The 55384-nt window shown below is 62.6% G+C and carries 52 protein-coding genes, 1 pseudogene and 1 riboswitch (2 of these 54 running past the window's edge); of the genes and pseudogenes, 25 read left to right on the forward strand and 28 right to left on the reverse strand.

Going from position 1 to position 55384, the window contains the following annotated elements; genetic code table 11:
* Together BHMPCIPO_RS26015 and BHMPCIPO_RS26020 are read right to left on the reverse strand one after the other, a co-directional pair.
* Positions 1-208 carry the beginning of a hypothetical protein gene (locus BHMPCIPO_RS26015; protein ID WP_376741702.1) on the reverse strand. 812 nt of this gene lie to the left of the window's left edge, so the window shows 208 of its 1020 coding nt (coding positions 1-208); it begins with the start codon at positions 206-208; its stop codon lies beyond the left edge, outside the window.
* Between the two features lie 714 nt (positions 209-922).
* Complete coding sequence (locus BHMPCIPO_RS26020) at positions 923-1831, reverse strand: SDR family oxidoreductase (RefSeq protein ID WP_173519616.1); 909 nt, start codon at positions 1829-1831, stop codon at positions 923-925.
* 89 nt (positions 1832-1920) lie between these two features.
* Between BHMPCIPO_RS26020 and BHMPCIPO_RS26025 the strand changes: the two genes are divergently transcribed.
* From BHMPCIPO_RS26025 to msrC, 4 genes are all read left to right on the forward strand, one after another.
* The gene (locus BHMPCIPO_RS26025; protein ID WP_173519617.1) at positions 1921-2493 is read left to right on the forward strand and encodes a TetR/AcrR family transcriptional regulator; all 573 of its coding nucleotides are present in this window, start codon (positions 1921-1923) and stop codon (positions 2491-2493) included.
* Between the two features lie 94 nt (positions 2494-2587).
* On the forward strand, positions 2588-3640 hold the full coding sequence (locus tag BHMPCIPO_RS26030) for a serine hydrolase domain-containing protein (RefSeq protein WP_173519618.1): 1053 nt from the start codon (positions 2588-2590) through the stop codon (positions 3638-3640).
* A complete protein-coding gene (locus BHMPCIPO_RS32635; protein ID WP_210266652.1) occupies positions 3633-3776 on the forward strand; it encodes a hypothetical protein in 144 nt (47 codons plus the stop codon). Before BHMPCIPO_RS26030 ends, BHMPCIPO_RS32635 begins: the two co-directional genes overlap by 8 nt.
* A 48-nt stretch (positions 3777-3824) precedes the next feature.
* Positions 3825-4319: a free L-methionine (R)-S-oxide reductase MsrC gene (msrC, locus tag BHMPCIPO_RS26035; RefSeq protein WP_173519619.1), complete on the forward strand. Its 495-nt coding sequence runs from the start codon at positions 3825-3827 to the stop codon at positions 4317-4319.
* Between the two features lie 48 nt (positions 4320-4367).
* Here msrC and BHMPCIPO_RS26040 read toward each other — a convergent pair whose 3' ends face one another.
* The 3 genes from BHMPCIPO_RS26040 to BHMPCIPO_RS26050 form a co-directional block, all read right to left on the reverse strand.
* The gene (locus BHMPCIPO_RS26040) at positions 4368-5384 is read right to left on the reverse strand and encodes a zinc-binding alcohol dehydrogenase family protein (RefSeq protein ID WP_173519620.1); all 1017 of its coding nucleotides are present in this window, start codon (positions 5382-5384) and stop codon (positions 4368-4370) included.
* A gap of 127 nt (positions 5385-5511) precedes the next feature.
* Positions 5512-6183, reverse strand: a complete 672-nt coding sequence (locus BHMPCIPO_RS26045; RefSeq protein ID WP_210266654.1) for an SDR family oxidoreductase — start codon at positions 6181-6183, stop codon at positions 5512-5514.
* Positions 6170-6562: a VOC family protein gene (locus BHMPCIPO_RS26050; RefSeq protein ID WP_173519622.1), complete on the reverse strand. Its 393-nt coding sequence runs from the start codon at positions 6560-6562 to the stop codon at positions 6170-6172. Before BHMPCIPO_RS26050 ends, BHMPCIPO_RS26045 begins: the two co-directional genes overlap by 14 nt.
* Positions 6563-6654: 92 nt before the next feature.
* Between BHMPCIPO_RS26050 and BHMPCIPO_RS26055 the strand changes: the two genes are divergently transcribed.
* The 5 genes from BHMPCIPO_RS26055 (at position 6655) to BHMPCIPO_RS26075 (ending at position 13125) form a co-directional block, all read left to right on the forward strand.
* Positions 6655-7572 carry a LysR family transcriptional regulator gene (locus BHMPCIPO_RS26055; protein ID WP_173519623.1) on the forward strand — a complete coding sequence of 306 codons (918 nt, stop codon included), beginning with the start codon at positions 6655-6657 and terminating at the stop codon, positions 7570-7572.
* 235 nt (positions 7573-7807) lie between these two features.
* Positions 7808-8317 carry a sigma-70 family RNA polymerase sigma factor gene (locus BHMPCIPO_RS26060; RefSeq protein WP_173519624.1) on the forward strand — a complete coding sequence of 170 codons (510 nt, stop codon included), beginning with the start codon at positions 7808-7810 and terminating at the stop codon, positions 8315-8317.
* 99 nt (positions 8318-8416) lie between these two features.
* Positions 8417-9367 (forward strand): FecR family protein, encoded by a 951-nt coding sequence (locus tag BHMPCIPO_RS26065; RefSeq protein ID WP_173519625.1) that lies wholly within the window; start codon positions 8417-8419, stop codon positions 9365-9367.
* Between the two features lie 117 nt (positions 9368-9484).
* Complete coding sequence (locus BHMPCIPO_RS26070; protein ID WP_173519626.1) at positions 9485-11881, forward strand: TonB-dependent siderophore receptor; 2397 nt, start codon at positions 9485-9487, stop codon at positions 11879-11881.
* A complete protein-coding gene (locus tag BHMPCIPO_RS26075) occupies positions 11881-13125 on the forward strand; it encodes an MFS transporter (protein ID WP_173519627.1) in 1245 nt (414 codons plus the stop codon). Before BHMPCIPO_RS26070 ends, BHMPCIPO_RS26075 begins: the two co-directional genes overlap by 1 nt.
* Positions 13126-13157: 32 nt before the next feature.
* On the opposite strand, the pseudogene BHMPCIPO_RS26080 reads toward BHMPCIPO_RS26075, so the two are convergent.
* From BHMPCIPO_RS26080 to BHMPCIPO_RS33155, 3 genes and pseudogenes are all read right to left on the reverse strand, one after another.
* Positions 13158-13703, reverse strand: a pseudogene (locus tag BHMPCIPO_RS26080) (nucleotidyl transferase AbiEii/AbiGii toxin family protein); the annotation flags it as partial.
* A complete protein-coding gene (locus BHMPCIPO_RS26085) occupies positions 13696-14310 on the reverse strand; it encodes a type IV toxin-antitoxin system AbiEi family antitoxin domain-containing protein (RefSeq protein ID WP_173519628.1) in 615 nt (204 codons plus the stop codon). The pseudogene BHMPCIPO_RS26080 and the gene BHMPCIPO_RS26085, both read right to left, overlap by 8 nt.
* Positions 14311-14621: 311 nt before the next feature.
* A complete protein-coding gene (locus BHMPCIPO_RS33155; protein ID WP_246304568.1) occupies positions 14622-14852 on the reverse strand; it encodes a hypothetical protein in 231 nt (76 codons plus the stop codon).
* Positions 14853-14894: 42 nt separating this feature from the next.
* Here BHMPCIPO_RS33155 and BHMPCIPO_RS26090 point away from each other — a divergent pair, with 42 nt between their 5' ends.
* Positions 14895-15179, forward strand: a complete 285-nt coding sequence (locus tag BHMPCIPO_RS26090) for an acylphosphatase (RefSeq protein ID WP_173519629.1) — start codon at positions 14895-14897, stop codon at positions 15177-15179.
* 212 nt (positions 15180-15391) lie between these two features.
* Here the strand turns inward: BHMPCIPO_RS26090 and BHMPCIPO_RS26095 are convergent, their stop codons facing one another.
* A complete protein-coding gene (locus BHMPCIPO_RS26095) occupies positions 15392-16072 on the reverse strand; it encodes a TetR/AcrR family transcriptional regulator (protein WP_173519630.1) in 681 nt (226 codons plus the stop codon).
* A 207-nt stretch (positions 16073-16279) separates the two neighbouring features.
* Here BHMPCIPO_RS26095 and BHMPCIPO_RS26100 point away from each other — a divergent pair, with 207 nt between their 5' ends.
* Positions 16280-17476 carry a multidrug effflux MFS transporter gene (locus BHMPCIPO_RS26100; protein WP_173519631.1) on the forward strand — a complete coding sequence of 399 codons (1197 nt, stop codon included), beginning with the start codon at positions 16280-16282 and terminating at the stop codon, positions 17474-17476.
* A gap of 88 nt (positions 17477-17564) precedes the next feature.
* Here the strand turns inward: BHMPCIPO_RS26100 and nrdF are convergent, their stop codons facing one another.
* The 5 genes from nrdF to BHMPCIPO_RS26125 all read right to left on the reverse strand — a co-directional run bounded on the left by nrdF (position 17565) and on the right by BHMPCIPO_RS26125 (position 22637).
* Positions 17565-18539, reverse strand: coding sequence for a class 1b ribonucleoside-diphosphate reductase subunit beta (gene nrdF, locus BHMPCIPO_RS26105; protein WP_173519632.1), 975 nt, complete (start codon positions 18537-18539; stop codon positions 17565-17567).
* A 169-nt stretch (positions 18540-18708) separates the two neighbouring features.
* A complete protein-coding gene (gene nrdE, locus BHMPCIPO_RS26110; RefSeq protein ID WP_173519633.1) occupies positions 18709-20862 on the reverse strand; it encodes a class 1b ribonucleoside-diphosphate reductase subunit alpha in 2154 nt (717 codons plus the stop codon).
* Positions 20832-21248: a class Ib ribonucleoside-diphosphate reductase assembly flavoprotein NrdI gene (gene nrdI, locus BHMPCIPO_RS26115; RefSeq protein WP_173519634.1), complete on the reverse strand. Its 417-nt coding sequence runs from the start codon at positions 21246-21248 to the stop codon at positions 20832-20834. The genes nrdE and nrdI overlap by 31 nt, the downstream gene beginning before the upstream one ends.
* Positions 21249-21260: 12 nt before the next feature.
* Entirely contained in the window at positions 21261-21482 is a 222-nt protein-coding gene (gene nrdH, locus BHMPCIPO_RS26120; protein WP_173519635.1) for a glutaredoxin-like protein NrdH, read from the reverse strand.
* A 276-nt stretch (positions 21483-21758) separates the two neighbouring features.
* Positions 21759-21983: riboswitch (cobalamin riboswitch) on the reverse strand.
* 276 nt (positions 21984-22259) lie between these two features.
* Positions 22260-22637: a hypothetical protein gene (locus BHMPCIPO_RS26125; RefSeq protein WP_173519636.1), complete on the reverse strand. Its 378-nt coding sequence runs from the start codon at positions 22635-22637 to the stop codon at positions 22260-22262.
* A gap of 63 nt (positions 22638-22700) precedes the next feature.
* On the opposite strand from BHMPCIPO_RS26125, the gene BHMPCIPO_RS26130 reads away from it, so the two are divergent.
* Positions 22701-23645 carry a LysR substrate-binding domain-containing protein gene (locus BHMPCIPO_RS26130; RefSeq protein WP_173519637.1) on the forward strand — a complete coding sequence of 315 codons (945 nt, stop codon included), beginning with the start codon at positions 22701-22703 and terminating at the stop codon, positions 23643-23645.
* On the opposite strand, the gene BHMPCIPO_RS26135 is transcribed toward BHMPCIPO_RS26130, so the two are convergent.
* From BHMPCIPO_RS26135 to BHMPCIPO_RS26155, 5 genes are all read right to left on the reverse strand, one after another.
* A complete protein-coding gene (locus BHMPCIPO_RS26135) occupies positions 23603-24340 on the reverse strand; it encodes an aspartate/glutamate racemase family protein (protein WP_173519638.1) in 738 nt (245 codons plus the stop codon). The two genes, BHMPCIPO_RS26130 and BHMPCIPO_RS26135, sit on opposite strands and share 43 nt — an antisense overlap.
* Before the next feature lie 5 nt (positions 24341-24345).
* Positions 24346-25167, reverse strand: a complete 822-nt coding sequence (locus tag BHMPCIPO_RS26140; protein ID WP_173519639.1) for an ABC transporter permease — start codon at positions 25165-25167, stop codon at positions 24346-24348.
* Between the two features lies 1 nt (position 25168).
* Positions 25169-26083 (reverse strand): ABC transporter permease, encoded by a 915-nt coding sequence (locus BHMPCIPO_RS26145; RefSeq protein ID WP_173519640.1) that lies wholly within the window; start codon positions 26081-26083, stop codon positions 25169-25171.
* A gap of 201 nt (positions 26084-26284) precedes the next feature.
* Entirely contained in the window at positions 26285-27583 is a 1299-nt protein-coding gene (locus BHMPCIPO_RS26150; protein WP_173519641.1) for an ABC transporter substrate-binding protein, read from the reverse strand.
* 31 nt (positions 27584-27614) lie between these two features.
* Positions 27615-28703, reverse strand: a complete 1089-nt coding sequence (locus BHMPCIPO_RS26155; protein WP_173519642.1) for an ABC transporter ATP-binding protein — start codon at positions 28701-28703, stop codon at positions 27615-27617.
* Positions 28704-29125: 422 nt separating this feature from the next.
* Here BHMPCIPO_RS26155 and BHMPCIPO_RS26160 point away from each other — a divergent pair, with 422 nt between their 5' ends.
* Genes BHMPCIPO_RS26160 through BHMPCIPO_RS26180 form a run of 5 tightly spaced genes read left to right on the forward strand, consistent with a single transcriptional unit; the run spans position 29126 to position 34160 of the window.
* Positions 29126-29968 carry a metallophosphoesterase family protein gene (locus BHMPCIPO_RS26160; protein ID WP_173519643.1) on the forward strand — a complete coding sequence of 281 codons (843 nt, stop codon included), beginning with the start codon at positions 29126-29128 and terminating at the stop codon, positions 29966-29968.
* On the forward strand, positions 29965-31131 hold the full coding sequence (locus BHMPCIPO_RS26165; RefSeq protein ID WP_173519644.1) for an ABC transporter ATP-binding protein: 1167 nt from the start codon (positions 29965-29967) through the stop codon (positions 31129-31131). Before BHMPCIPO_RS26160 ends, BHMPCIPO_RS26165 begins: the two co-directional genes overlap by 4 nt.
* Positions 31124-32038, forward strand: coding sequence for a carbohydrate ABC transporter permease (locus BHMPCIPO_RS26170; protein WP_173519645.1), 915 nt, complete (start codon positions 31124-31126; stop codon positions 32036-32038). The genes BHMPCIPO_RS26165 and BHMPCIPO_RS26170 overlap by 8 nt, the downstream gene beginning before the upstream one ends.
* Complete coding sequence (locus BHMPCIPO_RS26175) at positions 32035-32871, forward strand: carbohydrate ABC transporter permease (protein ID WP_173519646.1); 837 nt, start codon at positions 32035-32037, stop codon at positions 32869-32871. The genes BHMPCIPO_RS26170 and BHMPCIPO_RS26175 overlap by 4 nt, the downstream gene beginning before the upstream one ends.
* A gap of 23 nt (positions 32872-32894) precedes the next feature.
* The gene (locus tag BHMPCIPO_RS26180; RefSeq protein WP_173519647.1) at positions 32895-34160 is read left to right on the forward strand and encodes an ABC transporter substrate-binding protein; all 1266 of its coding nucleotides are present in this window, start codon (positions 32895-32897) and stop codon (positions 34158-34160) included.
* 65 nt (positions 34161-34225) lie between these two features.
* Here the strand turns inward: BHMPCIPO_RS26180 and BHMPCIPO_RS26185 are convergent, their stop codons facing one another.
* Positions 34226-35209 carry a LacI family DNA-binding transcriptional regulator gene (locus BHMPCIPO_RS26185; protein ID WP_173519648.1) on the reverse strand — a complete coding sequence of 328 codons (984 nt, stop codon included), beginning with the start codon at positions 35207-35209 and terminating at the stop codon, positions 34226-34228.
* Positions 35210-35444: 235 nt separating this feature from the next.
* Between BHMPCIPO_RS26185 and BHMPCIPO_RS26190 the strand changes: the two genes are divergently transcribed.
* The 8 genes from BHMPCIPO_RS26190 (at position 35445) to BHMPCIPO_RS26225 (ending at position 45368) form a co-directional block, all read left to right on the forward strand.
* Positions 35445-36473, forward strand: a complete 1029-nt coding sequence (locus tag BHMPCIPO_RS26190; RefSeq protein WP_173519649.1) for a substrate-binding domain-containing protein — start codon at positions 35445-35447, stop codon at positions 36471-36473.
* 60 nt (positions 36474-36533) lie between these two features.
* Complete coding sequence (locus BHMPCIPO_RS26195; RefSeq protein WP_173519650.1) at positions 36534-38078, forward strand: sugar ABC transporter ATP-binding protein; 1545 nt, start codon at positions 36534-36536, stop codon at positions 38076-38078.
* Positions 38079-38106: 28 nt separating this feature from the next.
* On the forward strand, positions 38107-39096 hold the full coding sequence (locus BHMPCIPO_RS26200; protein WP_173519651.1) for an ABC transporter permease: 990 nt from the start codon (positions 38107-38109) through the stop codon (positions 39094-39096).
* A gap of 1 nt (position 39097) precedes the next feature.
* Positions 39098-40108, forward strand: coding sequence for a sugar-binding transcriptional regulator (locus BHMPCIPO_RS26205; RefSeq protein WP_173519652.1), 1011 nt, complete (start codon positions 39098-39100; stop codon positions 40106-40108).
* Positions 40105-41100, forward strand: coding sequence for an aldo/keto reductase (locus BHMPCIPO_RS26210; RefSeq protein ID WP_173519653.1), 996 nt, complete (start codon positions 40105-40107; stop codon positions 41098-41100). The genes BHMPCIPO_RS26205 and BHMPCIPO_RS26210 overlap by 4 nt, the downstream gene beginning before the upstream one ends.
* A 12-nt stretch (positions 41101-41112) precedes the next feature.
* Positions 41113-42861, forward strand: a complete 1749-nt coding sequence (locus BHMPCIPO_RS26215) for a glycerol-3-phosphate dehydrogenase/oxidase (protein ID WP_173519654.1) — start codon at positions 41113-41115, stop codon at positions 42859-42861.
* A complete protein-coding gene (locus BHMPCIPO_RS26220) occupies positions 42834-43676 on the forward strand; it encodes a class I fructose-bisphosphate aldolase (protein WP_173519655.1) in 843 nt (280 codons plus the stop codon). Before BHMPCIPO_RS26215 ends, BHMPCIPO_RS26220 begins: the two co-directional genes overlap by 28 nt.
* A 162-nt stretch (positions 43677-43838) precedes the next feature.
* Positions 43839-45368, forward strand: coding sequence for an FGGY-family carbohydrate kinase (locus BHMPCIPO_RS26225; RefSeq protein WP_173519656.1), 1530 nt, complete (start codon positions 43839-43841; stop codon positions 45366-45368).
* A 109-nt stretch (positions 45369-45477) separates the two neighbouring features.
* On the opposite strand, the gene BHMPCIPO_RS26230 is transcribed toward BHMPCIPO_RS26225, so the two are convergent.
* From BHMPCIPO_RS26230 to BHMPCIPO_RS26265, 8 genes are all read right to left on the reverse strand, one after another.
* On the reverse strand, positions 45478-46104 hold the full coding sequence (locus BHMPCIPO_RS26230; RefSeq protein ID WP_173519657.1) for an outer membrane protein: 627 nt from the start codon (positions 46102-46104) through the stop codon (positions 45478-45480).
* 207 nt (positions 46105-46311) lie between these two features.
* Positions 46312-47649, reverse strand: a complete 1338-nt coding sequence (locus BHMPCIPO_RS26235; protein ID WP_173519658.1) for a sensor histidine kinase — start codon at positions 47647-47649, stop codon at positions 46312-46314.
* Entirely contained in the window at positions 47646-48320 is a 675-nt protein-coding gene (locus BHMPCIPO_RS26240) for a response regulator transcription factor (protein WP_173519659.1), read from the reverse strand. Before BHMPCIPO_RS26240 ends, BHMPCIPO_RS26235 begins: the two co-directional genes overlap by 4 nt.
* Before the next feature lie 363 nt (positions 48321-48683).
* Positions 48684-50423 carry a M14 family metallopeptidase gene (locus BHMPCIPO_RS26245; protein WP_173519660.1) on the reverse strand — a complete coding sequence of 580 codons (1740 nt, stop codon included), beginning with the start codon at positions 50421-50423 and terminating at the stop codon, positions 48684-48686.
* Entirely contained in the window at positions 50420-51274 is an 855-nt protein-coding gene (locus BHMPCIPO_RS26250; RefSeq protein ID WP_173519661.1) for an ABC transporter permease, read from the reverse strand. The genes BHMPCIPO_RS26245 and BHMPCIPO_RS26250 overlap by 4 nt, the downstream gene beginning before the upstream one ends.
* 4 nt (positions 51275-51278) lie before the next feature.
* Entirely contained in the window at positions 51279-52202 is a 924-nt protein-coding gene (locus BHMPCIPO_RS26255; protein WP_173519662.1) for an ABC transporter permease, read from the reverse strand.
* 61 nt (positions 52203-52263) lie between these two features.
* Complete coding sequence (locus tag BHMPCIPO_RS26260; RefSeq protein WP_376741723.1) at positions 52264-53751, reverse strand: ABC transporter substrate-binding protein; 1488 nt, start codon at positions 53749-53751, stop codon at positions 52264-52266.
* 90 nt (positions 53752-53841) lie between these two features.
* Positions 53842-55384: the 3' portion of an ABC transporter ATP-binding protein gene (locus tag BHMPCIPO_RS26265; RefSeq protein ID WP_312033066.1), read on the reverse strand. 290 nt of this gene lie beyond the right edge of the window; 1543 of the gene's 1833 nt are visible here — the last part of the coding sequence; its start codon lies off the right edge, out of view; its stop codon occupies positions 53842-53844.

The raw sequence follows: 55384 nt of genomic DNA on the forward strand, positions 1-55384 counted from the left end.
CGCTTTCCTGCTTGAAGATGCGAACCAGAACCGGGCTTTCCGGCTTGCTGCCGTTCTTGGCCATGGCGGCAATGAGCTTGGCGGGGATCGGCGGCGGTTCGCGCACGTCGTCGACATCGAGCGCCGTACAGCCTGACAGAACAACCGCCATCGCTCCGATCGCCAGCGCATGCCGCATGCGGTGCATCTGCGCGAAAAACTTGGCCATCTGGGGTGTTTCGGAAGAAAGGCTCTTTGTTGTCTCGCGCCGCATGCGGGCTCCTGGAAATACTCTCGCCGCAAGCGTCTTTCCGGCGGTACGGGTGCCGGTCATTCGCAAAACAACGCGTGTCGGCTCGGCTTCAACTTCAGCGATTAAGCGGTGGCAGCTCTGGCCGCAAGCCTTTGCCGCAGGGGTCCGCGATCAACAAAACTTGAACGCGCGCCGCCTTAGCTGCCCGCTGATTGGGTCGATGTTGAGACAAGATGGTGAATTTTTTCTCAACGCCGGCGGCCGGATTGCGATGGCGCGTCAGTCCCGCGGTTCGCTGCCGGGGGCGTAGACGGTCTTCTGTTTGAAGGCGAAGACGTTGCCGCAGCGACAACGGACCATGTGCTTGGCGGGATCGGGAGAGGTGCGTTCGGTCGAAAAGCCTTTCGGCATGACGTCGATGAGAAAGCCACGATTGCCGCTCTTGGCACTGTCGTTCTCAGACGCTTCAGCGAAGCCGGAGGCTCCGCATTTTGCGCATTCCAGCTTTCTCGAATAACGATCCCGCGATGCCATCTTCAGTAACACTCGATAGCGCCGCCTTCGCATGAGGAGCGGCGGCGCGCTGGGTTTGCCTGGAACTCCGACTATAGGAGGCGGCGCGCCGTTTCAAGTTTGCTGGACGGCCATCGTGATCGATCGCGTTTCTTTCGCGAGCGGCACCTCGTTCGCTCAGCGATATCCGGTGGCATCGGCTGGCCTGTTGGCCTCCATCACTTCGCGCATGTAGCGCCAGCAATCGGGCCGCGAGCCATCGAGATCGGTGAAGCCGTAAACCTGAGCCAGCCCGCCGCTCGAAAGCGACTGGCCGTTCCAGCGGGCCTTCTCCGGATCTGCCGCGAGTGCAGCGACGGCGCGGCCGACGAAGCGTGGCGTCTCCGAGATCACGAAATGCGGCTGGCTCTTCGTGGCATCACGCCAGTTGTTCTCGCTGACCCCGTAGTGCTCGAGCATCATCTCCGAGCGCATCCAGCCCGGGGTAATTGAAACCGAAGTCGCGCCATGCGGGGCAAGATCCTTGGCGTGGGCCCAGGCCATGCGATTGGCCGAAACCTTGGCAAGATCGTAGAAGGGCGACAATCGATAGTTCTCGGCATTGTACTCGGCGGTGCCGTCGGTCACCTCGACCAGCAGGCCGCCCGGCCTTTCGATCATCAGCGGCAGCGCGTAGTGGGCGGTGATGAGGTGGGTGTCGACGCCGAGGCGCAGCAGCTTCAGGCCATTTTCCAGATTGTGCTCCCAGACCGGCTTGTTCCATTCGAACAGCAATTCACCGCCCCAGACATCGTTGACCAGGATGTCCAGCCGTCCCTGTTCGTCGCGGATGCGATCAACGAGTGCCTTTACCTGTGCCGGCTGCAAATGATCGACCTGAACGGAAATCCCCTGGCCGCCCAGACTGGTCACGATCTCAGCCGTCTCTTCAATCGTCTCGGGCCGCCCGTAGTCGGATTGTTGCTGCCGCGTGGTTCGCCCTGTCACGTACACGGTGGCACCGGCGGCGCCGAGTTCGGCGGCGATGCCCCGCCCGCCGCCTCGTGTCGCGCCGGCGACGAGCGCGATTTTTCCTGCGAGAGACATGTTTTCCTCCTTTGGGCCGGTTGCCGTCTGGCGTTCTCTTTCGGCTATGTTATATATAAATGATTGTTCGGTTATAAATGAGAGTCAAGATGCCCCGCCCGAAAACGATGCCCGACGAGGAGGTGCTGGCCGCTGCATTCGCGTTGATGCGGGCCGAAGGTCCGGATGGACTGACCTTTGCGGCGCTCGCTGCCAGGACAGGGCTTTCCGGTGCCACGCTGGTGCAGCGTTTCGAAAACAAGGCGCGACTGATCCAGAGTGCGCTGACGCAGGCCTGGGACGGTCTCGACCGGCAGACGGCGGAACTGGTGGCGACGGTCCCTCGCACACCGGAGGGCGCCATTACGTTGCTCGTCGGCCTTTCCGGCGACTATGGCGCCATCGAATCCTATGCCGACGATCTCCGGATTCTTCGCGAAGACCTACGCGATCCGAAGCTCCGCGCGCGGGGCGCCAAATGGCGCGACGTGCTTTCGGGTGTGCTTGACGAGTGTCTTTCGGGATTGCCCGCAGCGGCTCCAGGATTAGGGCTGCTGATGGCGTCGCAATGGCAGGGGTCGCTGCTCTGGTGGAGTTTCGACCCGCAAGCACCGGTCACGGAATTCGTCGAACAAAGTTTGCGGCGCTTCGTGGAGGCCTTTGCAAGGCAGCCGGCGGACTGAAGTCGGCGGCCCGGCGGTCACCCGGATTTCAAATCACCGTGAAATGGCGTCGCGGCGGATGACGCGGGCGCGGGGCGGTCTTAGATGCTGATCCATGATCAGATTTGCCGCCGCCGTCTTCGCCCGGGCACTCTTGGCCCCGACGCTCGTCTTCTGGGCGCTCTTCACCCTGCCGGCTGCTGCCGAGGTGCAGGCGCCGGTTTCGGCTCTCCTCAAAGAATTGGCATCGCGCACAGAACTCGAACCACTGAAGACCGTGATCGTCGCCCGCGACGGCGAGATCCTGGCGGAACGCGGCTATCGCGGCAACCGGGTGACGGATGCCACGAACATAAAGTCGGCGTCGAAATCGATCATCTCGGCGCTTGTCGGCATCGCCATCGACAAGGGGCTGCTGGAAGGTCCGGACCAGAAGATCGCGCCGATCCTGAAGGCGGAACTTCCCGCTTCGCCGGACCCACGCATCAATGACATCACTATCGGCAACCTCCTATCAATGCAGGCCGGGCTTGGCCGTCTTTCGGGGCCGAGCTACGGCCGTTGGGTCGCCAGCCGCAACTGGGTGCGCACGGCGCTCGCGCAGCCGTTCGATGACGATCCGGGCGGGGAGATGCTCTATTCGACCGCCTCGACCCATCTTCTTTCCGCGATCTTGACGAAAGTGAGCGGCAAGTCGACCCTCACGTTGGCGCGCGACTGGTTTGGGCCGCTCGAAGGTTTCCGCATCGGGGCCTGGGATCGCGACCCGCAGGGGATCTATCTCGGCGGCAACCAGATGGCGATGAGTGCCCGCTCGCTTCTTGCCTTCGGCGAACTCTACCGCAACGGCGGCCGCACGGCTTCGGGCGCGCAGGTCGTGTCTCCGGCATGGATCGAAACGTCCTGGCAGCATCGCACCAGTTCGCGTTTTTCCGGAGACTCCTACGGCTATGGTTGGTTTGAGCGCCGAATTGCCGGTGAAGACGTGCATTTCGCCTGGGGTTATGGCGGCCAGATGCTCTACATCGTGCCGAGCCTCGATCTGACCGTCGTCATGACATCGGCCGAGAGCGGGCCTTCGGCCCGTAATGGCTACCGCGATGCGCTGCATCTGGTGCTCGGCGAAATCATCACGGCGGTGAAGGGCGATCCGGAAACGGATGGCTGAGAACCTGGGGCAGGCTGTATCGATATATCGCTTTAAGAAATATCGCCTGAATCGCAGTTTTGCTGTCTCCTGGGATGGTGATATTGCTGCGCCAATGGTCGCAATGCCGCGATCCGCCGTTGGCGAGCCGCCATGATCATTGAGCGACCAAGCGGCGTGATGCCGAGATTTGAAAGGTAGGACCGTGTTTGCCTCGAAGACAATCGAAACCGGCGACAAGCCCGAATTCTATCGTGAACTCGCCGGCCAGCTCGGTGGCCTGCTGCACGACGAGCGCGACTTCATCGCCAATGCCGCCAACCTCTCGGCGCTTGTTTTCGATCTGGTGCCGAATCTGAACTGGGCTGGCTTCTATTTTCTGCGCTCGAACGACGAGCTCGTGCTCGGGCCGTTCCAGGGGAAGGTCGCCTGCGTGCGGATACCCGTTGGTAGAGGCGTCTGCGGCGCCGCCGCCGCGCAACGGCGGACGATGCTGGTCCCGGACGTCCATGCCTTTGCCGGGCATATTGCTTGCGATGCGGCGTCACGCTCGGAGCTCGTCGTGCCGCTGGTCAAGGACGGGAAGTTGCTGGGCGTGCTCGACCTCGACAGCCCGAGCCCTGGCCGGTTTGATGCCGAAGATCAGGTCGGTTTCGAGGCGCTCGCCGCAATCTATGTCGCGGCGAGCGATTTCGCTTAATCAGGCCGGCAGCGCCGTTCGGCGGTGACGACCACAGCCTCTCGGGCATCAGTCGCCAAAGCCTTCGATGACGATCTTGCCCTTGGCAGCCCCTGTCTCGATGCGCCGATGCGCTTCGCGCAGGTTCGCGGCATTGATTGGGGACAGCACTTCGGCAAGCGTCGTCTTCAGCCGGCCTGCATCGATCTCGTCGGCGACGAAGGACAACAGCCGGTGCTGCTCGATCATGTCGGGCGTCTGGTGCATCGGCCGGGCGAACATGAACTCCCAGTGGAGGCTGGCCGCCTTGGTCTTCATGCCGGCCATCGGCATCGGCACATCGGTGTTGTCGATCGAGACGATGCCGCCTTGAGGGCGGATCAGTTCGACGGCGGCGTCCCAGTGGCGCATGTCGTTGAAAATGGCGATGTGGTCGACATGGTTGAAACCGAGCGCGCGGACCTGTTCGACCAGCGGCTCGCGATGGCTCACGACATGGTCGGCGCCGAGCTCTTTCACCCAGGCGATGGTTTCCTGTCGCGAGGCCGTGGCGATAACGGTGAGACCGGCGCGCTTGGCAAGCTGGATGCCGATCGAGCCGACGCCGCCGGCACCGCCGACGATCAGGATCGACTGGCCGCGGTCGGCGCCGTCCCGGTCGATCCCCAGGCGATCAAAGAAGGCTTCGTAAGCGGTGATCGTCGTCAGCGGCAGGGCCGCCGCTTCGGCAAATGAAAGGCTCTTCGGCTTGGGTCCGACGATGCGCTCGTCGACGAGGTGGTATTGCTGGTTGGTCCCAGGCCGCGTCAGGTCGCCGGCGTAGTAGACCTCGTCGCCGGGCCGGAACAGCGTCACGCCGGGACCGACCGCCTCGACCACGCCGCTCGCATCCCAGCCGAGGACGCGTGGCGTCTCCTCGATCTTGTCCTTCGGCGCCCGCATCTTGACATCCACCGGATTGACGGCGACGGCGTTGACGGCGACCAGTATATCGCGCCCCGCGGGCACCGGCTTCGGCAAGGTGACGTCGAGGAAGCTCTCCGGGTCGGAAACCGGAAGATAACGGGTGAGGGCGACGGCTTTCATGGTTTGCTCCTTATAGTGGGTAAACGGTCTGCTTTTGCGAATTCTCTCGGCCGTCACGGCTGGCGACGATGATCCGACTAGAATAGGCGTCGTGCATGCGGCGAGCAAAGCCTTCGGGCGTTCTCAGTCAACTGACGAGGGCGCCGCCTTCGATATCGATCACTGATCCGGTGACGAAGGGATTATCGATGGCGAAGAGATAGCCGCTGGCGATATCTTCGGGCTGCCCGAAGCGGCCGGCGGGCAAGGTTGCGGCGGCGCGGTCAAACATTGCGTCGCGCGCCTCGCCGGCCATGCCGGCATAGGCCTCCGTCTGCGTCAGCCCGGGGCTGACGACGTTGACGCGCAGCGGTGCCAGTTCCTTGGCCAGCACCTTCGCCGTGGCTTCGAGGGCGGCATTTATCGCCGTCTTGACGAAGGTGCCGGGCACTGTCCGGCGGGCGAGGAACCCGGAGGTGAAGGTAATGGTGCCGCCGGCACGCATGTAGCGGGCCGCTTCGCGGGCGAGCACGACCGAACCCCAGAACTTGACGTCGAAGGCCGCCTTGGCGGCGTTCAAGTCGATATCGCTGATCTTGCCACCCGGAGCGGCGGAACCGGCGGTGACGATCAGGTGGTCGATCGGACCGAGCTTGTGGAAGTACGCGGCGACCGCTGTGCTGTCGGCAATGTCGAGGCCGGTGGCGCGGCTGGCGATCTCGACCCGGCCGGGACGCTGCATCAGCGCGCTGGCGACGGCGGCGCCGATGCCGCTGGTGCCACCGATGACGACGGAGACGGTGTTGTCATTGAATGTCACGGTCATTCTCCATGGGAACGGGTGCGCAAAAGACGGCTTCGAGCAGCGGACCGCCGGGCGCGCGCATGAACAGTCGGCGTTCGCCGATCTCGGCGAGATCCATCGTCGAATAGGGAAACGCAAGCCGGTGGGCGCGAAAGGCGGCGTAGTTGTCGAGCCGGAAGCCGACATGGTCGATCGCCTCGGCCGCACGGTCATAACCGTTGCCGTAGCTGCCGATGATATGAACGAGCGGCCTACCCTCGGCGTAGAGCCAGAAGCCGGGGATGCGCCGGATGGCCGACGGACGCTCGCCGATGGTGAGATCGAAGACCGTTTCGAAGAACGCGCGCGTTGCGTCGATGTCGCCTGTGCGGATTGTGACGTGGTCGAGCTGCATGTCGCGCCTCCTTTTCGATAGGGAATTTAGCTATTGCGGTGCATCCGGATAATTGGCTTAGTTCCAAAATCATATTTCGGAGAAAGCGAAAGATGCTGCTCGACAACCTCGCCCTGTTTCTCCTGATTGTCGAAAAGGGTGGGCTTTCCGCCGCCGGGCGCGAGAAGGGGTTGTCGCCCGCCTCCGTTTCCGAGCGGTTGGCCGCACTCGAAGCGCACTATGGCGCAGCCCTGCTGAAGCGGACGACGCGGGCGATCAGCCTGACGGAAGAGGGGCGCATTCTGGTGGACGGCGCCCGTCGCCTGCTGGCGGAGGCCGGAGAACTGGAGGCCGGCATCCGATCGGGAACCCGGACCATTTCCGGACCGATCCGCCTGAGTGCGCCCGAGGATATGGGCCGGCGCTACATCGTGCCGATCCTCGATCGCTTTCTTGCCGAACACCCTGATGTGACGGTGGATCTCAACCTCACCGATGGCTACGTCGATCTCGTCGGACAGGGCATGGACTTCGCCATTCGCCATGGTGTTCTGGCCGATAGCGCGCTTCGGTCGCGCACGCTCGGCGAGAACCGCCGCGCCGTATGCGCGGCGCCTGCCTATCTTGAAGTGATGGGCAGGCCGCAACATCCGGACGATCTCTCCCGTCACGACTGCATCGTCATGCGTTTCGGTGCCAATCTCGATCGTGAATGGGCCTTTCAGGTCGATGGCAAGCCACACAAGGTCATGGTGCGCGGCAGACGCGTTGCCAATGACGGCGGATTGGTGGCCGAATGGTGCCGTGCCGGCCACGGCATCGCGCTGAAATCCGTCTGGGATATTGCGGAGGACCTTGCCTCTGGCGCACTCGTCGAGTTGCTTGCGAAATTCGCGTCCGGAGAAACAGGACTGCAGATCGTCTATCCGCCGGCAAGCGTACAGCCGCGACGCGTGCGGCTGTTGATCGATCGCATTGCCTCGGAACTGACTTCCCTGGGGAACGTGCCGGCGAGCACGCGACGCACCTGACATCGGCGGTCGCGCTTACGCCATCGTCGGCTGCCGTGGCCTCCGTGCAACAGTTCTTTTCCAATATGGGGCTTCACCGGCCCCGTTGCGGTTTCGGTTCTTCGTGCCGCAGGTCCGCACATTGCAGCGCGTCTCCGCTTCGCTTATAAAACATGAGTAACGTATTCAAGATAAACGATAGCGCCGGACCTTGCGCGCTTGTGGTGCCAACGCCGTGCGCTGGAGAGACAGATTGATGACCGATGCGATGGTGCAGGGGCTCCACGAGCGAGAAGAGAGCCGGATTCGTCGCTTCTTCAGCCGGCGCCTCGGGAATCGCGAAGACGCCGTCGATGCCACGCAGGAAACCTTCATGCGCATGCTGGAGGCGTCACGCTCCACCCTGATCGAGAATCCCCAAGCCTATCTGTTTCAGGTTGCCCGTTCCGTCGCGCGCGTGGCGTCCGAGCGAGCCGCGCGCGAACGAGCGATGTTCGTGGAAGACAGCGAAGGACTGGAATGCGCCGCCGAAGACCGGCCGATCCAGGACAGGATCGTCAATGCGCGCCAGTGCCTCCTGATCATGGCCCGCACCATCGAGGGGCTTCCCAACCGCTGCCAGCAGGTCTTCATCCTCAGTCGCCTGCACGGGTTGAGCAACGGCGCGATCGCCAGCGAGCTTGGCATCTCCAGGAACATGGTGGAAAAACACATCATCCGCGCGCTTCTCGAATGCCGGAAAATGCGCGCCGAGATTATTTTCTGAGCGGACGTCAGGAAGAACCGCCCTTTCAACTCTAAGATGATGGGAGCGATTCCAGGAGCGGATCGCCAAGCGGCATTTCAGTTCGACCGGAAGGCATGAATGAGCGGCAATCGCCAGACAATCGATGACGGCATCCTGGAAGCGGCAGCGACATGGGTCGCGAAGCTGCAGTCCGAGGATGCGACGGTTGCCGACCGCGAAGCCTTCGACCGCTGGGTGGCTGAGCACCCCGATCATCGGGTTGCTTACGACGAATTGCGTGCCTTGTGGAGCGACTTGGGAGATGTGCCCATTCCCGCAGGGAGGCTGGGCGAATTGCGCGCGCAGCGCCGGCGACGGGTCGGCGGTTTCGTCGGGCTCTGTCTGGCGGCCGGCGTCGCGATCCTGTCGCTGACGACGCCCTACGGCGACCGTTGGCGCGCCGACTACTATACGGGTGTCGGCGAAGTCAGGCGCATTACTCTGGAAGACGGGACCGAAGTCGATCTGAACACCGACACGGCCCTTGTGGTCCGCTACGAGCAGAACCGCAGAACGGTGCGGCTCCTTAGAGGGGAGGCCTTCTTCGCCGTCGCGAAGAATCCGTTCAAGCCGTTCGTGGTCGAAGACGGCTCCATCAGCGCGACGGCGCTCGGAACCCGCTATTCCGTCGGCACCGTGAGCGCCGATCAGGCGGCCGACGTGCAGGTGGAGGAAGGCCGCGTCGAGGTCGAGGCATCCGGCAACAAAGCGGTTCTCGGCGCCGGCGAGACGGCAACGATCGACAGGCAGGGGCGGCTTTCCCTGTCAAAGGCAGACGTTGCTGCCGGAACCGCCTGGCGGGATGGCAAGCTCGTCTTCTCGCGCCGGCCGCTGCGTGACGTGCTGGCCACGCTCGAGCGCTACCGTCGCGGCCGCATCCTGCTACTCGACGAGACGGCGGGCGCGTTGGAGGTTTCCGGCATCTTCGATTTGCATGACACCGATGACGCGCTGCGGGTGCTGGAGACGAGCCTGCCGCTGCGTGTGATGAGGCTGTCCGGGCTCATGGTCGTCGTGCAGTCGCGTTAGGCAGAAAATCTTCCAAACGACGTCAGGAGATCGAGCTCCCGACGCTCTTAGTCAACAGTGGCAGTGCCGCCCCAAAAGGAACAGTCGGTGCTCCAGGAGTTGAGTAGGGGATTTTGGATGAGCATTCTTGAAGGCCGTGGTTCACGGCGCCGTACTTTCGCACGCTTGGCACTTGCCGGCGTCTCTTTGATTGCTTGCACGGGCGCAGTGCAGGCACAGGCGCCGGTGACGAAAACGGCCCAAAGCGCGTTTTCCGTCCCCGCCGGATCCCTCGAAGCGGGCATTCTGAAACTTGGCCAGCAAGCGGACCTGCGCCTGCTCTATCCGAGTACGCTCACCAACGGCAAGCAAACCAGGGGCGTCAGCGGCACGATCGCGACCGAAGCAGCGGTTGCATCGCTTCTGGATGGGACAGGGCTTCGCTATCGCATCGTCGGCGAGAAGACCGTGCAGATCTTCGATCCGTCGGACGCGTCCATCACCACTGGTGCCGTCGTCAAGGACGGCACCACGCAGCTCGAAAAGATCACCGCCACCGGCGAGCGCACCGGTGCCGAGGGCATCGTCGAGACCGACGGCTATGTCGCGAAATCGGCGCGTATCGCCACCAAGACCGATACGTCGGTGATGCAGACGCCGCAGTCGATGTCGGTGATCAGCCAGAAGCAGTTGCAGGATCTCAAACCACAGAACCTGAAAGAAGCGCTGAACTACACGCCTGGCGCCCGCGTCGGCCAATACGGCGCCGAACCGCGCTTCGACGCCTTCAAGGTGCGTGGCATCGACCTGACGCTCACCGGCATCTTCCGCGATGGCCTCAGGCAGATCGCTAGCCCCAACGGCCTCTTCCGGCTGGAGCCCTATGGCGTCGAGGCGATCGCCACATTGCGCGGTCCGGCGGCGTCGATCTATGGCGCGAGCAGCTCCGGCGGTATCGTCGATATCGTTTCCAAGCGCCCGACCAGCGACCCATTGCGCGAGGTCGAGGTGCAGTACGGTTCCTATGGACGGGTCCAGGGTGCCTTCGACGTTTCCGGGCCGCTCGACGACGAAGGCACGATGCTTTACCGCATGACGGGACTTGCACGCGACGGGCGCACCGAGATCGAGGCGGTCAAGGACGATCGCCTGTTTATCGCGCCCGCCTTCACCTGGCAGCCGGACGAGGGCACCAAGTTCACCCTGCTCGGCGAATATATGGATTCGACCACCGGAGGTACCTGGGGTTACCTCAATCGCTATGGGCCTGACGGCAAGTCGATCGGCGCGATTCCGACCTATGGCGGCGACGCCCGTTTCAACGATTTTACCCAGAAGCAGGGCCGCATCGGCTACGAGCTGGAGCACGAACTCAGCGACGGCGTCACGCTCTATCACAAGCTGCGCTATTCCGACATTTCGACGCGGCAGGAATGGGTGTTCGCCAAGTATCCGGGCCTGACCGTCGAGGACAATACCGGCGTTGCCAGCGACACCTATCTGAAGTTCGACTTCGACACCGGTGCCGCCGCGCACCAGCTCATTGCCGGCATCGACTACAGCTACATGAAATATACGTCGAAGCAGGGCAGCGGGCCGGATCTCTTCACCGACGATTTCACCTATGTGCCGAAGCTGACCTCCACCCAGAAACAGTCGCAGAGCGGCATCGGCATCTATCTCCAGGACCAGATCGAATATGACGCCTGGCGCCTGACCGCAGGCCTGCGCCACGACTGGGTGGACAACAAGTATTCGGTCGACGGAAGCCGCTTCAACCGCGACGACAGCGAAACGACGGCGCGTGCGGCGCTTGGCTATGTCCTGCCGAATGGCATGATGCCCTATGTCAGCTACGGCACGGCCTTCGTTTCCAATCCGGGTGTGATCATCAATCTCGGCGGCACCAACACGGCGGCCATGCCGACGCTCGGCAAGCAGTGGGAGGCGGGCGTCAAGTATGAGATCCCCGGCCAGAACGCGACGATCACTGCCGCCGTCTTCAACATCGACCAGGAAAACGCCACCGTCTACGAGACCTCTTCCGGCCTGAATCTTCTGCGCCAGCTCGACCTCCGGTCGCGCGGCTTCGAACTCGAAGCCACGGCGTCACTCGACAATGGCTGGAACTTCATCGCCTCCTATTCCTACAACGACGTCGAGATCACCAAACTGACCGCCGAAACGCTCGGCAATCAGTTGAACTCCTCGCCCTACCACATGTTCTCGCTCTGGGCCGACTACGAGGTGCAGTCAGGCCCCCTCGAAGGGCTCGGCGTCGGCGCCGGTGTTCGTTATGTCGGATCGAGCTTCGGCGACAACGTGCACACGCCTGTCCTCAACAACGAGGCACGCACCTTCGTCGACGCGTCGGCGCGTTACGACCTCGGTGCCGCAAATCCGAACTTCGAGGGCGTGCGGCTGCAGCTCAATGCGACCAATCTCTTCAACGAGGTCGAACAGCTTTGCACCACCGGCTTCTGCTACTTCGACGAGGGCCGCAAGGTCGTCGCCAGCGTGCGCTATCGCTTCTGATGGTGCTTGAGGCCAAGCCGTCAACAAGGCCGTCGCCGGCTGCGATCTTCTTCGCGGTCGGCGGGCTCTATGTGGCGCAGAGCGTGATCGGCGGGCTGACGATGCTCGGCCTGCCGGCAGTCTTGAGGACGCAAGGCGTGCCGCTCGGCGAGATCGGCCTCGTCTATCTGACTGTGCTGCCTTGGGCGTTGAAGTTTCTGTGGTCGCCGCTGGTGGAGCGTTTTCGCCTGCCGGCGGCCGGCCGCAACCGCTCGGCCGTCATCGTCCTCACCGGCGGCACGCTCTGCGCTGTCATGCTGGCGCTCGTCGGCCTGCTGGGGCCGGAGCGGCTCGGGCCGGTGCTCGTCTGCTTGGTGTTCATTGCGCTTTTCACGTCCACGGTTGACATCGCCTGCGATGGTTATGCGGTCGAGACGCTCGCGGAAGAACATCACGGCTGGGGCAATGCCGCCCAGGTCGGTGGTTCCTATGTCGGCTCGGCGATCGGCGCGGGATTGTTTCTCGTCCTCGTCGACCGGCTCGGCTGGGCGCCCGCTGTCTGGACGATGGCGGCCGTCGTGCTGATGCTCGGCCTTCCCTTCCTGCTCGGTCCGGGTTCGCGGCTGACGAGCGCAACGCGCAGCCATGTGCCGTCGCTGAAAGCGGCGCTGCGCCGGCCAGAGGTGCGCAAAGGTCTGCTGCTTGCGGCGATTTATGTCTCCGCGCAGAAATGGGGACTCGCGATGCTCGGCCCCTTCCTCATCGACTACGGCTTCGACCTCGCCTCCGTCGGCATGCTCAACGGCGTCGGCAACATGCTCGTCGGCTTCGGCGGAGCACTCTTCGGCGGTCTGCTCGTCCGGCTCCGCGGTGCGGGCGCAGTGCTCGTCGGTGCGCTGCTCATGCAGGTGGCGATGCTCATCGCCTTTGCCCATGTCGGCGCGTCCGGCGACGGCTCGTGGTCGCTCGTGATGACGCTTGCCGTCGCCAGTTCCTCCGGCGTGATGGCGATTGGCTTCGTGGCGCTCTACGCGCAGTTCATGGGTTGGGCCGACCCGCGCCAGGCGGGCGTCGATTTCACGCTTTTTCAGTGCATGGACAGCCTGATCAGCATGGCCGGCGGCCTTGGTGCGGGCTGGATCGCCGAGCGTTTCGGTTACTCGGCGTTCTTCATCTGCGCGGCAGGAGTTTCCATCGCCGCCGTGCCCATTCTGGCATTGCTCCTTCGCGGGCCGTCGACTACGAACGCCGGCCTGTTTAGCTGACTGAAGGAACGATGCCAGCTTTCGGCAATGATAAACTTCTCGGCGATGACCGTCTCCCGCGCATAGGCCCGCAGCCGTGGCGCCGGGAAATCCAGCATGGAAGGATAGTCCAGCATCTCAGCCCCGGGCTCAAGCGCATCACCAAAGCCGATGTCGATCCTCAGGTTGATCCGGGCGCCGCTGATCGAAGCGACCGCCCGTAGCCGGAGCCCACCATATTCAAGCTCCTCACGGATGCGATCCACACGCAGGGTGTCGGCATCGAACATGACGCCATCGTCAACCTTTTGCGCAAGGATTTCCCGAAATGTCTCCAGCATCAGGTCCGGTTCGGGACTGCCAAAGCCCAGAAGGTCGAGGTCGCGCGTGCCGCGGTGCGGATCCTCGAACCAGCTCATCATCAGCATGGCGCCCTTCAGCACAAAGCGATCCGCATGGGGTGACTGGCTGAGCCGGAACAGCAACCGCTCGAGGGCAAAACGCGTCAGAACCAGGTCAAAGCTTTGCCCGCTTGCGTTGGAGAGTTGCAGGAGGCGGGCCCGCACCGAGGCGCCAACATTTCTGATCTCCTTAGCCATTGGCGGTCAGTGCCTCGAGATAGGGACGGATCACGGTGCCGACACCACCACGTTCGGCCTGGTTGGCAATGTCGCCGGGCGTGGCCTTGCGCTGCCGCAGCGCTTCCTGAAGCCCCTCGATCGCCACAGAAAGGCCGATCTTGCTGCGATAGCGGAAGCAATCGGCAATTGTTTTAGCAATCCCGAAGACCTTCACAGGAACGCCTTCAATGACATGGGTTTCGACGCTTTCGTTGAGTAGGCTTCCCGTGAAACGCACGATGCGAATTGGTGTGCCAGCTGGTTTCGGCGCCCAGTCTTTGCGGCCTATGGCAAGCCACACGTGTCTCGGCAGCTGATCGGTCAGGCCGTGGAATGCGAGAGCTGAAACAAGGCACACAACGGCTTTCGGAACGCGCTTGGCGATCTCTGCCAGACTATGGTTGGCATCGAGCTCGGCGTCGGGAAGTTGATAGAGACCGCGAGCAAGCCGCAGCACCTCGCCATCCCGTTCCATCCGGCTCATGGTTGCCGCTGTCACACCAGCGTTCCGAAGCTCCGCCAAGCGTGCTATTCCGCGCTCGGTGAGCACGGTCCGGGCGATTTGACGTTGAGTGGAGCGAGACATTGATACGAAAACTCGGCGCACAGAAACTATTATCCGAGGATTTGTATCGCCTTTCTCAGGCTTGAGAAAGCCCTCAGTTTGCGCGGGTGACCATGAAGCAAAATTAAGCACTTCTCGACGATGGACTAAGGCGCTTCGTCATTGATGAGACGATGGTGTTTTGCGAGCAACATGAGATAGAGTCCTTTGCGCGTCCACCATGAGCATGGCTATCTGGACACCGCGGCGGCGATATTGTCCCGCTTCGGCTCCGTCCCTCCGAGACGTCGAAACCCAGGCGGAAAACCGAATCCGGTTGTTGCTGGATCGGCCTACGCCGAACGGCGCAGCATGATCTCGGCGCTCAAGAGAATGCGCTCGTCCTCGGGGAATGCGCCGCCGCCGTCGGAGGATTCCCCGAGCTTGAACAGAAAAATACGCGAAGAAAAAATAAAATTGATAACGAGGGAGTTTATCGCGCCTTTCTGCGGTTCAGCCTGCCGGGCCGTCGTCGGAAGAGCTCCCTCCAGGTTCGTTGCGCGGATGGCTTGCCTTTCCCCCACCTCGCGCCAGATAGCGTGGGAGACGATGACGGAGACGCGATCATGAATGAGACCAACAAGACGGCGTTGGTCCGAATCCTCGGGCGGGTGCAAGGCGTTAGCTTCAGGGTTTGGGCGCGCGACGAGGCGCAGAAGCTCGGTCTCGTCGGGTGGGTCCGTAACGAAGCCGACGGCTCGGTCGCCGCCTTGATCAGCGGCTCGGAGGAGGCGGTTACCCGCATGCTCGAGCGTCTGCATGAAGGACCGCCGGCAGCATGGGTCTCGAAGGTCGTTACCGAATTCGTCGAGGCGCCGGAGGGCGTCAGCGGTTTTCGCATCACCAGATAGGATCAGCGTGGCAACCGTCGGTCCTTATGTGCCGGGAATGGGTCAAGGATGTGCTCGGCGTCGGACCATCAGTCGACAACATCGATCAGATCAGAGGCGAGCTTGTGTAGCACGGGTGCTGGAGCAGCCGGCACAGCAGGAAGAGACCGTTGCCTGAGCTGGCGACTGCCGAAGAGTGCGACCTGGCCCGGCGATGATCGACCGCTCGCCAATCAATGTTGAGCTTCGAGACTGCCCGTTTTCTGCTCGCGGCCATAGGCGCGCAGGAAGGTCCGCACCGCCTTGCGGGCGCTATCTTCAAGTTCTGCGTCACTTGGGGCCTCGCCGAAAAGCCCGCCCATCTGCAGGTCTGCCTTTATCAGCGCGATGAATTGCCGCGCCGCGAGGTCGAAGTCATCGATTTCGAGCGGCGCCAGGTGGGCGAGCCGCGCAAAGAGTGCCGCAAGCGCCCGATCCGTCTTGCCCGGGCCCTGTTCCCGCCAGAACTGGAAGAGATGCGGATAGCGGTGGCCTTCCGTCGCGATCAGCTTCTGGATGAACTTGGCGTCCTGGTTGCAGATGCAGCTCTTGTTGAGCCGCACCGCGAAAGCGGCAAGGTCTTCTTCGAGATTGTCGGCCCGTTCCGGAAAGGTCGCCAGGATCGAAAAGAGGACGCCATTGGTGCGATCCATGATGTCCTGGATCACTGCCATGAACAGCGTCTCTTTTTCGCGATAGTGGTTGTAGACCGTCTGGCGCGACACGCCGGCTTCGGCGGCGATCTCGTCGATGCTGGCACCGGAAAAGCCCTCGCGGCAGAATACGTCGGCAGCCGCCTCCAGGATCGAGACGCGTTTCGCGAGCTGTCCCTTTTGCACGTGGGCGTCCGTCGAGGCGAGGTCATGTTTTTTCATCGATTGAAGATAGAGCCCATTGACGATTTAGACAACGGTGTCTAATTTTACACGCGTGTCCAAAATATTGGACTTATCAGTCAGCGGCGGATACGTCTCCAAACGTCTGATCCTGGCACGACCGTCATTTTTCGCGTTTCAATCCCGACGGCAGCGATGCCGGCCTCGCGCCAGGAGCGTTGTCACGATTTCTGAAAGATCATTGCCATGACAGCGTCCTTCCTTCGCACGGCCATCGTCCTCGGTTTGATTTCGGCGATCGGACCCTTCGCAATCGACATGTATCTGCCTGCCTTGCCGTCGATCGGCAAAGACCTGGCAGCAGAGAACGGGGTCGTGCAGCTCAGCCTGCTCTCGTTTTTCATTTCCTTTGCCATCTCGCAGCTCATCTATGGGCCTCTTTCCGATATCTGGGGCCGCAAGGCGCCGCTCTATCTCGGCATTGGCCTCTTCACCGTCGCCAGCATCGGCTGCGCGCTTGCAAGCGATATCGAAACGCTGATCGCCTTCCGCTTCCTGCAAGGGATTGGTGGCGCCGCCGGCATGGTCATTCCGCGTGCGGTCGTCCGTGACATGCACACCGGCGTGCAAGCCGCGCGGCTGATGTCGTTGCTGATGCTGGTCTTCAGCATCTCGCCGATCCTGGCCCCGCTCGCCGGCAGCGCCGTGATCCAGTTTTACGGCTGGCGCGGTGTCTTTTATGCCGTGATGATCGCCGCCTTCATCGGCCTGATCCTCCTGTCGACGCAATTGCAGGAGACTCGCCCGAAAAAGGACCGAGCCGACAGCAGCGTGACAAGTGCGCTTGCCGCCTACCGCTTGCTGCTTTCCGACCGCAACTTCCTGACGCTCACCTTCATCGGCGGCCTCGGTATTTCCGGGTTTCTGGTCTATCTCGCCAACTCGCCCTTCGTGCTGATCGACCACTATGGGTTGACACCGACGCAATACAGCATCGCCTTCTCGATGAACGCTGTGTCGTTCTTCGCGGTGTCGCAGGCGACCGGCTGGTTCGGCGAGCGCTTTGGCCTGGTGCGGGTGATGCACCTCGCCGTCGGCGCCTTTGCGCTCACCATGGTTACGATGTTCGTCGTCATGAGCCTCGGCTTCGACCAGTTGCCTGTGATGGCCGCCTTCCTGTTCGTCGGCTATGGCGTGCTCGGCTTGGTGATCCCGACCTCCGCGGTGCTGGCGCTTGAAGACCATGGCGAAATCGCCGGCACGGCCTCGGCGCTGATGGGCACGCTGCACTTCGTCACCGCCGCCGTCGCCATGGTGGTCGCCAGCTTCTTCTTCGACGGAACGGCCCTGCCAATGGCCGGCGCCATCGCTGCCTGCGCACTCGCCGCCTTCCTGCTGACGCAGGCAACGATCGGCCGTAGCCGGGTGGTCGCGGCAGAATAACCGCACTTCGGTGACATGCAGAGCCACCAGAAGACAGCATGTCCTCGGGTGGCTCTCCATGTGTCGGCCGGTGCTCCGGGATTCGCGCTCAGAAATCCCAGTCCTCGTCTTCGGTCGCCACCGCCTTGCCGATGACGTAAGAGGAGCCGGAGCCGGAGAAAAAGTCGTGGTTCTCGTCGGCGTTCGGCGAAAGGGCCGAGAGAATGGCGGGGTTCACCTTGCAGGCCTCGGCCGGAAACAGTGCCTCGTAGCCAAGGTTCATCAGCGCCTTGTTGGCATTGTAGTGCAGGAACTTCTTCACATCCTCGGTGAGGCCGACGCCGTCATAAAGCGCTTCGGTGTACCTTGCCTCGTTGTCGTAGAGTTCGAGAAGCAGGTCGAAGGCGAAGTCCTTGATCTCCTGCCGGAGTTCGTCGCTCAGCCGCTCCAGAGCGCGCTGGAACTTGTAGCCGATATAGTAGCCGTGCACGGCTTCGTCGCGGATGATCAGCCGGATCATGTCGGCGGTATTGGTAAGCTTGGCCCGGCTCGACCAGTACATCGGGAGATAGAAGCCGGAATAGAACAGGAAGCTTTCGAGGAAGACGCTTGCGACCTTCTTCTTCAGGGGATCGCCGGAGGCGTACTCTCCCATGATCAGCGCCGATTTCTTCTGCAGGAACTCGTTTTCCTCCGACCAGCGATAGGCATCGTCGACATCGGGGGTCAGGCAGAGCGTGGAAAAGATCGAGGAGTAGGAGCGGGCGTGCACCGCCTCCATGAAGGAGATGTTGGAAAGCACTGCTTCTTCGTGTGGGGTGACGGCATCCTCCATCAACCGGACTGCGCCAACGCCGTTTTGGATCGTATCGAGCAGCGTGAGGCCGGTGAAGACGCGGATGGTGAGCTTCTGCTCCTCCGGCTTCAGCGTCGCCCAGGAGGGGATGTCATTGGAGAGCGGCACCTTCTCCGGCAGCCAGAAATTGCCGGTGAGACGGGTCCAGACTTCCAGGTCCTTGTCGTCCTCGATGCGGTTCCAGTTGATCGCGCGGATGCGGCTTGCGGGTTTGGTGTGCATGGTCATTGCTTGAGCCTTTCGGTGATATCAGCCCCTCATCCGCCTGCCGGCACCTTTCCCCGCACGCGGGGAGAAGTGACTACCGCGCGGGTCTGAGCCAACGGCGAGGCACGTTTCCGCAAACGGGGCGAGGGCTGGGGTGAGGGCAGTCTGGGCAGCTGTCGGGGATACGGCGTTAGAGCGTGCAGGAGACGCAGCCCTGGACCTGTGTGCCTTCGAGTGCCATCTGCCGAAGGCGGACGTAGTAGATGGTCTTGATGCCTTTCTTCCAGGCGTGGATCTGGGCGCGGTTGATGTCGCGCGTCGTTGCTGTGTCACGGAAGAAAAGGGTCAGCGACAGCCCCTGGTCGACGTGCTGGGTCGCCGCTGCATAGGTGTCGATGATCTTCTCGGGTCCGATCTCGTAGGCGTCCTGGTAGTATTTCAGGTTGTCGTTGGTCATGAAGGCGGCCGGATAATAGACGCGGCCGATCTTGCCTTCCTTGCGGATCTCGATCTTCGAGACGATCGGATGGATCGAGGAGGTCGAGTGATTGATGTAGGAGATCGAGCCGGTCGGCGGCACCGCCTGAAGGTTCTGGTTGTAGAGACCGCCGTCCATCACCGCCCGTTTCAGCTCGAACCAATCTTCCTGCGTCGGGATGGGGATGCCGGCTCTGTCGAAGAGGCCTTTCACCTTTTCTGTTGCCGGCAGCCATTCAGCCTCGGTGTATTTGTCGAAATATTCGCCCGACGCATATTTCGAGTTCTCGAACCCTTTGAAGCTCTGGCCTTTCTCGATCGCCAATCGGTTCGAGGCTTTGATGGCGTGATAGGTGACCGTGTAGAAATAGATATTGGTGAAATCGATGCCTTCCTCGGAGCCGTAGAAGATGTGCTCGCGGGCGAGATAGCCGTGCAGGTTCATCTGGCCGAGGCCGATCGCGTGGCTGTCGTCGTTGCCCTTCTCGATCGAGGGCACTGAGGAGATGTGGCTCATTTCGGAGACGGCGGTCAAGGCGCGGATCGAGGTTTCGATCGTGTGGCCGAAATTTGGTGAGTCCATCGCCGCGGCGATGTTCAGCGAGCCGAGGTTGCAGGAAATGTCCTTGCCCATGCGGGCGTAGGAGAGGTCCTCGTTGAATTCGCTGGATTCGCTCACCTGCAGGATTTCCGAGCAGAGATTACTCATGGTGATGCGCCCGGCGACCGGGTTTGCCCGGTTCACCGTGTCCTCGAACATGATGTAGGGATAACCACTCTCGAACTGGATCTCGGCGACGATCTGGAAGAACTCGCGCGCCTTGATCTTCTTCTTGCGGATGCGCGCATCCTCGACCATCTCGCGATACTTCTCCGTCACCGAAATCTCGGTCAGCGGCATGCCGTAGACGCGCTCAACGTCATAAGGCGAGAAGAGGTACATGTCCTCGTTGTTGCGGGCGAGCTCAAAGGTGATGTCCGGGATCACGACGCCGAGGGACAGCGTCTTGATGCGGATCTTTTCGTCGGCGTTTTCGCGCTTGGTGTCGAGGAAGCGCATGATGTCGGGGTGGTGGGCATGCAGATAGACGGCGCCTGCGCCTTGGCGGGCGCCAAGCTGGTTGGCGTAGGAGAACGAGTCTTCGAGCAGCTTCATGATCGGGATGATGCCCGACGACTGGTTCTCGATCTGCTTGATCGGTGCGCCCATCTCTCTGATATTGGTAAGCGACAGCGCCACGCCGCCGCCTCGCTTGGAAAGCTGCAGCGCCGAATTGATCGCACGGCCGATGCTTTCCATATTGTCCTCGATCCGCAGCAGGAAGCAGGAAACCAGCTCTCCACGTTGCTTCTTGCCGGCATTGAGGAAAGTCGGCGTCGCCGGCTGGAACCGGCCGGAAATGATCTCGTCGACCAGATCGCGGGCAAGCTGCTCGTTGCCGCGCGCAAGCGTCATCGCCACCATGCAGATGCGGTCCTCGTAGCGCTCCAGGTAGCGCTTTCCGTCGAAGGTTTTCAGCGTATAGGATGTGTAATATTTGAACGCGCCGAGGAAGGTTGGAAAACGGAACTTCTTGGCATAGGCGTGGTCATAGAGGTCGCGCACGAAGTTGAAGGAGTACTGGTCCAGGACCTCCTGTTCGTAATAGCCCTCGGTCACCAGATAATCGAGCTTTTCCCTGAGATTATGGAAGAAGAACGTGTTCTGGTTGACGTGCTGGAGGAAGTACTGTTTCGCCGCCAGCCGGTCCTTGTCGAGCTGGATCCGGCCCTCTTCGTCATAAAGGTTCAGCATCGCGTTCAGCGCATGATAGTCCAGCGCCGCTTCCGTCGCCTTCAGGGGGTGTTCGCGTGTTGTGACGTCCAAAATCGTTCCATCCCGTTTTTGACATTGGCGACGTCTTCGTCCGTTCCGATTAGCTCGAAACGATAGAGATAAGGCACGCTGCACTTGGCCGAGATGACGTCGCCGGCGACCCCGTAGGTCGCGCCGAAATTGCTGTTGCCCGCGGCAATCACGCCGCGGAGGTGAGAGCGGTTGACCGCGTCGTTCAAGAAGCGGACTACCTGTTTCGGCACGGCGCCCCGGCCGTCGTCGCCGCAATAGGTGGGCACGACCAGCACATAGGGTTCGGTGACTGTAAGTGTATCCTTACTTTCCGCGAGCGGTATACGCTTTGCGCGAAGCCCGAGTTTTTCGACGAAGCGATGGGTGTTTTCCGAGCGGCTGGAAAAATAGACGATAAGCCCCACCGCTTCTCTCCTCTAAGATAGCGCGCTGATCTTGTCGGGGCGGAAACCCGCCCAGTGTTCGGGGCCGGCGACGACGACGGGGAGCTGCATGTAGCCGAGGCCCTTGACCGTCTCGAGCGCGTCCTGGTCGGCCGAGATATCAATGACCTCGTAGCTGACGCCCTGGCGATCGAGCGCCCGGTAGGTCGCGGTGCATTGGACGCAGGCGGGCTTGCTGTAGACGGTGACGTTCATATCTTCCTCGTTTGGTCGGCTGGATAGGGGCAAGAGAAGGCGCGCGGACACGCGACCGCGATCCGGCGAAATGCAGGGCTGTCATGGCTGTGGCTTGCTCGGGTATGGAGCCCGGGCACGCCTCTTCTTCAGCTGCGCGGGAATCCGCGCCTCTTGATTGGCGAGTGATGGAAATTCGATGACGCAGGCATGACTTCACCCCGAAGCTTTCGACAGGCTGCCGGGGAGATGTCGAGACGACCAGGCAGGCTCATCCTGCCGCACTCAACCGCCCGTGGACGTTTGTTGCTCGAGGCAGGTCTCCTGGCTCACGGGTCTACGCTTCCATCCCGACCTTCCCGAGGCCTCATGCCTCAGTGGTCCAATTCCGGACAGTCGCTCGCCGTCTACAGTTGCGGGGGCAGCTACGGCATAGCCGGGCGGAAAGCCGCCGGCGCACCGTATTCCCGTCTTAGCTCCCAATCCTTGCGAATCGGAAGAACCTCAAACACTAGATATAGTATCTCATCGCCAATCTGCGTCAATAGGTGCGCGACGTCGGAGATCCGGTGCGGAGGGTCATTTCTCCCCGATATGGATAACGGGACGTAAACGGCGGACTGCAGCGGAACCCACCGGGGAGGCTTGTCGGCTACAAACTGGCGTGCTCCGCCAATGTCTGGCGGGGCACCGCCGCGGCCATTGCGAGGTTTCAGGCCGAAGGTCTCTGTGGTGCGATCCGCTCGCTCGCGGGGTGCTGCACCAGAAGATCCGGGTACGTTTTGTCCCGGCAATCTGTCAGTCGCAAAGCGAGATGCTGACGTCCCTGTTTTCGCCGGGCTGCGCGCGCGGCGAGATCGTCACGGAGGGCCGCGTGTTGGTGCGGTCGCTTTTTGGCGAGGGCTTCGGCGCGGATGACGGGTCTTCCTTCGACCAGTGCCATGGATCGGCAACATCGCCGACGCGCGCCCGGATGGTCTCGTGGTCCCGCGTCAGGCCGATATCCTTCAACTGCAATTCGCTGAACGTATCGATGGCGATGGTCGGATTGAGGGTGCTTCCGGCCCGCTTCAGGACATGACGGATCGCTGATCGCACTGCGCTAAGCATTGCTATCCTCTTTGTTTTTGCTGTTGTGTTCGCGAGAAAAGTGAGGAATTTTGCCGCTTCGCGCAAAGCGATTTCTCGCATGCTGGCATAAAGAATGCTTATCTCAGCGCCATGAGCAAGATTCCTCCCATGAGTGCGGTGCGCGCCTTCGAAGCCGCCGCCAGGCACCTGAGTTTCACCCGTGCGGCCGAGGAACTCGGGATGACTCAGGCTGCCGTCAGCTACCAGATCCGGCTGCTGGAGGAGCGCATCGGCACGCCGCTCTTCGTACGGCTTCCGCGCGAGGTGCGGTTGACGGCCTCCGGGCGGCAGTTGGCGCCTAAGGTGACGGAGGCGATCGACCTGCTGGGCTCGGCCTTCTCCGAGATTGCCGACAAGACCGAACATCACCTGCACATTTCCGTGCTTCCGACCGTCGTTTCGAGCTGGCTCGGCCCCAGGCTCGCCTCGTTCCAGACCGCCCAGCCGAACATCAGTATAAGGGTGCACATGTCGACCGATCTGGTCGATTTCAAGCGCGACGCCATCGATCTTTCAGTGCGCAGCGGCAACGGCGACTGGCCCGGCAACGACGTATTTCCACTGTTCCCGATCGATTACATGCCGGTCTGCACGCCGGCCTTCATGAAAAAGCACCAGCTCAGGCAGCCCTGCGACGTGCTGCGCGTCCGGCGTTTCGGCAATGCCAACTGGTGGCGCCGATGGATGATCGAGACCGGCGTAGAGCCGCCGGAAAGCAACGGCACCGAGCTGATCTTCGACGTCCAGGCGATGGATGTCGCGACCACCCTGGCGGAACACGGCATCGCCATTGCCGTATCGACCTTCCTGATGGAGGAACTGAAGAGCGGCAGGCTCATTCGGCCATTCGAACATCTGGTCAGGGACGGTCGCGCCTATTGGCTGGTCTATCCGCAAAGCAGCCGACGGCAGAAGAAGATTCAGGCTTTTCGCGACTGGATCCTTGCCGAGGCGGACGCGTCGAATGCGCTGCTCGCGATCGCGATGGATGATTCGAGGTCGGCATCCCCTCAGGCCGTGGTCGGCGCAAGTGCGCTCATGAAGCCTGAATAGGTCTTGCTGAGTGGTGATGCGTAGGAACCGCGCTTGCTGGTCATAAGTCCTTGCGACACCAACGCCTCCGCCTGCTTGACGGCGGCGGAGACGCCATCGATCACCGGAACGCCGTAATCGGCTTGCAGGTCCCGGGCAAGGTCTGCCATGCCGGCGCAGCCGAGCACGATCGCCTCGGCGCCGTCTTGAGTAAGCGCCAGTTCGATCTCGCGTCGCAGTTTGGCAAGCGCGTTCGAGGCCTTGTCTTCCAGTTCGAGCACCGGAATATCGGCGGCGCGCACCTTGGCCCGGCTGCCCATGCCGTAGTGCCGGACGAGATTCTCGATCAGGACGCGGGAACGTTCGAGCGTCGTGACCACGGTGAAGCGTTGCGCCAACATGGCAGCGGTCGCGACGGCGGACTCGCAGAGCCCGACCACTGGAATACGGGCAAGCGCGCGGGCGGCTTCAAGGCCCGTGTCGTCGAAGCAGGCAATGACCGCAGCATCGGCGCCGGCCCCTTCCCCGTCGCGAATTTCTGTAAGCAGGCCCGGAAGTGCGACCGCGCCGTCATAATGCCCCTCGATCGAGGCCGGTCCGGACTTCGATGTGCGGGCGAGAATTTCCGTGGCGGGGCCGGCGACGGCCCGCGCCGCCGCGGCGGCCTTGGCCGTCATCGACGAGGTGGTATTGGGATTGACGATCAGGATGCGCATCTGGCCTAGCTCAGCTCTGCCTGGCGGCGCCGCAAGGCCACAATGACCGCAAGCGCAACGAGGATGATGGTGAAGGAGAAAAGCGTGGTGACCGTGCCGAGTGCATAGAGCACCGGCGTCGTCACATTTGTGGTCATGCCATAGATCTCGAGCGGCAGCGTATTGTAGCTGCCGGAGGTCATCAGCGTGCGAGCGAACTCGTCATAGGAAAGCGTGAAGCCGAAGAGGCCGACGCCGATGAGGCTCGGGGCGATCATCGGCAGGAGCACGTGGCGAAAGGTCTGCCACGAGGTCGCTCCGAGATCGCGCGCCGCCTCCTCATAGGACGGTGAGAACCGGTTGAAGACGGCAAACATGATGAGCACGCCGAAAGGCAGGGTCCAGGTGAGGTGGGCGCCGAAGCCGGAGGAATACCAGGCGGGCTTCAGGCCGAACTGCTGGAAGACGACACCGATACCGAGCGAGATGATGATCGACGGCACGACGAGGCTTGCGACGGTCAGATAGAAGAGCACGGTGGCGCCGCGGAAGCGCCGGCGGAAGGCAAGGCCGGCGAGTAGCGCGACCACGACATTGACCGCCATCACCATCAGGCCGAGCGTGAAGGAACGGCGGAACGAGGCGCCGAAATCGCCGACCGCCTGTTTTTCGAAGAGATTGTAGAACCAGTGCAGTGAAACGCCGTTCAACGGAAAGGTCAGACCGCCGTCCGGTCCCTGGAATGATAGGATCAGCACTGCCGAAAGCGGTCCGTAGAGGAACAGCACGAACAGGGTAAAGAAGGCTGCGAGCAGGTAGAATTCCTTGCCGCGTCTTTCGTTGCTCATGTCAGAGCTCCTTACGAATGTCGACGACGCGCAGGATCGCGGCGACCATCGATAGCACGACGATCAACAGCACCACCGCATTGGCGGCGGCTGCCGGATATTGCAGCAGCGACATCTGGTTCTTCATCATCAGTGCCACGGAGGCGCTCTGGCCGCCGGACATGACCTGCACGGTCGAGAAATCCGCCATGACGAGCGTGACGACGAAGATCGAACCGATGGCCATCCCCGGCTTGGCGAGCGGCAGGATGACGTTCCAGAGAATCTGGCCGCCGGAGGCGCCGCAGTCGCGGGCCGCCTCGATCAGCGAACGGTCGATGCGCATCAGCGTGTTGAAGATTGGCGTCACCATGAACAGCGTATTGAGGTGCACCATGGCGAGCACGACAGCGAAATCGGAATAGAGCAGCCATTCGATCGGCTGCGGGATAAGGCCGAGCTCGATCAATGTCGAATTGACGAGGCCGTTTCGGCCGAGAACCGGGATCCAGGAGATCATGCGGATGATGTTGGAGGTCAGGAACGGCACGGTGCAGACGAGGAACAGCACCATTTGCATGGTGGTGGTGCGGACATGGAAGGCGAGGAAATAGGCCACCCAGAAGCCGATTGAGAGTGTCAGCGCCCAGACGAGGACGGTGAACTTCAGGGTGTTGAGATAGGTCTTCCAGGTGACCCAGGAGCCGAGCGTATCGGCGTAGTTCATCGTCAGGAAATCCGGATAGAGCCCCGCGAAGTCATAATCCCAGAAGCTGACGACGACGATGGTGAGAATCGGCAGCACGAAGAAGAAGCCGAGGATCAAGAGGAGCGGCGTGGCCTGAAGGTGGGAGGCAAGGCCGTGCGGGATGACAAGGCGGCGGGGTGCCGTCTCTGTTTCGATCTGCCCTGACTGTGACGTCGTGATCGTAGCCATCTTCGTTCCTTTCATGTCTCGAGTGGCGCTGCCCCTCATCCGCCTGCCGGCACCTTCTCCCCGGTTGCGGGGAGAAGGGATATGTGGCGCAGTCCCGCGCACTCTTGACCGTTTACTTGAGGCTCAGCCGTCCCTTTTGGCACGTCCAGGACTAGGGTGAGGGGCAAGCTGCCGACGGGGCGGTGGCACCAGCGTTAGGGACTACGCAGCGATGAACTCGTTCCAGCGCTTGATCATGTAGCGATCCTCGTCCATCACCGAGTTCCAGCAAGCGACCTTGCCCATGCGCTCCTCGAAGGAGCCGCCGTCGCGCACGGCACCGGCCTTCTCCATCACCTTGCCTTCCGGCGACAGGATGTCGCCCTTGGCGGGCTTGCCTTCGACCCAGAAGCCCCACTCGTCCTCGGACATGAAGCCCTTAGCGGTCTCCATGGCGGCGGAATAGTAGCCCTGGCGGTTGAGATAGGCACCGACCCAGCCGGACAGGTACCAGTTGATGTATTCATAGGCCGCGTCGAGCTGGGCGCCCTGAAGATGGGCGGCAAGGCCGAGTCCGCCACCCCAGGCGCGGTAGCCTTCCTTCAGCGGCTGGTATTTGCAGGCGATGCCCTTGGAGCGGACGGCGGCGACCGCCGGCGACCACATGGACTGGATGACGACTTCGCCCGAAGCCATCAGGTTGACGCTTTCGTCGAAGGACTTCCAGAAAGCGCGGAACTGGCCGTCCTGCTTGGCCTTGATCAGGAAGTCGATCGTCTTGTCGATCTCGTCCGTGGTCATGTTGCCCTTGTCGGCATATTTGATGTTGCCCATGGCCTCCATGATCATCGCTGCATCCATGATGCCGATAGAGGGGATGTTGAGGATCGCTGTCTTGCCCTTGAAGGCGGGGTCCATGATGTCGGCCCAGGTCGTGATCTCGCGGCCGACGAGATCAGGGCGAATGCCGAGCGTGTCGGCATTGTAGATCGTCGGGATCAGCGTCATCCAGTCGGTCGGCGACTTGGCAAAGGTCTTGGAATCCTGCGCGTCGACGAAGCCGACGGTATGCGGCGCCGTGCCTTGCGCGACCACGCTTTCGGGCTTCAGCTTGCCGTCGATGAACAGTGGAACGATCTTGTCGAAGTACTTGATCTTCTTGACGTCCATTGGCTGCATTACGCCGGCCGGGAAGACCTTCTTGGCGATCCAGTATTCGATGTCGGCGATGTCGTAGGAGTCTGGCTGGGTCACCGCCCGCTGGGCAGCGGCGTCGGAATCTGTCGCCGTCATCTCCAGCGTGATGCCGAGGTCTTGCTTGCACTTCTCGGCAATGGCGTTGATGTTGGAAACGCCGGTGCCGAACTGGCGCAGCGTGATCGGATTCTGGGCCCAGATCGTCGGGAAGCCGGTGATGGCGCCCGACCCGGCGATCGCGCCGATGGCGGCAGCGCCGGTCTTTAACAGTGACCGGCGTGTCAGGCCGGCACCAGGCTTTTCGGTCTTGTTTTCAGTCGTCATGTGCAGTTCCCCTTTTGTGATCGTTGGTAGCTCATGCGGAAAGGCGGCCGAGGGGGACGACGTCCTCCAGGGTCCAGCTCAGGGACACCGCATCGCCGACCGACACGGGTTTCCTGAAATAGTCGCTGTCGCTGACGATCAGCGTGAAGTCGTCGCTGCCGGCGCCGATGGCAGTCAGCTTCACCGACGCGCCGCGATATTCGATGTTGGAAACCACGGCCTGGAAGCCGAGGCCCTTATCACTCGGCGGATCGAGCCGCACGCGATCGGTGCGGATGCCGATGTCTATCGGCCGGCCGATCTCCTGGGCGATGTCGCGCACCGCAAAGACCTGACCCTCCGCCGTCTCCATTTCGACGATGCTGTCGGTGATCGCCCGGACCTTTCCCGAGAGTACGTTGTGGTCGCCCATGAAGCGCGCAACGAAGGCGGTTGCCGGCCGCTCGAACACCATGCGCGGTGCGGCCGCCTGCTCGATCCGGCCGTTGTTCATCACCACGATCAGATCGGCGAGCGCCATCGCCTCTTCCTGGCTGTGGGTGACGTGCACGAAGGTGATGCCGAGCGTCTTCTGCAGTTTTTTCAGCTCTGCCCGCATGCGGATCTTCAGGAACGGGTCGAGCGCCGACAGCGGCTCGTCGAGAAGCAGCGCCTCCGGCTCGGTGATGAGCGCACGGGCAAGCGCCACGCGCTGCTGCTGGCCACCGGAAAGCTGGGCTGGACGCCTGGAACCATAGGCCTCCATCTGCATCAGCTTCAACATGTCGAGCGCCTTGGCGCGGCGGGCGTCACGGTCGACCCCCTTCATCTTGAGGCTGAAGGCGACGTTGTCGACGAGGTCGAGATGGGGGAACAGAGCGTAGGACTGGAACATCATCGCCGTGTTGCGCTTGGCCGGCGGAAAATCGGTGACGACGACATTGCCGAGCCTGAGGTCGCCGGACGAGATGCTTTCATGGCCGGCGATCATGCGCAGCGTCGAGGTCTTGCCGCAGCCCGATGGGCCAAGAAAGCAGCAATAGCTGCCGGCGGGGATTTTCAGGCTGATGGAATGTACGGCTGTCGTCGAGCCGTAAATCTTGGAAACGGACACGATATCGATCTCTGCGGCTTTCGACATGACGCTTTCTCCTTGCAACAGAGGAGAAGCATCAATCGTGCCAGTTTCGATCGACGCGTCTAAGGCTATATTTTCATGGGGTATTTGCCCTTTCCGGCCATCGCCGGTGAAGATCCTTGTTTCGGAGCGACTGCTCATGAATTGAGCTTTTCGTCGCCAATATGCGCAAATTATCGTATACAATAATATGAATTTTTGGGCGCAGGCGCCGCAAGCCTCCGAGGGAAGAGCTCCCGGCGGATTTCGCGACCGCCTGTTTCTCCCGAAGGTGAAACTTTCATGGAAAAACTGAAAATCAACTGAGAACGGCTGTTACCAAACTGACATGGCAGCTCCCTAAAGACTGCGGCCAACCGCAGCCGGAGGGGAGATAAAAGCTCTCCGACGCGCACGCCCTGAAGCCATCGTCGGAGGCCGTTTCCATGAAGATCGTCCAGATCAGCGATACCCATCTCAGCCCGGTGAAGAGCCATTTCAACGACAACTGGGAGCCGCTTCGCGCCTGGATCGAGGCGACGGCGCCCGATCTCGTCATCCATACCGGCGACGTGACGATCGACGGCGCCGACCACGAGGACGACATCACCTTTTCGCTCGAGCTGATCGGCCAGCTCTCGATGCCGGTATTGATCGTGCCCGGCAATCATGACGTCGGTCACCTGCCGGGTTCGCATCAGCCGGTGGATGCACAGCGGCTTGCCCGCTGGCGCGGGCTCGCAGGGCCGGATTATTGGGTCTCCGATCACGAAGGCTGGCGGCTGATCGGGCTCAACAGCCTGCTGCTCGGCTTCGAGGACGAGGAAGAGGAAAAGCAGTTCACCTGGCTCGAGGAGCAGTTGCAAAGCCGCGACCGGCGCAAGGTGGCGATCTTCGCCCACAAGCCGCTTTTCGTCGACGCGCCGCAGGAAGGCGACACCGGCTATTGGAGCGTTCGTCCCCGCCAGCGCCAGCGTCTTTATGACCTGATCGCAGGTTCCGACGTGGCGCTGCATGCGAGCGGTCATCTGCACTGGGCGTGGACGGGTGAACATGCCGGAGCGGCGCTCGTCTGGGCGCCGCCGACCTCCTTCATCATCGACACTTTGGAACGGCCGATGCCGGGCGAGCGGCTGGTCGGCGCCGTCGTCCACACGTTCACCGATGCGAGCGTTTCCAGCGAAATCGTTGCCGTTCCGGGGCTGACGAGCCACGTGCTCGATCCGATCGTTGAGGAGGTCTATCCGCAAGCGGCGAAGACGAAGCCTCACGTGGAGGCAGCGCAATGAGCGTGCTTTCGCTTCGCGGCATCACCAAGTCCTATGGCGGCAATGTCATATTGAAGAGCGTCGGCCTGGAGGCGGAAGCGGGCGAGTTCATCGCCCTCGTCGGCCCGTCCGGTTGCGGCAAGAGTACGCTTTTGCGCATCGTCGCCGGCCTCGACCATGGCGACACCGGCGAGATCGTCATCGGCGGCCGTGACGTTGCCCGCATGGCGGCGGCCGATCGCAACGTTGCTATGGTCTTTCAGTCCTACGCCCTCTATCCGCATCTGACCGCCGGCCAGAACATCGCCGTGCCGCTCGCCATGCGACGCCTGACGGCAATGCAGCGCCTGCCTGGGATCGGCAATTTCCTGCCGGGGCAAAGGCAAATCCGCACCGACATCCAGCGCCAGGTAAAGGAAATGGCCTTGGCGCTGAAGATCGATCATCTGCTCGATCGCAAGCCCGGCCAGATGTCCGGCGGCCAGCGCCAGCGCGTGGCACTCGCCCGCGCCATGGTGCGCCGTCCGGCCGTCTTCCTCATGGACGAACCACTTTCCAATCTCGATGCCAACCTGCGTGTGCATGCTCGCGGCGAGATTGTCGACCTGCATCGGCGCGCCGGCGTGCCGACGCTCTATGTCACCCACGACCAGTCGGAAGCCCTGTCGATGGCCGACCGGGTCGCGGTGATGATCGGCGGCAACTTGCTGCAACTGGCGACCCCCAAGGAGATCTACGACAATCCCTCGCATATCGAGGTCGCCCGTTTCCTCGGTCAGCCGAAGATCAACGTGCTGGAAACCCGCATCGATGTCGCTGGCCTCGTGCGCTTCGGCGACCTAGTGCTGCTGGCGAACCGGGGACAGGTGTCGGATGCATCGGTGAAGCTCGCTATCCGTCCGGAATTCGTTCGCTTCAATCCGGCAAGTGCCCGCCGGTTGAGCGCACGGGTCGAGCGCATGGAGTTTCTCGGCTCGGAAGTCATCGTCCACGCCCGCCTCGATGCGATCGGCGAGGTGATGACATCGAAGGCGACGCCTGCCGAAGCCGCAGCTTGGACCATCGGCCAACCGGTTGACGTCGAGATCATGCCCGAGCGGACGATGCTCTTCGACCAGCAAGGTGTCCGGCTGCTGGCCGAACCGGTCGCTGCCGCTGCCGCGCTGGAGAAGATTGATGGTTAGCGTTTCGACATTGGAGACGGCGATCGCGGCGCCCGAGATACGCGAAGCCCGTATCGCCTGGCTGCTCGCATTGCCTGCGATCGTGCTGCTCTTCCTCTTCATTTTGCTGCCGACGGCGGCGGTGATCGTGCTCGGCTTCACCGATTTCGAACTTGGCTACAGCAACTGGCGCTTCGTCGGCTTCGAGAACTATGCCGAACTCTTCACGGATCGCACCTTCCGACGCTCGCTCTGGAACACCGCAGTCTACACAGCGATCGTCACGCCGGTTTCGATCGTGCTGGCACTGGCAATCGCCATGCTGATCGAGGCAGAGACCAAGGGCAAGGCCTTGTTCCGCACGGTCTATTTCCTTCCGGTCGCCTCGCTACTGGTCGCCATGGCGACCGTCTGGCAGTTCCTCTTCCATCCGACGATCGGCCCGATCAACACCTTCCTTGCGCTCTTCGGTATCGCCGGTCCCAACTGGCTCGGCGCCTCCGGCACGGTGCTCTACGGCCTGTCGATCATCGGCACCTGGCAGTCGGTCGGCTTCAACATGGTGCTGTTTCTCGCCGGCCTCACCGCAATCCCGCGCGAGCTCTATGCCGCCGCAGAAGTGGACGGCGCCAAGACCTGGTTCGATCGCTTCCGGCTGGTGACCTGGCCGATGCTCGGGCCGACGACGCTGTTCGTGACCACCATCAGCATCATCAATGCAGTGAAGGTGTTCGAAACGGTGAAGACGCTAACCGAAGGTGGTCCGAACAAGGCGTCGGAAGTGCTGCTCTTCACCATCTACCAGGAAGGCTTCGTCTATCTGCGCGTCGGTTATGCCTCGGCGATGACCGTCGTCTTTCTCGCAATCCTCGTCGTCCTGATGTTCCTGCAGTACCGCGTGCTCGACCGGAAGGTGCATTACGCATGACCAGCAACGCTTTCTCCGTCGCCCGCATCGCCCGCCTGACGGTCCTGTCGCTTGGCGCTTTGCTCTTCCTTGCACCCTACATCTTCATGGTCTCGACCGCCGGCAAGCCACAGAGCGAGATCTTCTCCTCGTCGCTCTCGCTCATCCCTCAGCAATGGTCCTATGTCGAGAACTTCACGAAGGCGCTGTCGCGCGTCTCGATGACAACCCTGCTTTTCAACGGCGTCATCGTCTGCGCGCTGATCTTCGTCATCCAGATCGTCGTCGCCATCCCCTGCGCCTATGCCATGGCGAAGCTGAAGTTCCGCGCTGCACGGACCATGATGGTGCTGGTCATGCTCGGCCTGCTCGTGCCGATCCATGCGACCGCGCTGCCGATCTATGTCGCCTTCGACAAGCTCTCGGTGCTGAACACCTACACCGCGCTGGTGGCTCCCTTTTCGATCTCGGTCTTCGCGATCTTCCTGTTCCTGCAGTTCTTCCGCGCCATGCCCGACGACCTGATCCATGCAGCTCGGCTCGATGGCATGTCGGAAGCGGGCATCGTAGCGCGGGTCATCGTGCCGAATGCCTGGCCCGCGATCACCGCCTTCGCGATCTTCTCGGTGGTCGCGCACTGGAACGATCTCTTTTGGCCACTGATCGTCGTCACCAACCAGGATTACGCTACCCCGCCGCTCGGCCTGCTCTATTTCCGCGCTGCCGAATCCGGCGACGACTACGGCGCGCTGATGGCCGCCACCCTCATCATCACCCTTCCCCTCGTGACCGCTTTCCTGCTGGCGCAGAAACGCTTCGTCGAGGGCATCACCATGACCGGACTCAAAGGCTGAACGGTCCAACCAGGAGCGCATCCATGAAACATCTGAGACAGCTTCTCACCGCGGCTGCCGCATCGCTGATGCTCGCCGCACCGGCCCATGCCGAGACTGTGCTGACGGTCCATTATCCGATGCCGGGCTTCTTCAAGGACGTGATGGACACGATCTCGAAGAAGTTCATGGAAGAAAACCCAGACATCAAGATCACCTTCGCCAATCCTTCGGCGACCTATGAGGAAGGCATCCAGACGATCATGCGGCAGGCCGGTACGGCCGAGATGCCCGATCTCACCTTCATCGGTCTCAACCGTCTGCGCATGGTGAACGAGCGCGACATTCCCGTCGATCTCGGCCCGTTCATCGCCAAGGACCGCAACATGGCCGAACAGGGCTTTTCCGAAAACATCCTGAAACTCGCCCAGGTCGGTGGCAAGCAGGTGGGCCTCGCCTTCGCCACGTCCAACCCGATCATGTATTACAACGCCGATCTGGTGCGCAAAGCTGGCGGCGACCCGGAAGATCCGCCGAAGACCTGGGACGAGGTCATCGCGCTCGGCGGCAAGATCAAGGCGCTTGGCGACGGCAACGAGGGAATCGACTTCCGTTGGCAGGGCGACGACTGGATGTTCTCGGCACTGCTGTTTGGCGCCGGCGGCGAGATGCTGAGCGCAGACGAAAGCAAGGTTGCCTTCAACGGTCCGGAGGGTGAGAAGGCCGTCGAAGTGCTCGATCGCATGGTGAAGGAAGGCGGCCTGCCGGTTCTGACCAAGCAGGCCGGCGAGCAGGCCTTCGTTGCCGGCAAGGTCGGCTTTGCCTTCCAGACCACCGGGGCGCTGCGCAACACGATCAAGAATGTCGGCGGCAAGTTCGATCTGCGCACCGCCCACATTCCGCTCATCGATCCGGCAAAGGGCAAGCTGCCGACCGGCGGCAATGCCGTCGTCATCCTGACGCGAGATGCCGAGAAGCAGGAAGCCGCCTGGAAGTTCGCGAAGTTCGCCGCCGGCCCCTATGGCGCCTCGGTTGTCGTTCCGGGCACCGGCTACGTGCCGAACAACGAGCTTGCCGCCAAGTCGCCCGAGTATCTCGCCAACTTCTACAAGGAAAACCCGCTGTTCCGCGCCGGCCTCGAGCAGATGCCGCGGATGCGTCCCTGGTATGCCTTCCCCGGCAGCAACGGCGTAAAGGTCACCCAGACGATCGTCGAGAACCTGTCGCGCATCGTCGAGCAGTCGGCGACGCCGAAAGAAGCACTGGACGAGGCTGCGGCCGAAGTCGAAAGCCTGCTGCCGCGCAGCTGATCTCGATTGACACGATGATTGTCGCCGCCCCGGAGGAAACTCTGCGGGCGGCGTTCTCATGTCGATCAGCCGAGGCGTTGAACCGTCCCGCCGGCATAGAGCCGGCACTCGAGGTTGAGATGACGGCAGTCGGAGGCATTTTCAGCCATGTCGAGCAGTAACGCCGCAGCGGCCAGTCCCATGTCGCCGTCGGGCATGGCGATCGTGGTGAGCGTCGGGCTCATCAGTCGTCCAAGCGCAATGCCGTCGAAGCCCGCGACAGAGACGTCATCGGGAACGGAAAGGCGCTCGCGCCGGAGCGCCGCAATCACGCCGAGTGCCAGGAGATCGTTGGAGGCGATGATCGCGGTCGGGCGGTGGTGCGTCAGGACCGTCCCGAGGTCGAGGTTCTCGTAGCCATCGACGAAGGGGATCTCGACCGCCTCGATTGGTGGAACGCCTGCCTCCTGCATGGCGGCCACATAGCCATCGTAGCGCAGGCGTGCCCGATCGGACGAGCGGAAGTGGCCCGAGACGACGAGGATGCGCCGATGGCCATGGTCCAGAATGTGGCGGGTGAGCTCGAAACCGGCCCGGTAATTGTCGACGGTGACGGCGGCGGCAAAGCGGGTGACCGGCAGGTTGTTGAGAAGTACCGTCGGGGGTAGCGCCGCCGAAAGCGCCTCGCTGGTGCGGGCATCGCAAAGCGTCAGGATCAGGCCGGTCGGGCGCTGCTCGAGCAGCGAGCGCACTGCGCGTGCCTCGAGCGCCGGGTCGTAGTTGGATTGCGCGATCAGCACCCCGTGGTTCGCCGCCTGCATACGATGCTGGATGCCGCCAAGCGAGGCGGCAAACACAGGATTGGTGACGCTCGGCACCAGGACACCGACGACAGGCTGGTTTCGCACCGTGGTGCGTCCCGCCTGCACCGGCCGATAGCCGAGTTCAGCTGCCGCACGGCGCACTCGCCGCACCATCTCGTCGCTGACCGGGCCTTCGCCGTTCAGCACGCGCGAGACGGTGGCCAGCGAGCAGCCGGCTTGGAAAGCGATCTGTTGCAGGGTTGCCATCGGCGTTGTGTAGCTGCGCTCCATGACAGCAGATTGAAGTCTTGCGAAAGCGACCCGAGGCATTGTGCAAGAATTATTATTCATACTGTGAATTATATTGACAGTTGCTGAATCCACGGCTTTAATCGCCATCGTCGGAAGTCGAGGAGGAGTTCCGACGAAACTCATCATTCAGTGGCCGCAACCAGGCGGCCCATCGGTTTTTTGGGAGGGGCTTCGGCCTCGAGGAGGACGCGTGCGCAAATTTTTCAGCACGACCGCTTTGGCGGTCATTGCAACGTCATATTGGGCCGCGCCGGCGAGCGCCGAAACGGCCAATCCGTTTCGCTGCCAGCCCGGCGAAAAATACGTCATGAACGTCATGGTATCGGGCGTCGAATACTGGTTCCCCGTCTATGAGATGTTCAAGCAGGCCGGGCAGCAGTTCGGCTGCGAGACCGAATATACCGGCACGCCGGAATACGACGTCAACAAGCAGATCGCCACCTTCGACCAGGCGCTTGCCCAGAACCCGGCCGGCATCCTGGTGCATCCGATGAACTCGGATCCGTTCATCGAGCCGATCAACCGGGCGATCGATCAGGGCACGGCGGTCGTTACCTTCGCGGCGGACTCGCCGCTGTCGAAGCGTGTCTCCTTCATCACCTCGGATAATACTCGCGAAGGCATCTATGCGGCCGATGCGATCGCCGAGAAGATGGGCGGCAAGGGTGAATTTGCCGTGCTCGAAAACCCCGGCCAGGACAACCACGACAAGCGCATCGCCGCCTTCATCGGCCGCATGGCCGAGAAATGGCCCGACATGAAGCTCGTCGGTCGCGCCGCCTCGAACCAGGATCCGAACAAGGCCTATCAGGGTCTGATGAGCATCATCCAGGCCAATCCGAACCTCGGCGCCGTGTTCATGCCGGAAGCCAACTCCGCCATCGGTGCGGCTCAGGCCAGCAAGGAAAGCGGCGGCAAGGTGCTTGTCATGTGCGCCGACGTCAACGCCAACATCCTCGACATGATCAAGGCCGGCGAAGTCTTCGGTTCGATCAACCCGAACCAGGGCATGCAGGGATATATGGGTTTCATGCTGCTCTGGCTCGCCAAGCATCCGGATCTGATCGACCCGATGAACGACGCCAAGCGCTCGGGCTTCAATCCGATGAGCATCCCCTTCGTCGACAATGGCCTTTCCATCGTCACCGCTGACAATGCCGACGACTTCTACTGGGACAAGTATCTGAAGCGTCGTGGCACCAAGGGCATCGACGAGTAAGGATATGAATTGGCTGCCCGGCCCGCTCCGGGCAGCCAAGAATGCAGGGTGGAGGACGGCATGGCAGCACAACCGGTTCTGGAGGTCCGGCGCGTCACCAAGCATTTCGGTGCGGTGAAGGCGTTGACGGAGGTGGATTTCCTGTTGGAGCGAGGAGAGATCCACGCGCTCTGCGGCGAAAACGGTGCCGGCAAATCGACGTTGATGAACATCATCGCCGGCGTGCTGCAGCCGAACGACGGCGAGGTGCTCGTTGATGGAGCACCTGTGAAGATCACCTCACCGGCGACCGCCCAGGCGTTCGGCATCGGCCTCGTCCACCAGGAAATTGCCCTTTGCCCCGATGCGACGGTGGCGGAAAACATGTTCATGGCCGCCACCAACCGCCGACGCTCGCCGCTGATGAATTATGGTGCGCTGGAGCGCGAGGCTCAGGTCGTGATGAACCGGCTCGCGCCGATCGACGTCCGGCGCAAGGTCGCCGTTCTTACCATTTCCAGCCAGCAGTTGGTCGAGATCGCCAAGGCGCTGACGCTCGATTGCCGTGTGCTGATCCTCGACGAGCCGACGGCGGCGCTGACGGAGGCGGAAGCGCAGGCGCTCTTCGGCATCATCCGCGACCTCAAGGCCGCGGGTATTTCCATTATCTATATCAGCCACCGCATGGCAGAGATTTTTTCGCTCTGCGATCGGGTCACCGTGTTCCGCGACGGCCGGCATGTCGTTACCGAGAAGATTGCGGACGTGACGCCTGACGATATCGTGCGCCGCATGGTCGGCCGCGAGATCAGCCAGCTCTATCCGCCGAAACAGTCGCCGGAAACACGCTCGGACGAGACCATCCTTTCGGTTCGGGAACTCAGCGATGGCGACCGCATCGACACCGTGTCCTTCGATCTTCGTCGCGGCGAAATCCTTGGGCTTGGCGGCCTGATCGGTTCCGGCCGCACGGAGATCGCCGAGGCGATCTGCGGTCTCAGGGCGAAGTCGAAGGGCGAGATCGCATTGCGCGGAACGCCGCAGCACATCGCCAATTACCGCGATGCCGTCGATGCCGGCATCGTCTACCTCTCGGAGGATCGCAAGGGTTCCGGCGTCTTCGTCGATCTGTCGATCGCGCAGAACATTTCCGTTCTGGATCTGAAGACGCTGACCGGGCGGCTCGGATTGCTGAATGCCAGGGCGGAGGCCGACCTTGCCCGCGACTTCGTCCGGCGTCTCGGCGTTCGCATGGGTGGCATCGACATGCCGGTGTCGTCGCTGTCAGGCGGCAATCAGCAGAAGGTGGCGATCGCCAAGCAGCTTGCGGTGCGGCCTCAGGTCATCCTGATGGACGAGCCGACGCGCGGCATCGATGTCGGCGCGAAATCCGAAATCCACCGGCTGCTGCGCGAGCTCGCCGAAGCCGGCATCGGCATCATCGTGATCTCGTCCGAACTGCCGGAACTGCTCGGACTCTGCGACCGGGTGCTGGTCGTGCGCGAAGGCGCGATCGCCGGTGAGCTCGATGATACGGAAATGAGCGAGGAGGCGGTGATCCGCCTGGCGTCCGGAGTGACGCCGACGGATCGCACCGCGATAGGCAGGACGGAAAATGTCGCCTGAAAGAAGGGAAAGAGCCGGGGAGGCGGAAATGGCTGTTGATACGATGATTGTAAGCGAGAGGCAGGCGCCTGCCTGGAAACGCATAGGCGCGATGCGCGAAGCCGGGCTGATCGCCATCATCCTGGCGCTCGGCATCGTCATGAGCTTCGCCTCGCCGCATTTTCTCACCTTCGGCAACCTGCGCGCCATGCTGATGAGCTTTTCGGTCGAAGGCATCGTCGTCGTCGGCATGACGATTCTTCTGATCGTCGGCGGCATCGATCTTGCCGTCGGCTCGGTCGTCTGCTTCGCCATGGTGCTGGCAGGCTCGCTGTTTCTTACCGGCGTCGATCCCTGGACGGCCTCGTTGGTCGGCATCCTCGCCAGCAGCCTGATCGGCATGATCATGGGCTTCTTCGTCACCGTCGTCGGGCTTAACCACTTCATCACGTCGCTCGCCGGCATGGTGATCGTGCGCGGTCTCTGCCTCGTCTTCACCAAGGGCACGCCGCTGTCGCTCTTCACGCTGCCTGCGTCCTTCAAGGCGGTGGGGCAGGGCACCTTCCACGGCGTCCCCTATGTCATCCTGATCTTCGTCGCCGTCGTCATGCTCTTCGACTTCCTGCTGCGCCGGGCGACCGCCTTCCGCAAGGTGTTCTATACCGGCAGCAACGAGAAGGCGGCATTGTACTCGGGCATCAAGACGAAGCAGGTGAAGTTCTGGGTGACGGTTCTGTGCTCGACGCTGGCGGGTGTCGCCGGTGTCATCTACATGTCGCGCTTCGGTGCCGCGACGCCGACCTTCGGCGTCGGCATGGAACTCAACATCATCGCCGCCGCGGTCATCGGCGGCGCCTCGCTCAACGGTGGCTCGGGCACCATCCTTGGCGCCATTCTCGGCATTGCGCTGCTTTCGGTCGTCACCAGCTCGCTGATCCTGCTCGACGTCTCCGTCTATTGGCAAGACATGATCAAAGGCTGCATCCTGCTCGCCGCCGTTTCCATCGACCACTTGCTTCATAAGCGGAAGGCCGCCTGACATGCCGATTGCCAAACCCACTTTGACCCCGGTTTCAAACGCACGCGAGGAACTTGTCGTCGCAAGGCAGATGCATCAGGCGCTCGTCCTGCATTTCCTGGAGGGGCTGACCCAGTCGCAGATCGCCGACCGCCTCGGCATCTCGCAGCCAACCGTCAATCGGTTGATCAAGCGCGGCCGGCAGCTCGGCCTGGTCGAGATCAGGATCAAGTCGCCGATCGAACCGCTGGTCGACATGGAGGAGCAATTGCTGGCGATCGGCGGCATCCGTCGGGCGATCGTCGTGCCGACCGTTTCCGACAACCCGCAGACCGCGCTCCAGGCGGTCGGCGAGGCCGCGGCGCGATTGCTGCTCGAAGAGATCGGCGACGGCGATACCATCTGCATCACCGGCGGCAAGGGCGTCAGCGCCGTCGTTGCCGGGCTACAGGCGCCACGCCGCTTCGATGTGGAGGTCATCCCCGCGACCGGCTGCGTCCAGGGCAAGCACTATACCGACGTCAACCACGTCTCGACGTTGATGGCCGACCGGCTCGGCGGGCGGTCCTACCAGATCCATGCACCGCTCTTTGCCGACAGCGCAGCGGAACGGGCGATGCTGATCAACATGCGCTCAGTGGCAGACGTCTTTAAAAGAGCGCGCGAAGCGAAGGTCGCGGTCGTCGGTATCGGTTCGATCCTCTCCGACGATTCGAGCTACTACGACCTCCATCCGTCTTCCAGCACCGACCGGGCGGCGATCGAACGTTCAGGCGCAAGCTGTGAGCTGCTCGCTCACCTGCTCGATGATAAGGGCCGGGTCTGCGATTACAGCCTCAACCGGTCGCTGGTGTCGCTGACGCTCGAGGAGTTTGCCTCGATCCCGACGAAGATCGGCGTGGCGAGCGGACCGAACAAGGCGGGGCCGATCCTCAGTGTCATGCGAGGGCACCACCTCGACACGCTGGTGACGGACGAGGCGACCGGCGAGCGCGTGCTCGCCATGGCAAGCGAAAAGGGGCTTCTGGCATGAGCGGGGACCAATTGATGCGCGAGATCGGCCGATCGGGCGTGAAGGCGTCGGCCGTCGGGCTCGGCACCTGGGCGATCGGTGGCTGGATGTGGGGCGGTACCGACGAACGGGAATCGATTGCCGCGATCCAGGCCTCGCTCGATGCCGGCGTGACGCTGATCGACACGGCGCCGGCTTATGGCCTCGGGCGCTCGGAAGAGATTGTCGGCAAGGCATTGGCCGGCCGCCGTGACAAGGCGGTGATCGCCACCAAATGCGGGCTCGTCTGGCACACGAACAAAGGTCGGCACTTCTTCGACCAGGACGGCAGGCCGGTGCATCGCTACCTCGGCCGCGACGCAATCCTCCATGAGGTGGAACAGAGTCTGAAACGGCTCGGCACCGACTATATCGACCTCTACATCACCCATTGGCAGGACCCGACGACGCCGATCGAGGAAACGTTTGCCGCGCTTGAAGAGCTGCGCCAGGCCGGCAAGATCAAGGCGATCGGTGCCAGCAATGTCGGCCGCGGCGAATTGGAGCAATACATCGCCGGCAGCGGGCTCGATGCGATCCAGGAGCGCTTCAGCATGATCGATCGCGAGATCGAGACGGAGCTGCTGCCGCTGACCAGGCGCAGCGGTGTCGCGACGCTCAGCTATTCCTCCCTGGCGCTCGGGCTTCTCTCCGGCAGCATCGGGCCGGAGCGTGTCTTCTCGGGCGACGACCAGCGGCGGGACAATCCACGGTTCTCGGTCGGCAATCGTGAGAAGGTGGCGGCCTTTGCCAAGTCGGTCCGGCCGATCGCCGAGAAGCATGGCGCGACGGTCGCCCAGCTCGTCATTGCCTGGACGCTGGCGCAGCCGGGCGTGACCTTCGCGCTTTGCGGCGCGCGCAATCCGGCCCAGGCGCTCGACAACGCCCGGGCCGGAACGATCCGGTTCGATCCTGACGACCTTGCAGGGATCGACGCGGCCATAGCGGCGACGCTCGTAAACATGGACAGCTAACGGACTGCCATCATGAACCGTGAAGAGATTTTCAACGGGCTCGCCAAGAGCCCGAAGGTGGACGTGTGCGTCCTCGGCGGCGGCATCAACGGCCTCAGCGTTTTTCGCGAGCTGGCGTTGCAGGGGGTGAACGTGCTGCTCGTCGAGAAGCACGACTACTGCTCGGGCGCAAGCGCGGCTCTGTCGCGCATGGTGCATGGCGGGCTTCGCTATCTCGAAAACGGCGAGTTCAGCCTGGTGCGCGAATCGCTCGTCGAGCGTGACCGGTTGCTCAAGAATGCGCCTCACTATGTGGCGCCGTTGCCGACGACGGTGCCAATCTTCGATATCTTTTCAGGGCTTGCGAATGGCGCCGTGCGGTTCCTCGGGCTGACGCGCCGCCCGAGCCGTCGCGGCGCGATCGCAGTCAAACTTGGTCTCGGCATCTATGATTTCCTGACGCGCAGGCGGGCGCTCCTGCCGCGGCATGCCTTTCGCGGGCGGCGCGCGACGCTCGCCCGTTGGCCGGCGCTCAATCCACAGATCAAGAGCTCCGCCACCTATTACGACGCCTGGGTCAGCCAGCCGGAACGTCTCGGTATCGAGCTGCTGAAGGACGGGCTCGCCGCCGGTACCCATGCCCGCACGGTCAACTATGCGGAGCTGACCCTTTCAGCACCCGGGCGCTACGAACTGAAGGACGGCGTTACCGGTGCCGTTGCTCCGATCGAGCCCAGCCTCATCATCAACGCCACCGGCGGTTGGATCGATATCGCCAACGGCGCTCTGTTTCCCGCGACGTCAAAGCCGGCGCCATTGATGGGCGGTACCAAGGGATCACACCTCATCATCGACAACCCCAAGCTCATGGACGCGCTCGACGGTCACATGATTTATTACGAGAACGAGGACGGCCGCATCTGCATCCTCTTTCCCTATCTAGGCAAGGTGCTGGTGGGCTCGACGGACATCCGTGTCGATGATCCCTCGACGGTGCGCTGCGAGCGCGACGAGCGCGACTACATCCTGCAATCGCTCGCCTTTGTGCTTCCATCGATCAGGATCGAGCCGGAAGAGGTGGTGTTCCAGTTCGCCGGAGTACGCCCGCTGCCGGCGAGTCAGGACAGTTTCACCGGCCGCATCCCGCGTGACCATTTCTGTACGTTCGTGGGTGGCGCTGAGGATGGTGCGCCAGTGCTCTGTATGATCGGCGGCAAGTGGACGACGTTCCGCTCCTTCGGCGAGTTGGCGGCCGACCTCGCGCTGGAGCGCCTGGGGCGCCAGCGCCGCGTGTCGACCGGCGAGCGCGCGATCGGCGGTGGCAGGCATTTCCCATCGGATCGAGACGCATGGATTCACGATGTCGCCTTGGCGACCGGCCTTTGCCAGGCGCGGATCGACGTCCTGCTGACGCGCTACGGAACCGACTCGACGCTGGTCGCCAATTTCATCGCCGGCGGTGCCGATCACGCCCTGCCGCATCCTGACTATTCAATACGCGAGATGCAGTTCCTGATCCACAACGAGGCGGTTGAGCATCTCGACGACCTGCTGCTGCGCCGCACGACGCTGGCGATATCAGGACAGCTTTCGCTCGATATGACCGACGCCGTTCTCGCCTTGCTCGCGACCGAAAAACACTGGCCGCCGGTGCAGGTTGCCGCGGAGCGTAAGCGATTTCTTACTCTTCTCGCCGAGCGCCATGGCGTCGACGAGGAAGCCCTTTCCGCACGGAACGAACAAAGGAGTGCATTATGCGAAACAACCGCAAGGTCCGGATGAACCGTCTCTTTGGTGGGGGGCGCTGTCTCGATGTGGCGATCGATCATGGCGTCTGCAACGAACCGTCCTTCCTCAACGGCCTCGAGGATATGTCCGCCGTGGTGAAGGCGCTGGTCGCCGCCGCGCCGGACGCGATCCAGATGAATTACGGCCAGGCGGACCTGCTGCAGGATGTGCCCGGCAAGGACAAGCCGGCGCTCGTCATGCGTCTCGACATGGGCAATCCCTATAACCGCATCCGCCACCGGCACATGTGGGCGGTGTTGCAGAACGAGGCTGAGCCGCTGATCGGCGCGCTGGCGATGGACGCGGCCTGCGTCGTCGTCAATCTCTTCATGCTGCCGGATGAGCCGGATCTCTTCCGGCAATGTGTCGCCAACATCTCGCGGGTCAGGGCCGATTGCGAGAAATACGGCATGCCGCTGATGATCGAGCCTCTGGTGATGCAGCCTGTCACCGAACATGGCGGTTACATGGTCGATGGCGATGCCGAGAAGATCGTGACGCTGACCCGGCTCGCGCGCGAAATGGGTGCGGATATCGTGAAGGCGGACCCGACCACCAATCCGGAAGATTTCCACCGGGTCGTCGAGGCAGCCCGCTGCCCGGTTCTGGTGCGTGGCGGCGGCAAGGAGGATCTGCGCAGCGTCTTCGACAAGTCTTCGGCCTTGATGCGCCAAGGCGCAATGGGCATGGTCTATGGCCGAAACATCTACCAGCACGCCAATCCGAGCGCCGTGGTGCGCGGCCTGATGGCGATTGTGCATGAGGACGCAAGCGGCGAGGAGGCCTACGCGCTCTACCAGCGCGGTTGAAATCGGCGATCGGGCTCGCGCTTCAGAAGCGGCGATGCCTACTAGAGCAAGCGCATTCGGTTGAACGTATAAGGATGCTTTGGCGCGAAAGGAACGCTGCCGCTGTGAGAACACCGGCAGCGTTCCAGCAACTGGATTGAGAACCTTAGGAGGGGTTCGCCTATGGGAGAGTATCTGCTCGGGATCGATGCCGGAAACACCGTGATCAAGGCTGTGATCTTCGATCGTCGCGGCAACGAGATCGCGATGGCCGCGGAGGAGGGACATAGCCATGTGCCGAAACCCGGTCACGTGGAGCGAGGGCTTGGCGAGCTCTGGAGCCATGCAAAGGTGGTGATCCGCGCCTGCATCCAGCGCGCCGGTATCCCGGCGAGCGAGATCGTGGCCATCGGCTGCGCCGGTCATGGCAACGGCCTCTATGCCCTCGATCGCGACGGCGAACCGTTGCTTGGCATCCAGTCGCTCGACACCCGCGCCGCCGGCCTCGTCGAGGAATGGCAGGCCGAAGGCGTCGGCGAACGCACCTACCCGGTTGCCGGGCAGAGGCCCTGGCCATCACAGACGCCGACGCTGCTTGCCTGGCTGAAGCGCCATCGGCCGGAGCTCTTTGCGAGGATCGGCACGGTGTTTCTCTGCAAGGATTTCGTCGTCAATCGTTTGACCGGCGCCCGCGTCAGCGACGTCTCCGATATGAGTGGTGCGGGGCTTATCGACGTTGCCGCCCGGCGCTACGACGACGCGCTGATGAGGGCCTACGGGCTTGGCGACTGCATGGACCTCTTGCCCAACCTCGCCGAGAGCGCCGATATCGTCGGCAGGGTGACCGAGGATGCAGCGGCGCAAACCGGGCTCGCCGAGGGTATGCCGGTTGTCGGCGGTCTCTTCGACGTCGTCGCCTCGGCGATCGGCTCCGGCGTTACCCGCACTGGCGCGGCCTCCATCATCGCGGGCACCTGGAGCATCAACCAGGTGATCATCGATCAGCCCGATCTATCGAGCCCGCTTTTCATGTCGTCGACCTTCGATCACAAGCGTTATATGGCGATCGAGGCAAGCGCGACTTCGGCTGCCAATCTCGAATGGCTGGTGCGCGAACTCTTTCCGCACGATGCCAGCGACGGCCGATCGCCCTTCGACCTCTGCTGCCAACTGGCGGCGGATGTCGAGCCGGCGGCAAACGATCCGCTCTACCATCCATTTCTCTATGGCGCTCAGCAGGACGGCAATGCGCGTGCCGGCTTCTACGGTATTGCCGGCTGGCACACGAAGGGCAATCTGGTCCGCGCCGTGCTCGAAGGCGTCGCCTTCGGCCACCGCCAGCATATCGCGACGCTGCGTGCAGCCGGCGCGCGCTTCGATGAGGCGGTGCTCTCGGGTGGCGGATCGCGTAGCCTCATCTGGCCGCAGATCTTTGCCGACGTGCTTGGCGTGCCGGTCACAGTTGCCCGCTCGCGGGAGACCGGCGCGTTGGGCGCCGCGATTGCGGCCGGTGCCGGGATCGGCCTCTTCGCAGACATCTCCGCCGGTGCTGCGGCAATGGTCCAAACCGAGCGCCACTACCGGCCGAATGCCGCGCTCAGCGCACACTATGACCGGCGTTTCGCGCTCTACGGCGAGATCGCCGCCGCCATGGCGCCGATTTGGCGCCGGCTGGCTACACCCGCGCCATCGGTGAGGGAAGCGGCGGAGTGAACCGGCTTTCGGGGTGGCGCTTTGCCGTTTGCCGGCACTTCAGAGGCAGATCTGCTTTCGGGAGAGAGCGTCGGCTTAGCGGGGGCACCACCGCGCACCAACAGCCTCGTCAGAACCGCATGTTGATGCCGGCCTTGATGACGTGGCTGTTGAGGTCCTTTTCGCTGGAACCCGAAACGGTGCTGGTGCGGACATCCGGCGTGGCGATGTAGTTGTATTCGATCTTCGCCGAAAGACCGCCGGCAAATGCCTGTTCGATGCCGGCGCCGAGCAGATAGCCGCCCTTGAAGCCGACATCGTTACGAACGTCGCCGCCCTTCTTGTAATTGGTCATCGCATAGCCGGCGGTACCGTAGACGAGTGTCTGGTCGAAGGTGAGACCGGCCTTCGCCTTGATCGCGCCGCGCCATTTTTCCTTGAGCTTGCCGCCATTGACCTTGTGCTCGGTGTCGCCGAGATAGGAGCCCTCGATTTCGGCGCCGACGATGCCAGGACCGGCCTGCAAGTTGTAACCGGCCTGGACGCCGAGCGCGACGCCGTTGCGATCGGCGAAGGGGTTAGGGCTGCCGCTAAAGCCGAGGCCGCCATGCGCACCGACATATGCGCCGCTCCAGCTAAAGGCTGGCGGATCCTGATAATCGGTCGCGGGGAAGTCGGCCGCCTGGGCCTGCTGGACGCCGAGGACGGCTAGCAGGGTAAGACTGGACCAGATCGAAAACTTGCTGGAATGCCGCATGATATTGCTCCGTGGATTGGATAGGGCGCCCTTCGCGGCGCTTTCCGTCTTCCGTTTCGCGTCTCGTGCCGGGTAGCGCGGTCGCGAAGCTTGGAAGATGCACGTCCTTTGTCGGCTTCACGGATTGCGCCAACATTGCGCAAATCAATTAAGATGCTGATTTTACTATTAATTATGTATTAACTACGTTTCCGCGCCGACCCTGGGTTACACGGCAGGCAGGTTGATGCGGAAGCAGGCGCCGCCGGAGGGCTCGTCGACGACGGAAATATGACCCTTGTGGCGACCAATGATCTCGCTCACCAGATGCAGGCCGAGACCAGCGCCGTGATCACGCGGCTGCAGGCGATGAAACGGCTCGAAGATTCGCTCGCGCTCGCGTTCGGGAATGCCGGGGCCCTCGTCGGTGACTTCGATCACGCCGCCGCTTTCGACGCGAATGGTTATGAGGCCGCCGGCATGTTCGATGGCATTGCGCACGAGGTTGGTGACGGCGCGCCCGATGGCTCCGGCGTCGCCGCGCACGAGGACCTGGTCGACGCCAGGCGCGAAGGAAAGGTCGCAACCGGCCGAAAGCGCCAGCGGAGCGAGATCCGCGGCGACGTCGCGGCAGAGCGATACCAGGTCAAGCGAGATGAAGTCCGCGTCATCGCGATCGATCCGTTCGAGATCGAGAAGCTGTTCGGCAAGCCCGGCGATGCGATTGGAATCGATCAGCAGCCGGTTTCTGAGCGGCCCGGCATCCATGCTTTCCAGCCGCGTCTGCAGGATCGCCACCGGGGTCCGGAGTTCATGCGCCGCATCCAGGATGAAACGCTGTCGCCTCTCGTATCCCTCATCGAGCCGCTGCAGTGCGCCGTTGAAAGCCTCGACCAGCGGTCGCACCTCGGCCGGAACGTGGTGATCCGACAGGCGGGCGCCGCGGCGATCGACATCGATCTTCCTGGCCTGGTCGACCATGTCGGAGAGACCGGCAAAGGCGCGCCTGACGATGATCGGGATGGCGAAGACCGGGATCAGCACGACGATCAGCACAATCGGCAGCAGCAGCAGATTTGCCAGCAGGAACACGGCGAAGGACGCGCTCCACAGGCGACCGCCGCCCGCAAGCACCGTGTAGGTGCCGCTTTCGGTGCTGACCGAGCGCACGATCGACGAGAGGGTGTAGGGTTCGACGCTGTCCCGTATATCGCCAAAGGCGATCCGATCCAGGTGCTCGCCGATGCTGCGGTAAGCATCAGGCACGGGCCCGCTGCGGATTATGTCGCCGCGTTCGTTTCTCGCGATGAACCAGAAATCGGGGGACTCGGCTCGCATGGCGAGCAACTGCGCTGTCTCGACCAGCGTCAGTCCACCGCCCGGTTCCGGCCGGATCGCCCCGGCTGCGACCGAAGCTGCATCGGCATCGAGGAATTTTCCGCCAAGATCGGCACGGGTCAACAACGCCGTGAAGCCGGCCATGACCGCCATCAACAAGAGCACCTGAAAGGTGAGAATCTGCCAGATCAGGCGCTTCTTCAACGAGTTGACGGATGACGTGCTCATGGCGAGGGTCTCAGCAAATAGCCGACGCCGCGGATGCTGTGGATCTCCACGCCGGCACCGCAATCAGCAAGCTTGCGGCGCAGCCGTGAGACATGCGCGTCGAGTGAGTTGGATTGGATCTCGTCATCGTAGCCGTAGACGGACTCCTCCAACGTCGAGCGCTGCACGGTGCGGCCCTGCCGCCGCGCCAGCGTTTCCAGCACCAGCAGCTCTCGGCGGGGCAGGTCGAGCAACTGGCCGTTCACCTGCGCCTGCCTGCCGTCGAAATCGAAGACGAGTTTGCCGATGCGCGCCGTCATGGGGGCGATATCCGGCGAACGCCGCATCAGGGCGCGAATGCGCGCCAACAGTTCTTCGACGGCAAAGGGCTTGGCGAGATAATCGTCGGCGCCCATGTCGAGGCCACGGACACGTTCATCGACCGCGCCGCGCGCGGTCAGAACGATCACGGGAATTCCGGATTTCAGCGCACGGACGCGTGGGATGAGCGAGAGCCCGTCGCCATCGGGCAATTGCCGGTCAAGTATGATGCCGTCATGCACCCGACTGGCCAGGGCAGCCAATGCATGGTCGAGCGTTGGCGCATGATCCAGGATCATGTCGTAGCGACCGAGCGCGGCGCCGAGCGCGGTCGCCATTTCCAGCTCGTCCTCGACAAGGAGCAGGCGCATTGAATTCTCCGAACACGATAAATGTTGCCTCACGTCTGGTCGACAAGGATTGCAGCAACGTTGCGGCGCATGCGTGCATAGCGTGTGCCGGTTCTACAGCGCCGCGCGTCTTATGAGACGCGCAAAGGTCGCTGTAGCACTTTGATTTGCTGCATGTCTTTGTCCTTAAATCGAAGTCGATTTAAGGAGACATGCAGTAGCGGCACATGCAATGGCACGGCAAGGCAGCCGCCTCCGGCTTTACCGTATCCGGTCGCGAAGGTGTCGGATTGCTAAGGTCGCCAGCGGCGGCTTGCCGCTGGCAGCGACTATTCAAGGGCCGGGCTTTGGCGCGGCGGCGTTGGATACCGTCGCTCCGTGGGTTTAGGCGACAGCCATTATCCGCTGGAACGCCTCGTAGGCCGCGAGAACCGTTTCCTTCTGGGCGTCGTGGCCGGCGATGAAGGCATCACCGTAGATGGTTTCATCCGGATATTCGGTGATCAGCGTCAGCGGCGCAGTATGGCGGTCGTCGACGGAGATCATGCAGGGGAAGCCATTGATGATGCGGAAGCCGGTTTCGCCGGCATGGGTCTCGTAAAGCGCGATCTGGGCGTCGTTATAGGCGAGCAGACCCGGGACGGCGGCGAGCCTCACGGTGACTTCCGCGATCAACTGCTCCGCACGTGCCGCCCATTCGGCATGATGCCGCATGATCAGGAAGAAGCCCTTGGGCAGGGTCCACATGGCAAAGCCGCGGGGCACGTAACCCGACAGCGGACGGGTCCACTCGTGCGATGGATAGCCGTGCAGATTGACGTGGAGCTGCGCACCGGTCAGGCGCTCGGCCTCTTTACGGATTTCGCGCTCGTTGAGCGCGGTGCCGGTGCGATATTCGAGGTCGTCGCCGAGCGCCGTGTAGCGGGCCGCATGGTGCATGTGCAGCGGGTTGTCCGCGCGCAGCCGCTGGTGCACGGCGTAGCCGTCGGGGTTTTCGAGCGGCGAGATGGTGAAATGCGTGCCCGGTCGGGCAGCGAGCACCTGAGCGGCGCGAAGCGCGCCGACGATGCCGGTCGTCTCGTTTGGATGCTGACCGCCGCTGATCATCACAGCAGCATCACTTCCCTTGTGATAGCGGGCCTTGACGGACCGGCCGGCACGCGATTGCGCTTCGAACGGCTGCCCGGCGATCGCGGCGAGCTCGGCATGGATCTGGGCGACCGTGAGCGGCGTTTCAGCGGTTTCGATCGGCTGGGTTTCGCCCTCGCCATCACCTGCCTGCAGGGGCCGTACTTCGACGACGACGGTGGGCCTGCCGACACCGAAGACGATCTCCGGCACGATCTGCCCAGGTTTCAGCCCGCGGTCGCCGAGCGGCCGGCCGGACTTCTTCTGGAAGACTTCGAGCAGAGAGAAGTAGAAATCCTCGTGCATTGCCTCGCGAAGGCTTACCACCTCTTCGCCGACGGGCAGGCGGAAGTCGGTGATTGGCAGGGTCACGCGGATGTTGAGCTCTTCGAAATAGGGCTCGCTTTCGCCCCAGGCATGATCGGCGATCGCCCGCATGGTTCCGGAAAAGAGACGCTCATAGTCGGTCTCGAGATGGCATTCGCGGCATTTGTCGCAGCCCTCATCGAGACGGACCCAGCCTGTCGGTGACAATAGCGTTTCGCCGACGAAATCGGAGTGAATGCGGTTGGGGGCAAAGACTGTATGGTTTTCCTGACGCCCGTCGTGGAAGGTCAGCGCGACGTCATAGGTAAAGGCGGCCTTGCTGCCGGCCTCGAAGCGGATCTTCGCGTCGCCAACGAGTGCTGCGAGCGGATAAGCTTCCAGCAGGAAGCGGTTCTGCGGCGCGCCTTCATGCTGGGGATAGCTGACGACGACACGGGCGAGCGTCGTGCGATCGACTTCCTCGAGGAAAAAATGCAGCAACGGCTTGTAGGCGCTGCGGAGCTTGGCCTTCACGCCGAAGCTCGCGAGCTTCTGTTCGGCGGCCTTGCGGCTGGCGGCATCGTCGAAAAGCCAGGCTTCGAGCTTGGTGCCGCGGGCCGCTTCCTTGCCATAGGTGCTAAGAAGGGTGTCGAGCGTGCGCTCGAAAGCGCCTTCGAAAATCGTCGTCATCGTGAAGTTCTGCCGGTTGGGTCGAGACTGTCGCGCAGCCAGTCGCCGAGAAGATTGAGGCCGAGAACGGTGAGCAGGATCGCAAGGCCCGGAAAGACGCTGACCCACCAGGCGTTCTGCAGATAGGTGCGGCCGTCGGCAAGCATGCCGCCCCAACTCGGGATCAGCGGGTCGACGCCGAGGCCGAGGAAAGTGAGGCTGCTTTCGAGCAGGATGTTGTTGGCGACGTTGAGCGTCATCAACACGATGACCGGCCCGATCAGATTGGGCAACAGATGCTGGAAGAGGATCTTGTAGTCGCGCACGCCGATGGCACGGGCCGACTGGATGAACTCGCGCTCGCGCAGCGACAGCACCGATCCGCGAACGAGCCGGGCATATTGCACCCATTGCGACACGATCAGGAGGATGATGGTGTTGGCAAGCCCGCCGCCGACGATGGCGATGAAGGTGATCGCAAGCAGGATGAACGGCAGCGCGAGCTGCACGTCGGCGAAACGCATGACGAGCATGTCCCAGAAGCCACGATAGTAGCCGGAGACGAGCCCCATGATCACGCCGACGACGACGGCGCCGGCAACCGAGGTCAGACCGACGAGCAGCGAGATCTTGCCGCCGGCGACCACGCGGGCGAGCACGTCACGCCCCAGCGGGTCGGTGCCGAGCGGATGCGCCCAGTTGACGAAGGGCGGGGTGAGGCGCGCCATCAGGTCGATCTTGTCGACACCTCCCGGAAAGAGCACGCCGGAGAAGATGACGGCGAGGCAGATGCTGCCGGTCAGAAACGCGCCGAGGATGAATTCGAGGTTGCGGAAACGGGCGAAGCGGGCGTTGGCGGCCTTGGTGGTCATCGGCTCACTCCGTCCGGATGCGTGGATCGACGAGCCCGTAGGCGATGTCGACCAAGAGGTTGACGAACACGATCATCAGCGAAAGCACGGTAATGACGGCTTGAAGCACGGGGTAGTCGCGCGAAGCGACCGCATCGAAGGCGAGCGTGCCCATGCCCGGCCAGTTGAAGACGAGCTCGACGACGACGATGCCGCCAAGCAGGCCGCCGAATTGCAGGCCGAAATAGGTGATCAGCGGGATCGCGCAGTTACGCAATGCGTGCTTGTAGAGCACCTTGCTCTCACTGAGGCCCTTGGCGCGGGCGACCATGATGTATTGCGACTGCAGCGTTTCCAGCATGGCGGTGCGCACCAGTCGCACGTTCGTCGCCGTCAGGATGATGCCCATGGTCAGCGCCGGCATGATGAAGCTTGCGAAGCCGTCCATGCCGCTCGGCGGCAGCCATTTGAGCACGATCGAGAAGAGCAGCACCAGCATGATCGCCAGCCAGAAGTTCGGGAAGGAAAGCCCGATCAGCGACAGGATACGGATCGTCTGATCGGCCCATTTGCCGCGGGCGACGGCGGCACGGATGCCGAGCGGAATGGAGATGGCGATCGAGACGATCAGCGAGGCGAAGGCAAGCAGCATGGTCGCTGGCAAGGCCGAGGCGATCAGCTGCGAAACGGGCGTGCCGCCGAGGAACGAGCGGCCGAAATCGAGCGTGAACAGGCCTTTGATGAAGTCAAAATACTGCGCCAGGAACGGCTGGTTGAGGCCGAGCCCTTCGCGGATGCGCACGAGGTCTTCCTCGGTGACGCTGCCGGCGCCCTGCGCCAGCATCAGTGCGGGGTCACCGGTGAACCGAATGGCATAGGAGACGGTCAGGGTCACGACGAACACGACGAAGACCGCCTGCAGAAAACGTTTGATCAGAAATCCGGCCAAGTGACCCGCCCTTTTAAAAAGTGGTCCGCCGCCTCACAGGTAAAGCGGCGGACCGGATTGTTTACTCGACCGTCACGTCCGTCAGCCGCAGGCGGCTGTCCGGTACCGGCGCGAAGTTCTTGACCCGCTTGCTCACGCCGAAGATGGCGTTGAGGTTATAGAGCGGCATTTCGAGCGCGCGGTCGGCGGCGTAATTGGCGATCTGCTTGAGGATCTCCTCGCGCTTGGCACGATCGGTGATCGAACGCTGGGATTCGAGCAGCTTGTCGAGTTCCGCGTCCTTGTCGTAGGGGTTCCACTTTTCGCCGGAGTGGTACATCGAATAGGCGGTGTTGTCGTAGTCGAGCGTCCAGCCGCCCCAGGACTGCTGGAACATCGCGCCGGTCTTGCCGGCCGGGATGATGTCGTTCAGGAGAACGTTGGTTTCGTAAGGCTTGATCGTCGCGTTGATGCCGATGAGCTGCAGGTAGCTCGCGATTGCCTGCACCACTTCGTTGAAGGTCGCGTCGTTACCGCGAACGTCGATCTGCACCGAGGCACCGGGTGCCACGCCGGCTTCCTTCAGCAGCGCCTTGGCCTGTTCCGGATCATAAGGCAGCGGCTTCATCGCCGGGTCGAAGCCGAAGGAGAGCTTACCCTGGAAGCTGGCGATCGGGTCTGCCTGGCCGCCGAGAATCGACTGGATGATCGTATCGCGGTCGACGCCGAGGATCAGCGCCTTTCGGACCTTCGGATCCTTGGTGATGCCGTCGCGCGTGTTGAAGCGCAGCGCGTAGACAGTCGGGCCCGGGCTGGTGACGATTTCGAGGTTGCCGTCGTCCTGGATGGTCGGGATCATACCGATCGGAATGGTCGGCGGGATGACGAGATCGACGCGGCCGGCCTGCAGTTCGGCAACGGCGGTCGCCGGCTCCGAGATGAAGCGGTAGTTGAGATTCGAAAGCTTGGGCGCGCCGCCCCAGTGGTCGGCAAAGGCTTCGAGCTTGATCCCGACCTTCGGCTCATAGGAGACGAACTTGAAGGGGCCGGTTCCGACCGGATGGGCGTTGAAATAGTCCTCGCCCTTCTCCTTTATGTAGTTCGGCGGCACGATCATCGCGCCATAGCCGGCAAGCTTGGTGAGCAGCACCGGGTCTGGAGCCTTGAGAACAAGATCCACGGTCTTCTCGTCGACGATCTCGACCTTCTCGATCACGGCATAGTTGGACTTCTGCGGGCCTTTCGAGCCTTCCTCGCCGAGCAGGCGGTCAAAGGTGAACTTCACCGCTTCGGCGTTGAAGGGCTCGCCATTGTGGAACTTGACGCCCTCGCGCAGCGTGAAGCGCAGGCGCTTGCCGCCGTCGAGCTCTTCCCACGACGTGGCAAGGCCGGGCGCGAGCTTGAGATCCGGGCCGCGATAGGTGAGGCCATCGTAGATGTTGGTGGCGACGGATGCCCAGTTGACGAGGAAGGTGTCGACCGGGTCCCAGCTTCCCGGGTCCTGCGGCGACGATACCGTCAGCGTGCCGGCGGCAGAGGCTGGGGCTGCGGTCATGAAACTGCCGGCCATCGCGAGCGCGATGAAAGCGGCGTGGATCCCCTTTTTGTTGATCATTTACTCACTCCTGTTTCGACAGCCTTCTCTAGGAAAGAAGGCGGCTTACGCGTCCATGGCCACGAAATGGCCAGGAGCGATTTCTTTGCGCGGCAGAACCGCGGGTTCGTTGCCGACACGGCGGATAGGGCTCGGGATTTCGCCCTCCAGCATCGCGCGCTCGCGGCCCTTGCGGGGCTCGGCGACGGGGACGGCCGAAAGCAGCCGGCGCGTATAGGGATGAGATGGCGTTTCAAACACTTGGGCACGGCTGCCGAACTCCATCACCTGGCCGAGATAGAGCACGGCGACGCGGTGGCTCATGCGTTCGACCACCGCCATGTCATGGCTGATGAAGAGATAGGCGAGGCCTTCCTGTTCCTGCAGTTCCATGAACAGGTTGATGATCTGCGCCTGGATGGAGACATCGAGGGCGGAAAGCGCCTCGTCGGCGATGATCAGCTTGGGGCGCGAGGCGAGCGCGCGGGCGATGCAGACGCGCTGACGCTGGCCGCCGGAGAATTCGTGCGGATAGCGCTTGGCGTGTGCCGCCGTCAGGCCGACGCGCTCCAAGAGTTCGTGAACGCGCTTTTCGATGTCCTTCTCGCCAAGGATCAGGCCATGGGTACGGATCGGCTCGGCGATCGAGAAGCCTACGGTCTTGCGCGGATCGAGCGAGGCGAAGGGATCCTGGAAGATGTACTGGATTTCCTGCTTCAATCGCTGCCGCTCCGCATAGCTCATCGCCGAAACGGGGAGGCCGCCGAAGAGGATCTCGCCGGATGTCGCGGCCTGGAGCTGCTGGATCGTGCGGCCGATCGTCGATTTGCCCGAGCCGGATTCACCGACGAGCGCCAGGGTCTCGCCCGGGAAGATATCGAAGCTGACGTTTTCGATGGCATGCACGCGGTGCGTCGCCTTGCCGAAGAGGTTCTTGCGCACATCAAAGCGGGTCACGAGATCGCGCACCGAGAGGATCGGCGCGGTTTCGTAGCGGGCGGTGCGCTGGATATGGACGTCGCCGACGCGCTTCGGCTCGCCGTCCACCATGACGGTCAGCGGCAGGCGCTTCGGGAATTCCTCGCCCGCCATGCTGCCGAGCTTCGGCACGGCGGAAAGCAGCGTCTGGGTATAGGGGTGCTTGGGCGCGGTGAAGATCTCGCCGACCGGACCTTCCTCGACCTTGCGGCCCTTCCACATGACAACGACGTCGTCGGCCATCTCGGCGACCACACCCATGTCGTGGGTGATGAAGATCACCGCCATGCCGAGCTCCTTTTGCAGGTCTCGGATGATCGTCAGGATCTGCGCCTGGATGGTGACGTCGAGTGCCGTGGTCGGCTCGTCGGCGATCAGCAGCTTCGGCCGGCAGGCGAGCGCCATGGCGATCATGACGCGCTGGCGCATGCCACCGGAGAGCTGGTGCGGATAGCGGCCGATCAGTTCGGCGGAATCGGGAAGCCGCACCATGTCGAGCAGGCGGCGCGTCTCGGCGAGTGCTTCCGCCTTCGTCATCTTCTCGTGCAGCATCAGCACTTCGGCGACCTGGTCGCCGATGGTGAAGACCGGGTTCAGCGACGTCATAGGCTCCTGGAAGATCATTGCGATC

Origin of the sequence: Ensifer sesbaniae (assembly GCF_013283665.1) — a bacterium.
Lineage (GTDB): Bacteria > Pseudomonadota > Alphaproteobacteria > Rhizobiales > Rhizobiaceae > Ensifer > Ensifer sesbaniae.

Excerpts from the sequence above, each read along its gene's own strand:
- nrdH (WP_173519635.1), bottom strand. The coding sequence starts at position 21,482 with ATGAACGTCACCGTCTACAGCAAGCCCGCCTGCGTCCAATGCACCGCG.
- BHMPCIPO_RS26060 (WP_173519624.1), top strand. The coding sequence starts at position 7,808 with ATGACCGATGCGATGGTGCAGGGGCTCCACGAGCGAGAAGAGAGCCGG.
- BHMPCIPO_RS26205 (WP_173519652.1), top strand. The coding sequence starts at position 39,098 with ATGCCGATTGCCAAACCCACTTTGACCCCGGTTTCAAACGCACGCGAG.
- BHMPCIPO_RS26050 (WP_173519622.1), bottom strand. The coding sequence starts at position 6,562 with ATGCAGCTCGACCACGTCACAATCCGCACAGGCGACATCGACGCAACG.
- BHMPCIPO_RS26040 (WP_173519620.1), bottom strand. The coding sequence starts at position 5,384 with ATGAAAGCCGTCGCCCTCACCCGTTATCTTCCGGTTTCCGACCCGGAG.
- BHMPCIPO_RS26230 (WP_173519657.1), bottom strand. The coding sequence starts at position 46,104 with ATGCGGCATTCCAGCAAGTTTTCGATCTGGTCCAGTCTTACCCTGCTA.
- BHMPCIPO_RS26175 (WP_173519646.1), top strand. The coding sequence starts at position 32,035 with ATGACCAGCAACGCTTTCTCCGTCGCCCGCATCGCCCGCCTGACGGTC.
- BHMPCIPO_RS26145 (WP_173519640.1), bottom strand. The coding sequence starts at position 26,083 with ATGGCTACGATCACGACGTCACAGTCAGGGCAGATCGAAACAGAGACG.
- BHMPCIPO_RS26090 (WP_173519629.1), top strand. The coding sequence starts at position 14,895 with ATGAATGAGACCAACAAGACGGCGTTGGTCCGAATCCTCGGGCGGGTG.
- nrdF (WP_173519632.1), bottom strand. The coding sequence starts at position 18,539 with ATGACCATGCACACCAAACCCGCAAGCCGCATCCGCGCGATCAACTGG.
- BHMPCIPO_RS26070 (WP_173519626.1), top strand. The coding sequence starts at position 9,485 with ATGAGCATTCTTGAAGGCCGTGGTTCACGGCGCCGTACTTTCGCACGC.
- BHMPCIPO_RS26235 (WP_173519658.1), bottom strand. The coding sequence starts at position 47,649 with ATGAGCACGTCATCCGTCAACTCGTTGAAGAAGCGCCTGATCTGGCAG.
- BHMPCIPO_RS26245 (WP_173519660.1), bottom strand. The coding sequence starts at position 50,423 with ATGACGACGATTTTCGAAGGCGCTTTCGAGCGCACGCTCGACACCCTT.
- BHMPCIPO_RS26055 (WP_173519623.1), top strand. The coding sequence starts at position 6,655 with ATGCTGCTCGACAACCTCGCCCTGTTTCTCCTGATTGTCGAAAAGGGT.
- BHMPCIPO_RS26030 (WP_173519618.1), top strand. The coding sequence starts at position 2,588 with ATGATCAGATTTGCCGCCGCCGTCTTCGCCCGGGCACTCTTGGCCCCG.
- BHMPCIPO_RS26210 (WP_173519653.1), top strand. The coding sequence starts at position 40,105 with ATGAGCGGGGACCAATTGATGCGCGAGATCGGCCGATCGGGCGTGAAG.
- BHMPCIPO_RS26200 (WP_173519651.1), top strand. The coding sequence starts at position 38,107 with ATGGCTGTTGATACGATGATTGTAAGCGAGAGGCAGGCGCCTGCCTGG.
- BHMPCIPO_RS26180 (WP_173519647.1), top strand. The coding sequence starts at position 32,895 with ATGAAACATCTGAGACAGCTTCTCACCGCGGCTGCCGCATCGCTGATG.
- BHMPCIPO_RS26170 (WP_173519645.1), top strand. The coding sequence starts at position 31,124 with ATGGTTAGCGTTTCGACATTGGAGACGGCGATCGCGGCGCCCGAGATA.
- BHMPCIPO_RS26240 (WP_173519659.1), bottom strand. The coding sequence starts at position 48,320 with ATGCGCCTGCTCCTTGTCGAGGACGAGCTGGAAATGGCGACCGCGCTC.
- BHMPCIPO_RS26100 (WP_173519631.1), top strand. The coding sequence starts at position 16,280 with ATGACAGCGTCCTTCCTTCGCACGGCCATCGTCCTCGGTTTGATTTCG.
- BHMPCIPO_RS26250 (WP_173519661.1), bottom strand. The coding sequence starts at position 51,274 with ATGACCACCAAGGCCGCCAACGCCCGCTTCGCCCGTTTCCGCAACCTC.
- BHMPCIPO_RS26225 (WP_173519656.1), top strand. The coding sequence starts at position 43,839 with ATGGGAGAGTATCTGCTCGGGATCGATGCCGGAAACACCGTGATCAAG.
- BHMPCIPO_RS26215 (WP_173519654.1), top strand. The coding sequence starts at position 41,113 with ATGAACCGTGAAGAGATTTTCAACGGGCTCGCCAAGAGCCCGAAGGTG.
- BHMPCIPO_RS26075 (WP_173519627.1), top strand. The coding sequence starts at position 11,881 with ATGGTGCTTGAGGCCAAGCCGTCAACAAGGCCGTCGCCGGCTGCGATC.
- BHMPCIPO_RS26085 (WP_173519628.1), bottom strand. The coding sequence starts at position 14,310 with ATGTCTCGCTCCACTCAACGTCAAATCGCCCGGACCGTGCTCACCGAG.
- BHMPCIPO_RS26025 (WP_173519617.1), top strand. The coding sequence starts at position 1,921 with ATGCCCCGCCCGAAAACGATGCCCGACGAGGAGGTGCTGGCCGCTGCA.
- BHMPCIPO_RS26185 (WP_173519648.1), bottom strand. The coding sequence starts at position 35,209 with ATGGCAACCCTGCAACAGATCGCTTTCCAAGCCGGCTGCTCGCTGGCC.
- BHMPCIPO_RS26140 (WP_173519639.1), bottom strand. The coding sequence starts at position 25,167 with ATGAGCAACGAAAGACGCGGCAAGGAATTCTACCTGCTCGCAGCCTTC.
- BHMPCIPO_RS26065 (WP_173519625.1), top strand. The coding sequence starts at position 8,417 with ATGAGCGGCAATCGCCAGACAATCGATGACGGCATCCTGGAAGCGGCA.
- BHMPCIPO_RS26130 (WP_173519637.1), top strand. The coding sequence starts at position 22,701 with ATGAGTGCGGTGCGCGCCTTCGAAGCCGCCGCCAGGCACCTGAGTTTC.
- BHMPCIPO_RS26150 (WP_173519641.1), bottom strand. The coding sequence starts at position 27,583 with ATGACGACTGAAAACAAGACCGAAAAGCCTGGTGCCGGCCTGACACGC.
- BHMPCIPO_RS26155 (WP_173519642.1), bottom strand. The coding sequence starts at position 28,703 with ATGTCGAAAGCCGCAGAGATCGATATCGTGTCCGTTTCCAAGATTTAC.
- BHMPCIPO_RS26195 (WP_173519650.1), top strand. The coding sequence starts at position 36,534 with ATGGCAGCACAACCGGTTCTGGAGGTCCGGCGCGTCACCAAGCATTTC.
- BHMPCIPO_RS26020 (WP_173519616.1), bottom strand. The coding sequence starts at position 1,831 with ATGTCTCTCGCAGGAAAAATCGCGCTCGTCGCCGGCGCGACACGAGGC.
- BHMPCIPO_RS26260 (WP_376741723.1), bottom strand. The coding sequence starts at position 53,751 with ATGGCCGGCAGTTTCATGACCGCAGCCCCAGCCTCTGCCGCCGGCACG.
- BHMPCIPO_RS26160 (WP_173519643.1), top strand. The coding sequence starts at position 29,126 with ATGAAGATCGTCCAGATCAGCGATACCCATCTCAGCCCGGTGAAGAGC.
- BHMPCIPO_RS26220 (WP_173519655.1), top strand. The coding sequence starts at position 42,834 with ATGCGAAACAACCGCAAGGTCCGGATGAACCGTCTCTTTGGTGGGGGG.
- BHMPCIPO_RS32635 (WP_210266652.1), top strand. The coding sequence starts at position 3,633 with ATGGCTGAGAACCTGGGGCAGGCTGTATCGATATATCGCTTTAAGAAA.
- BHMPCIPO_RS26165 (WP_173519644.1), top strand. The coding sequence starts at position 29,965 with ATGAGCGTGCTTTCGCTTCGCGGCATCACCAAGTCCTATGGCGGCAAT.
- BHMPCIPO_RS26095 (WP_173519630.1), bottom strand. The coding sequence starts at position 16,072 with ATGAAAAAACATGACCTCGCCTCGACGGACGCCCACGTGCAAAAGGGA.
- BHMPCIPO_RS26135 (WP_173519638.1), bottom strand. The coding sequence starts at position 24,340 with ATGCGCATCCTGATCGTCAATCCCAATACCACCTCGTCGATGACGGCC.